We start from the raw sequence: 44633 nt of genomic DNA on the forward strand, positions 1-44633 counted from the left end.
GGAGCTGGCCGACGCGGCCGCGAAGCCCACCGGTGAGTACCCGGTGTTCCCCGACTACGGCGACGACGTCTACTACTCGGTGGCCTCGGTGGCCACCGACGAGCTGGCCAAGGCGCTGACCATCGGCGCCAAGGCCGAGCGCGACGCGCGCACCGACGAGCTGAAAGCGGAAGTGCTGGCGCGGCTCACTGGGGATTCTGGGACCTACGAGGGCCGGGAGAAGGAGGTCAGCGCCGCGTTCCGCTCGCTGACCAAGAAGCTGGTCCGCCAGCGCATCCTGACCGACCACTTCCGCATCGACGGCCGCGGCATCACCGACATCCGCGCCCTGTCGGCCGAGGTCGCCGTCGTGCCCCGGGCGCACGGCAGCGCGCTGTTCGAGCGCGGCGAGACCCAGATCCTGGGTGTCACCACGCTCGACATGGTCAAGATGGCCCAGCAGATCGACTCGCTGGGGCCGGAGACCTCCAAGCGCTACATGCACCACTACAACTTCCCGCCCTTCTCCACCGGCGAGACCGGCCGGGTCGGGTCGCCCAAGCGGCGCGAAATCGGGCACGGCGCGCTGGCCGAGCGGGCCCTGATTCCGGTGCTGCCCAGTGTCGAGGAGTTCCCCTACGCCATCCGCCAGGTGTCGGAGGCGTTGGGCTCCAACGGTTCGACGTCGATGGGTTCGGTCTGTGCGTCCACCCTGTCGCTGCTCAACGCCGGTGTGCCGCTCAGGGCGCCGGTGGCCGGCATCGCGATGGGGCTGGTCTCCGACGACGTCGAGATCGACGGTCGCACCGAGCGCCGCTTCGTCACCCTGACCGACATCCTGGGCGCCGAGGACGCGTTCGGCGACATGGACTTCAAGTGCGCCGGCACCAAGGACTTCGTCACCGCGCTGCAGCTGGACACCAAGCTCGACGGCATCCCGTCGCAGGTGCTGGCGGGCGCGCTGGGGCAGGCCAAGGACGCCCGGCTGACCATCCTCGAGGTCATGGCCGAGGCCATCGACGCACCCGACGAGATGAGCCCCTACGCGCCGCGGGTCACCACCATCAAGGTCCCGGTGGACAAGATCGGCGAGGTCATCGGCCCCAAGGGCAAGGTGATCAACGCGATCACCGAGGAGACCGGCGCGCAGATCTCCATCGAGGACGACGGCACCGTGTTCGTCGGCGCCACCGACGGGCCCTCGGCGCAGGCCGCGATCGACCGGATCAACGCCATCGCCAACCCGCAGTTGCCGACGGTCGGCGAGCGGTTCCTCGGAACCGTGGTCAAGACAACGGATTTCGGTGCGTTCGTGTCGCTGCTGCCCGGCCGTGACGGCCTGGTGCACATCTCCAAGCTCGGTAAGGGCAAGCGGATCGCCAAGGTCGAGGACGTGGTGAACGTCGGCGACAAGCTGCGCGTGGAGATCGCCGACATCGACAAGCGCGGCAAGATCTCGCTGGTTCTGGTGGAGGAAGACAACTCGGCTCCCGCCGATGCTCCGGCGGCCGCACCTGCCGATGCCGCGACGGCGAGCAGCTGACTCGTCGACCGGGACGCGTCCCGGTCGGGCCGGCGCTTTGCGCCGGGGCGAGGTCGCTGAGGCGGAATCGGCACCCCAGGCCGCGCTGCGGCGCAGCACGCTGCCGGGCGGCTTGCGGGTGGTCACCGAATACCTGCCCTCGGTGCGCTCCGCGTCGGTCGGGGTCTGGGTCGGCGTCGGCTCGCGCGACGAAGGTGCGACGGTGGCCGGGGCCGCGCACTTCCTCGAGCACCTGCTGTTCAAGTCGACCCCCAGCCGCACGGCGGTGGACATCGCGCAGGCGATGGACGCCGTCGGGGGAGAGCTGAACGCGTTCACCGCCAAGGAGCACACCTGCTACTACGCGCACGTGCTCGACAGTGATCTGGCCCTGGCCGTCGACCTGGTCGCCGATGTGGTGCTCAACGGGTGCTGCGCGGCCAGCGACGTCGAGCTGGAACGCGACGTGGTCCTCGAAGAGATCGCCATGCGCGACGACGACCCCGAGGACGCCCTCGGCGATATGTTCCTGTCCGCGCTCTTCGGTGACCATCCGGTGGGCCGTCCGGTCATCGGCACCGCGCAGTCGGTGATGTCGATGACGCGAAACCAGCTGCACTCGTTTCATGTCCGGCGCTACACGCCGGAGCGGATGGTGGTGGCGGTGGCCGGCAATGTCGACCACGACGAGGTGGTCGCGCTGGTGCGCGAGCACTTCGGGCCGCATCTGGTCCGCGGGCGCGACCCGATCGCGCCGCGCAAGGGGTCCGGCCGGGTCACCGGCCGTCCCGTCCTGATGCTGGGCAACCGGGACGCCGAGCAGGCCCACGTGTCGCTGGGCGTGCGCACGCCCGGGCGCGGCTGGGAACACCGGTGGGCGCTGTCGGTGCTCAACACCGCGCTGGGCGGTGGCCTGAGTTCGAGGTTGTTCCAGCAGGTTCGCGAGCTGCGCGGGCTGGCCTACTCGGTCTACTCGACGGTGGACGTCTTCGCCGACAGCGGTGCGCTGTCGGTGTATGCGGCCTGCCAGCCGGAACGCTTTGCCGAGGTGATGGCGGTGACCAGCGGCGTGCTCGAATCCGTGGCGCGCGACGGCATCACCGAGTCGGAATGCCGCATCGCCAAGGGATCGCTGCGCGGCGGGCTGGTGCTCGGCCTGGAGGATTCCAGCTCGCGGATGAGCCGGTTGGGCCGCAGCGAGCTCAACTACGGCAGACACCGCAGCATCGAGCACACGCTGCAGCAGATCGATCGGGTGACCGTCGAGGAGGTCAACGCGGTGGCCCGCCGGCTGCTCGGGCAGCGCTACGGCGCCGCGGTTCTGGGCCCCTACACCGCCAAACGGTCACTGCCCCAACAACTTCGGGCGATGGTAGGCTAGCTCAAATGTCCGCCTCCTCACTCGCGCCGTGCCGGCGCTCGCCGTCGACGGACTAGCCGAATGGTACTGGGCTTCTGGGACATCATGGTGCCCATCGTGGGCGCCCCCATGGCCGGCGGGCCCGGCACTCCCGCGTTGGCCGCGGCGGTGTCCAATGCGGGTGGGCTCGGTTTCGTCCCCGGCGGGCACCGCAGCGCCGAGCAGTTCGCCGACGACATCGCGGCGGCGCGCAAGGCCACCACCGGCCCGCTCGGGGTGAACCTGTTTGTGCCCCAGCCCAGCGTCGCAGATTGGGTGGCCCTGCACTACTACGCGGCCGAACTCGAAGAAATCGCCGAGCATTACCAGGTGGAGGTGGGTCACCCGCAGCACGGCGACGACGACGAGTGGGAGCAGAAGCTCGAGGTGGTGGCCGACGTCCGGCCCGAGCTGGTGTCGTTCACCTTCGGTGTGCCGCCGCCCGATGTGATCCGGCGGCTCGGCGCGCTGGGCCTGCTGGTGATGGTCACCGTGACATCGGCCTACGAAGCGGGAGTGGCCGTCGCGGCCGGGGCGGACAGCCTGGTGGTCCAGGGTCCCGCCGCGGGCGGGCACCGCGGCACGTTCGCCCCCGACATGGAACCCGCGAACGAGTCGCTGCACCAGCTCATCGATCGCATCCGGCACGCCCACGACGTCCCGATCGTCGCCGCGGGCGGGCTGGGCACCGCCGACGAGGTCGGGGCGGCGCTGCGCAGGGGAGCGGTGGCGGCCCAGGTCGGCACCGCGTTGCTGCTGGCCGACGAGGCGGGCACCAACGCGGCGCACCGCGTCGCCCTGAAGAACCCGCTGTTCGCGACGACCGTTGTCACGCGGGCGTTTTCGGGCCGCTACGCGCGCGGGCTGGAGAACGACTTCACCCGGATGCTCGATCACGTGGCGCCGCTGGGCTACCCCGAGGTCAACCAGATGACCTCACCGATCCGGGAAGCGGCCGCCGCCATGGAAGACCCCAACGGGATGGCGCTGTGGGCGGGGACCTCGTTCAAGCACGCGTGCGCCGGCCCCGCCGCGGACATCATCGCCCGCCTCGCGGCCACCAGTTAGCCCAGAACGCCGGCCGGGTCGGTGAACGGCAGGCCGAGGTCGGTGGCCACCTGCTCGGACAGCAAGGCGCCATCGTGCGTCGAAAGGCCTTTGGCCAGAGCATGATCCGATCGGCACGCGGCCTGCCAGCCCCGGTCGGCGAGCGCCAGCACGTAGGGCATGGTCGCGTTGGTCAGCGCGACCGTCGAGGTCTTGGGCACCGCGCTCGGCATGTTCGCCACGCAGTAGAAAACCGTGTCGTGCACCGCGAAGGTGGGATCATCGTGCGTGGTCGGCCGGGAGTCCTCGAAGCAGCCGCCCTGGTCGATCGAGATGTCGACCAGCACTGCGCCCGATTTCATCTGCGAGACAAGGGAATTCGAGATCAGCTTGGGCGCCTTGGCGCCGGGCAGCAGCACGGCGCCGATGACCAGGTCGGCGCGCTTGACGGTGCCCTCCAAATCGTAGGCCGACGAGTAGCGGGTGCGGACCTGGCCGCCGAACTCCGCATCGAGCAACCGCAGCTTGTTGATGTTGACGTCGAGAACCGTGACTGCCGCACCCATCCCGCCGGCGACCCGCGCGGCGTTATAGCCGGCGGTCCCCGCGCCGACGACCACGACGTCGGCGGGTTTGACGCCCGGCACGCCGCCCATCAGTACCCCGCGCCCGCCGTGGGTCCGCATCAGGTGATAGGCGCCCACCTGAGCCGACAGCCGGCCGGCGACCTCGCTCATCGGGGCCAGCAACGGCAGCGTGCCGTCGGCGGCTTGGACCGTCTCGTAGGCGATCGACGTCGTCCCGGATGCCAACAGCGCCTCGGTGCACGCCCGCGACGCGGCCAGATGCAGGTAGGTGAATAGGATCTGGTTGCGCCGCAACAGGTCATACTCGGTCGGTACCGGCTCTTTGACCTTGAGCAGCAGATCGGCATCGCCCCAGACCTGCTCGGCCGTGTCCGCCAGTTCGGCCCCGGCGGCCTTGAACTCGGCATCGGAGATCGCCGACCCCTCCCCGGCGCCGGCCTGCACCAGCACGTCATGGCCGCGGCGGGTCAGCTCGGCGACACCGGCGGGGGTGATGGCCACCCGAAACTCGTTGGTCTTGGTCTCGGTCGGTACGCCGACTCGCATGATCGCCCCTCGGTTGCCGGTTCACCGTCAAGTGTGAAGAAAGTTCGTAAGCGGCGCAAAAGCTGGGTGTTTGCTGGATATGATCGGCGAATGAGTGACCCGTGCGTGACGGCCACCGTGCGGATCGGGGCCCGGCCCGACGAGGTGTACCGGCTCATCACCGACCTGCCCACGCTGGCCGAGCTGGCCGAGGAAGCGGTGGCGATGGAATGGCGCAAAGGTGACGCGGTGCGGCCGGGCGCGGTGTTCGTCGGCCACAACCGCAGCGGCAGCCGGCGCTGGAGCACCAAGTGCACGGTCACCGACGCCGAACCGGGCCGCCGCTTCGCATTCGACGTGAGCCACACCATCTTTCCGGTCGCCCGCTGGCAATACGACATCGTCGCGGCCGACGGCGGATGTGAGGTCACCGAAAGCACCTGGGACCGCAGGCCCGGGTGGTTCCGCAAGGTCGCCGGCAAGGCCACCGGCGTCAGCGATCGGGTGACCGCCAACACTGAGCACATCCGGCTCACGCTGCAGCGCCTCAAGCAGCGCGCCGAAACCGACTAGCCCACGAACCACCGGAGTGTTTCGATGACGCGACGCGACCCCGCCGTAGCCGTCATCGGAGCGGGCATGTCCGGACTGTGCGTCGCAATCACCTTGCTGCGCAACGGTATCAGCGATGTAACCGTTTATGAGAAGGCCGACGACGTGGGCGGCACCTGGCGGGATAACACCTATCCGGGGCTGGTCTGCGACATCCCCTCGCGCATCTACCAATACAGCTTTGCCCGCAACCCCGACTGGTCGCACCTGTTCTCGCCCGGCGGCGAAATCCAGGCCTATTTCCGTGACATCGCCGACCGTTACGGGTTGCGGAAGCGGATTCGGTTCGGCACCGAGATCGTCCACGCCCGTTTCGACGACGGCCGGTGGGTGGTGCGCACCGCTGCCGGCGAGGAATTCAAGGTCGACTTCTTGATCTCGGCCACCGGCGTGCTGCATCACCCGCGACTGCCAACGATTCCGGGCTTGGATGCCTTCGGCGGCAATGTGTTTCACTCGGCGCGCTGGGATCACGGCGTCGACGTGCGTGGGCTCCGGGTCGCGGTGGTCGGCAACGGGTCGACGGGCGTGCAGCTGGTGTGCGGGCTGGCCGGGGTGGCCGGCCAGGTCACGCTGTTCCAGCGCACGGCGCAATGGGTGCTGCGGCTGGCCAACCCGCGCTACAGCGGCTTCACCGGGATCACCCGGCGCAAGATGCCGTGGCTCGACGGGTTGGCGTACCGCATCTACAGCCTGGGCTACGACTACTTCGCGGTCGGACTGACCAAGCCGGGCCTGCGCCGCAAGATCATGGCGGCGCTGTGCCGCGCCAGCCTCTGGGAAATTCGCGATCCCGAGTTGCGGCGGGCCCTGACCCCCGACTACACGCCGGCCTGCAAACGACTGGTGATGTCGAACGGCTTCTACCGGGCGATGCAGCGCGACGACGTCGAGCTGGTGACGGCGGGCATCGACCATGTCGAAGAGCGCGGCATCGTCACCGCCGACGGGGTCCTCCACGAGGTGGACGTCATCGTGCTCGCCACCGGGTTCGACACCCACGCGTTCTTCCGGCCGATGGAGCTGATCGGGCGTGACGGCATCCGCGCCGACGACGTCTGGCGCGACGGGCCGCGGGCCTACCAGACCGTGGCGCTGTCCGGCTTCCCCAACTTCTTCATGATGCTGGGGCCGCACAGCCCGGTGGGGAACCTGGCGCTGACGACGGTGGCCGAATCGCAGGCCGACCACATCGTGGGCTGGATCGAGCGCTGGCGCCGCCGTGAATTCGACACGGTGGAGCCGACGGCCGCGGCGACCGAGCGGTTCAACGCGACGCTGCGCGCCGCGATGCCGGACACCGTGTGGACCACCGGCTGCAACAGCTGGTACCTCAACAACGACGGCGTGCCCGAGGTGTGGCCCCTCACGCCGGCCGAACACCGCCGGATGCTGGCGAACCCCGAACCCGGCCAGTACGACCTGCGCCGGCACGCCGCGGCCCGCTGAGGAACCGCGCCAAAGAACCCAGTACCGGCGGTTTCGCATATCTGGGTCGCGTCCCTATACTTGGGACGCGCCGCAAGGCGGGCGGCGCCCACTGCAAGACCGTGGTCGAGGGCTAAACGCCGAGGTAGGGGGCATGATGCTGACCGTCGACGACCAGGCAGCGGGTCCGCACGACGCGTCGCTGGACCACGAGCGACTGGTGCTCGAGGCGCGCGATGTCGACTTCGACTGGTCGCAGCTGCCGTTCCACTACGTGCCGGGTGAGCCGTTCGCCACCCACGTCCTCAACGTGCTGCACCTGCTGCTGCCGGCCGGCGAAGGGTTCTTCGTCGAGGTGTTCAAGCAGACGCTGCCGCTGATCAAGGACGACCAGCTGCGGCTGGATGTGCAGGGCTTCATCGGCCAGGAGGCCGTGCATTCGCAGGCGCACGCGAAGGTGCTCGCCCACTTCGCCGCGCGCGACATCGACCTGACGCCCTACACCGGCCAGATCAAGTGGCTGTTCGACAAGCTGCTGGGGCCCCGGCCGCACTGGAGCGAGCGCCGCCGGCAGAGCTGGCTGCTCGAGCAGGTTTCGCTCGTGTCGGCCATCGAGCACTACACCGCCATCCTGGGGGAGTGGATCCTCGACTCGCCGGCTCACGACCAGATCGGCACCGATCCGGTGATGCTCGACATGCTGCGCTGGCACGGCGCCGAAGAGGTCGAACACAAGGCGGTGGCCTTCGACACCATGAAGCACCTAAAGGCCGGCTATTGGCGGCAGGTGCGCGCCCAACTGGTCGTGACGCCCGCCATGCTGCTGCTGTGGATTCGCGGCGTGCGGTTCATGTACTCGCTTGATCCCCAGCTGCCGCCGCGCACCAAGCCGCGCTGGCGCGACTACTTCTCCGCCGCGCGCCGCGGCCTGGTGCCTGGCCCGCTGCGGTTCGTCCGCGCCATCGGCAACTACTACCGGCCCGGCTTCCACCCCTCGCAGCTCGGCGGGCTGGGGCTCGCCGTCGACTACCTGGCCGTCTCACCCGCCGCGCGCGCCTCGCACTGATGACTGTCACCTCGACCATCACTGCCAGCGACGGCGTCACGCTGGCCGTGCACCGGTACACCGCCATCGACCCGGCGCGGCCGACCATCCTGGCGATCCACGGATTTCCCGATAACCACCATGTCTGGGACGGCGTGGCGCACGAGCTGGCCGGCAAGCCCTACAACGTCGTGGCCTACGACGTGCGCGGGGCCGGCGAATCCGCCCGTCCCGCAAAGAGATCCGGATACCTCTTCGCGCAACTGGTCTGCGACATCAGTGCGGTGATCGACAGCCTCGGCGTCGGGCCGGTGCACCTGCTGGCCCACGACTGGGGGTCGATCCAAGCATGGGCGGCCGTCACCGACGCCTCGGTGATGGGCAAAGTCGCTTCCTTCACCTCGATCTCGGGCCCGCACCTGACCTATGCCGGCGCGTTCCTGCGCTCGGCGCGCTCCCCGCGCGCGGCGGCCCGTGTCATCCGGCAACTGATCTCGTCGGGCTACATCGCTTTCTTTTTGTGCCCGGGCGTGCCGGAGCTGTCCTTTCGCTCGCGGGTCGGCGTGAAAGTCGTTGAGGCTCTTGAGAGCATCGGCCGGTCGAGCACGCTCAGCCAGCGCCACGACACCAGGCGTTCGATCGCCGATTATGTGCACGGGCTCAATCTGTACCGGCAGAACATGCCGGCGCCGATGCTGACGCCCGGCCGCCCGCTCCCCGAGACCTCCGTCGCGGTCCAGACGTTGGTTCCGCGCCGGGACGTCTTCGTGACCCCCGCGCTGCAGCGGTTCACCGGCGCAATCCCCAAGGGCGGCAGGGTGGTCGAGATCGAGGGTGGGCACTGGGTGGTGACGTCACGCCCCGACGTCATCGCCCGGCTGACGACCGAGTGGGTCGACCGCAGCGTCGCCGGCGCGACCGGCGCCGGTGCGACCGAGGTGCGTGGCGAGCGGCGCGAGGTGCGCGGCAAACTGGCCCTGGTCACCGGCGGCGGTGCCGGGATCGGCCGGGCCACGGCGGTGGAGCTGGCCCGGCACGGTGCCCGCAAGATCGTGCTCGTCGATCGTGATCTGGCCGCGGCCAACGAGACCGCCGACGCGGTGCGCGCCGCGTGCGCCGACGCTCCGGTATACCAGGTCGACGTCAGCGACGAGGCCGCCATGAACGCCCTTGCCGCGCAGGTGCGCAACGAACACGGCGTGGTCGACATCCTGGTGAACAACGCCGGGATCGGCATGGCGGGCCGGTTCCTGGAGACGAGCTCGGCGAATTGGGAAGACATCATGGGCGTCAACGTCCGCGGCGTCATCTCGGGCAGCCGGGCGTTCGGGGCGCAGATGGTCGAGCGCGGCGAGGGCGGAACGATCATCAACGTGGCATCGGCGGCGGCGTTCCTGCCGTCGAAAACCATGGTCGCCTACAGCACCACCAAGGCGGCCGTGCTGGCGCTCAGCGAATCGTTGCGCGCCGACTTCGCCGACGAGGGGATCGGCGTCACCGCGGTGTGCCCGGGATTCGTCAACACCAACATCGCCAAGAACACCATCTACGCCGGGATGACCGCCGACCAGCAGGAGCGGGCGCGGGGCAAGGCCGACGCCGCCTACCGACGCCGCAACTTCACCCCCGAGGCGACCGCTAAGGCGATCGTCAAGGCCGTCAAGACGGGTCCGGCTGTGTTGCCGATCGCCGCGGAGTCACGCATCGGCTACGCGATGCGGCGCATCAGCCCCGGAGCTATCCGATTGTTCGCGCGCTTGGACATTCGGCAGAAGTAGGGACTGTTTCGGTGCCGGAAAGCATTTGGGCCAGCAGGCCCGCCGACCTGTACGGGCGGCGCGAGCACGACCGCTTCGGGTCGCTGTTGTGGGGCGTGCGGGCGGTGTTCGAAGGGTTCGCCTCGGTGTCCCGGTGGTCGCCGTCGCGGGTGCGGCCCGTGCAGCGCAAGATGACTGCGGTGGTGACCAAGCGCGAACTCGCCGCGCCGGACGTCGTCGCGCTGACCCTGGCCGACCCCGACGGGGGGTTGCTTCCGTCCTGGACGCCCGGCGGACACATCGACATTCTGCTGCCCTCGGGCCGGCGCCGGCAGTACTCGTTGTGCGGTCCTCCCGGCCGCCGCACCGATTACCGGGTCGCCGTGCGCCGCATCGCCGACGGCGGAGGCGGATCCATCGAGATGCACGAGTCCTTCGACGTGGGCGACACATGCGAGTTCGAAGGGCCGCGCAATGCGTTCTACCTCGGCACCGCCGAGCGCGAGGTGTTGTTCGTCATCGGTGGCATCGGGGTGACGCCCATCCTGCCGATGATCCGGGTGGCTGCGCAGCGCGGCATCGATTGGCGCGCAGTCTATTCCGGCCGCAGCCGCGAGTACATGCCGCTGCTCGACGAGGTCGTGTCGCTGGGGCCGGATCGGGTGACGGTGTGGGCCGACGACGAGCGCGGCCGCTTCGCCACCGTGGTGGAGCTGCTGGCCGGAGCGGGACCGGCGACCGCCGTCTACGTGTGCGGGCCCAGCGCCATGCTGGAGGCCGTCCGGATCGCCCGCAACGAACATGCCGGTGCCCCACTGCATTACGAGCGGTTCAGTCCGGCACCCGTCGTCGACGGGGCCCCGTTCGAATTGGAGCTTGCGCGATCACGGCAGGTGCTCGCGGTGCCGGCGAATCGGACGGCGCTCGATGTCATGTTGGATCGGGATCCGACCACGCCCTACTCGTGCCGACAGGGATTCTGCGGGACCTGCAGGGTCAAAGTGCTTGCCGGACAGGTGGATCACCGCGGCCGTGCCGCGACGGGCTCGGAAGAAATGCAGGGCGGCATGCTGGTGTGCGTCTCGCGGGCCGACGGCGAGCGAATCGTCATCGACGCCTGAGGCGGCGCTGCCTTACGGCCGGGACTGTTCGAGGTAGGCGGCCAGCGCGTTGGTCAGCCCCCGGCGCGCCATGTCGAGGTCGGCGTAGGAACCCAGCTGACGTTCCGACACCAGCCCGCGCATCGCGCCGGGGATCAGGGCGGCGACCTCGCGGACCCGATCCGGATCGACGGCCAAATCGGCGAACGCGTGCTGGCAGGTTTCCAGCCAGCTCTTGCCCCAGGAGAACAGCTCGGCGGCCGTGCGCGGGTAAAGCCGCTCGAGCTCGTCGGGATCACGCGGCAGCGCGGCCCGCAGGTTCTCGATCGCGCGTGAATCCGGCGAGGCCAGGCCGCGGTAGAGGGTTTCGATGATGGCGCCGACACGCTCGCGTAGCGGGGCGTCCGGCGAGACCGGTGTCGACAGCGTGGAGAACGTCGCGGCACGCCGTTCGGCGGTGCGGTGCAGCACCGCGGCCCAGAACCCGTCGGTGTCGCCGAACTGGTACTGCACCGCGCCCCAGGTCGCGCCGATGTCCTTGGCGATGCGGTTGGCCGACACAGAGCCGGGCTCACCGGAGGCCAGCGAGCGCAGCGCGGCCTCGAGCATGCTTTCGCGAGTCGCATGGCCCCGCCGATTCGGGCGCCGGCCCGCGACGCCGGCCGCGCTGTTCTGAGGGGTCATCCGCCGATCTTATCCATTGCGGCCGGGTCCGACGAGGAGTTTCATAGAGGGTACTTTGATTTTGGGGACGGGCGGCTTATCATTCGTACGCGAGGGAGGGCAGTTCACATGGCAGGGCTCGATGGCTAAGCCACCGTTGTCGATGAAACCGACCGGCTGGTTCCAGGTCGCCTGGTCCGACGAGATTGGCGTCGGCGACGTGCACACAATGAAGTACTTCGACCAGGAGATGGTGGCCTGGCGCGCCGCATCCGGCGAGCTCACGGTGATGAACGCCTACTGCGAGCACCTGGGCGCGCACCTGGGGTATGGCGGCAAGGTCGTCGGCGAGGTGCTGCAGTGCCCGTTCCACGGTTGGCAGTGGAGCGCCGAGGGTCGCAACGTCTGCATCCCGTACCAGGACCGGCCCAACCGCGGCCGCCGCATTCGGACCTACCCGGTGGTGGAGCGCAACGCGTCGGTGTACATCTGGCACGACCTGGAGCGCCGCGAACCCTACTTCGACGTGCCGGACGTGTTCACCGCGTTCGGCGACGGCAGCAGCGCGGACGACTACTATCCGCAGCAGCGGCTCTATCGCGAAAGCCTGGAACTGCACCCGCAATACGTGCTGGAGAACGGGGTGGACTTCGCGCACTTCAAGTTCGTGCACAACACCCCGATCGTGCCGGTGTTCACCCGCCACGCCTTCGCCGAGCCGGTGTCCTACGTCGACTTCACCATCACGTTCGAGGGCGACGACGGGCAGAAGATCGAGGACGTCAACAGCGGCGTGCAAGCCATCAATGGCGGTCTGGGCATCGCGGTGACCAAGAGCTGGGGCATGATCGACAACCGCACCATTTCGGCGATCACGCCGATCGACGAGTTCACCTCCGATGTGCGCTTCATGGTCTACATCGGGCGCACACCGCACAAGGACCCGGACCGCGCTGCCACCAAGGCGGACGAATTCGGGCGCGAGGTCATCCGCCAGTTCGAGCAGGACATCGAGATCTGGCGGCACCAGCGGTATTCGGACCCGCCCGCGCTGGCCACCGACGAGTACGAGGGCTTCACCGCAATCCGCAAGTGGGCCAAGCAGTTCTATCCCGAGGCGTTCGCAACGCAGGAAGGCTCAAGGCAATGAGTACAGCACCGGTTCGCGTCTTTCAGGTTGGAAGCGGCAACGTCGGCACCGAGATGATCAAGCGGATCGCCACCCAGCCCGACATCGAACTCATTGGCGTGCACTGCTATTCGCCGGAGAAGGTCGGTAAGGACACCGGCGAGTTCGCCGGCCTGACGCCCAACGGGGTGGCCTTCACCGGGACGGTCGAGGAGATCATCGCCGCCAAGCCGGACGTGCTGACGTTCCACGGGGTGTTCCCGGACGAGGACCTCTACGTCAAGGTGCTCGAGGCCGGCATCAACATCGTCACCACAGCCGACTGGATCACCGGCTGGCATCGCGACAAGAATCACCCGCATCCCTCGGGCAAGCCGGTGACCCAGCTGTTGGCGGAGGCCGCCGAGAAGGGCGGCGCAACCTTTTACGGGACCGGGATGAACCCCGGGCTGAACCAGATCCTGGGCGTGGTGTGCTCGGCCGACGTCGCCGACATCGAGAACGTGACCACCATCGAGTCCGTCGATGTGTCATGCCACCACTCCAAGGACACCTGGATCGAGGTGGGTTACGGCCAGCCGGTCGACGACCCCGAAATTCCGTCGAAGCTCGAGAAGTACACCCGCGTCTTCGCCGACAGCGTGTACATGATGGCCGACTGTTTCGACCTGACGCTCGACGAGGTCAAGTTCAGCTACGAGCTCGGCGCGTGCACCAAGGACGTCGACCTGGGCTGGTACACGCTGCCCAAGGGTTCGCTGGGTGGTAACTACATCAAGTACCAGGGCATGGTCGACGGCGTGCCGCGGGTCGAGACGCACCTGGAATGGCAGATGACCCCGCACACCGACCCGAGCTGGAACATCAAGGGCTGCTACATCACTCAGATCAAGGGCGATCCGTGCATCTACAACAAGCACATGATCTTCCCCAAGCCCGGCGTCGACCTGTCCAACCCGGACAACTTCGCCTCGATCGGGATGACCGTCACCGGCATGCCCGCGCTGGCCTCGATCAAGTCGGTGGTGGCGGCACCGCCGGGACTGATCACCAGCGCCGACCTGCCGCTGCGCGGATTCGCCGGGCGGTTCAAGAAGTAGGCCCGTCACGGCGACGCACCGTCGTCGAAGAGGCGTTCGGGATGGTGAAAGTCGTTGGTGCGCGCGCCGCGGTCCAGCTGCGGCGGCGGGATCCACTGGGTGCGGCCTCGTGGCGTTTTGCTTGTCCGCCAGCCTCTTCCGGCCAGCTTGTGATGCGGCGCGCAGGCGAAAGTGAGGTTGTTCGCGTCCGTCGTGCCGCCGGCCGCCCACTCAGCGCAATGATGCACCTCGCACCAATAGCCGGGGGCGTCGCAGCCGGGGTAACTGCAGCCGCGGTCGTGCGCGTACAAGACGATGCGCTGATCCGGTGTGGCAATGCGCCGCGACCGGCCGAGATAAGTGGGCGGCTAGAGTGCTCGTCGAATACGACGAGGTAGTGGTAGGCGTGGCGGGCCATCCGGATCACATCGCGCATCGGTAGCAGCGTTCCGCCGCCGGTCACCGCGCGCCCCACGCCCGCCGTCAGTTCCTGCAGGGTGGTCGACACGATGACGGTCACCGGCAATCCGTTGTGCTGACCCAGTTTCGGATCGCCCAGCTGGCCTCGCACCAGGGCGTTGAGTGCGTCGTGTTGGCGCTGGGCGGGACTGCGCATGTCGCGGCGGGCGCGCTCATCATCGGGTTGGCCTGTAACGCAAGGCGTTTCGTCGTCGGGGTTGCACATCCCCGGAGCCGCAAACCTGGACAGCCATGCGTCGAGGTTGGCGCGCAGGTCGGGTGAGGCGACCAGCTTCCCGATGCTCATCCCATCGGGTCGTTGGCCGCACCAGCTGAACCCGCGCTGGCGTGCACGGTCGGCGTCGGAGAACGTTCCATCCGGGTTGATCCGCAGGGCGCACTGGTGTGCGAGCTTCTGCAACTGATCGGGGCGCAGTCGACGGGCCTGATCGGCCAGGAATCGCTCGGCGTCGTCCACCGTGGCAGCGGGGACCGAGTCCGGGAGATCCCGGACGAACGTCTGGATCACGCGCAGGTGCTGACCGTCGAGCAGCCCGTCGCGCCACGCCACGGCCGTAGCCGGCAATTGTGGCGGCAGCTCCGCGCCGGTGAGGGTCAAGTGCGGAGACAGCTCGGTGGCGTCGCGGAGCCGACGGCACGCCTCGGCATAGCTGATCCGCAGCCGGTCGGCGACCACTTTGTGCACCGGGCCGCCGATGTCGGCGGGATCCGCCGCCGCCAAACCGGCGATCAGGTCGTGGCTCACCGCGATCTGTCGCCGGCGCGAGGCCTCCATCCGTTCGAGCACGCGCAGCCGGACTGCGGGGCTCAGCGCGTCGAAGTCCAGGCCGCGGATCGCCGCATCGGCGGCATCCTGGGCATCCAGCGCGGCGGCCACCTCAGCGGGGACCTCGATCGAATGCATGTTCGAATGCTACGGGCGCGGCGCGACGAGGGAGGCGGATCGCGCCGCGGTTGTGGATGAACCTCGAACTGTGCACAGCGCGCCCCGGACTCGGATTGCGCGTGGGCGTCGGAGCGTTTTTCGCGACGGCGCTGCGGGTAACCACCCGTGGTGCGCGCGAGATTCGTCATTGCGCCAGCCGCGGTCGCCACGGCCATCGCCGCCATCGCCGCATGCTCATCTGCCACCGGTTCGGCCGACTCCACGCCAGACAGTGCACCGTTCCCGATCGGTCAGATGGGCGTGCCCGTGCATGTGCAGGCGGCCAGCGGCGCGACCGCCGACATCACCGTCAACAGCGCGACGTGGTTCCCGCCGGGATGCACCTCGCATTTCGCGAGTCCGACGCCTGGCTCCGCATGCAACGTGGTGGAACTGACTATCACCGCGACGTCCCACCGGTTCTTCAAGCTCGACCAGCACTACATGTTCGCCGGATACGGCGGCGGCAATCAGCCATGGACCCATCCCGACGACGCGCCCCAGCCGTCAACGCTTGCGGTCGACTTCCGCAGGCTCGACAAGATGCCCCCGCTGGTCACGGGCGGCCTACACGACGGGCAGACCGCGCACGGATTTGTCGGCTTCGCGATGCCGACGGCCGGCGAGCTGTACCTCACGATCAACGATCCCGAGCAGCCCGCGCCCTACACCGAAGCGGGCTTCATCGTCCACACCTGATCGCGCGAAAACGTACGGTCGAGTCGCCACGCAACAACTCGACGCACACCGCGGCGCAGAAAACGTCCCGGTCTAGGGTGAAGGCCATGCGGGTAGGAGTGCTGGGAGCCAAGGGCAAGGTCGGGTCGGCGATGGTGGCGGGCGTGCAGGCCGCCGAGGATCTGAGCTTGTCCGCGGAGGTGGACGCCGGTGATCCGATGAGCCTGCTGACCGGGGGCAACACCGAGGTCGTCATCGACTTCACCCACCCCGACGTGGTGATGGACAATCTGAAGTTCGTCATAGACAACGGAATTCATGCCGTCGTGGGGACCACGGGCTTCACCGCCGAGCGGCTGCAGCAGGTGCAGGATTGGCTCGCCGACAGCCCGGGCACGTCGGTGCTGATCGCGCCGAACTTCGCGATCGGGGCGGTGCTGTCGATGCACTTCGCCAAGCAGGCGGCGCCCTTCTTCGACTCGGCAGAGGTGATCGAGCTGCATCACCCGCACAAGGCCGACGCCCCGTCGGGAACCGCGACGCGCACCGCGAAACTGATCGCCGAGTCGCGAAAAGACTTGCCGCCCAACCCCGATGCCACCAGCACCAGCCTGCCGGGCGCGCGTGGCGCGGACGTCGACGGCATCCCGGTGCACTCGGTGCGGCTGGCCGGGCTGGTCGCCCATCAGGAGATCCTGCTCGGCACCGAGGGGGAGACGCTGAGCATCCGGCACGACAGCATCGACCGGACCTCGTTCGTGCCCGGTGTGCTGCTGGCCGTGCGGCGGATCAAGGAACACCCGGGCCTCACGGTGGGTCTCGAGGCCCTGCTCGATCTGCAATGACCTGAATCTGCCATGACCTCTGCCATGACCAAAGCGCTGCGCACCCAATTGCTCGTCGCCTTCATGTGCGTCGCGCTGTTGGTGTACTTCGTGCTGTTGGGGCGCGTCGCCTTCGCGATGATCGGCTCCGGGCGGGTCGCGGCCGTCGGCCTCGGACTGGCGGTGTTGATCCTGCCGGTGATCGGGCTCTGGGCGATGATCGCCACCCTGCGCGCCGGATTCGCGCACCAGAAGCTGGCCCGGCTGATCGCCGCCGACGGAATGGAACTGGACACCAGCGCGCTGCCGCGCCGGCCGTCGGGCCGCATCCAGCGCGACGCGGCCGACGAACTGTTCGCCGCGGTGCGCACCGAAGTGCAGGACCACCCCGAGGACTGGCGGCGCTGGTATCGGCTGGCCCGCGCGTACGACTACGCCGGCGACCGCCGCCGCGCGCGCGAGGCGATGAGGACTGCGGTCGAGCTGCAGGGCCGCCAGTGAACGAAACACCGCGCAAGACGCTGCTGATCGTGCACCACACGCCGTCGCCGCATACCCACGAGATGTTCGAGGCGGTGGTTTCCGGGGCCACCGACCCCGACATCGAGGGCGTGGACGTGCTGCGGCGCCCGGCGCTGACGGTGTCGCCGGCCGAGATGCTGGCCGCCGACGGCTATCTGCTGGGCACGCCCGCGAACCTCGGATACATCTCGGGCGCCCTCAAGCACGCGTTCGACTGCGCCTATTACCAATTGCTCGACTCCACGCGCGGGCGACCGTTCGGGCTCTACCTGCACGGCAACGAGGGCACCGAGGGCGCCGAGCGTGCCGTCGACACCATCACCACCGGGCTGGGTTGGTCCAAAGCCGCGGCGACCGTGGTGGTTTCGGGCAAGCCGACCAAGGATGAGCTGCAGGCGTGCTGGGAGCTCGGCGCGACCGTCGCCGCACAGTTGATGGAGTGAGTGCCGTCTAAAACCGGTCAGGGCGAGGGTGTCTCACCGTGTTCCCGGAAGCTTGTCGAAGCGCCCGGAGTGGAGAACAGCGACCTCGGGGCGACCTGGGGCGACGCGGAGGGTTCCACGCTGTGCATCGTCCTGAGAAATGCCGAACCGGCCTGTGGCTCGGGGGTTTCCGATAAGACCTGCGAGGCTCTGGGCCGTGCCGATGAGGCGGTCGCGTCCAACCTCTGGATTAGCTCGCGGGGGAGTTCAATTGGTTCGTACTGGGTAGACCAATCTACATCGGGCGGAATCAGCTGCGACGTTTCTGTCCCACCGCCGATGGGGGTCCCCGCCAGTTCGGATCCGACGCCGCTGATTTGGCTCAGGGTGTAGCTGTCGGGCGCTAATCTCTGCATCGGCGGAGGCCAGGTTGAAGACGAGCCGTTGCCGTCGCCGTCCTGTGGACCGCTCTTGCTGCCGGTATCGCTTCCGGGCGGAATCGGCGTATCCGGCGGGCGCTTGGTGCCGGCGTTGCCGCCGCCGTTGGGAACGCCGGTCGGCTGCCCGGTGTTCGATGGCTGCGTTGACGGTGCCATTGTGCCCGCCGCCTGCTCGAGGTATTGCCGCCACGCCTGAAGATAGCTGAACAGTTGCTGGGCATAGTCGGCCGGCGCGGGCGGCGCTGGTGACGTCGCAGCGGCGGACGGCGCCGGCGGCATGAACGGCGCGGTCGGCATCAACGGCATGAAGGGCGTGAACGGCGGCGCGAACTGACCTCCCGGCGGCGCGGTGGGAAACACGTTCGGGGCGTTCGGAAATGGTGACGCGGCTGCCATGGCCGTCCACTGGTCGAGAATCTGTCGCCAAGCCTGGAGGTAGTTGAGCAACTGCTGGTTGGAATCGGCTGTGGGCGTGAACATTTTCTGACCTCCCGTGAAGGTGGGAATAGGGGACGGAGGGGCACCGAACGAAAGCGCGGCCGGGATGTCCAGTGGATGCGGCAGTGACTGCTCGCAGAACTTCGAATCGATGTTGCGTAGCAGGCGCGTGTCGGCCGGCTCACGATTTTCGCAGTCGAACACGTAGCAATAGTCACCGGCTGGGGTCGGGAATCGAATCGGGCTCGACAGACCTTGATCGAGGAAGCCGAAGGGAAACTCCCAAGCGAGCGTGGTCTTCTCCCGGCGATCGCGACCACCCGATGCCACCCAGACATAGTGGTCGAGGATGGCGTTGACGGCGTGACGTCCCGACTCGCACGCGGCCTCCATTGAGGTCATCCGGGTAAAGGTCTTGTTCCAAGTGCCCCCGAAGACCACCGAATTGTTGTGTACCTGATAGCCGCCGTGGCGGGCTTGCCAGACGTTCCGCAGCTCCAGGTCTTCGAGCCACCAGTCCTCGGGCGGTGCGCTACTCCAAGACGATCCGTGCGGGTTCCACGGGTCGCTGCCGGGCCGATTGTCCCAGTCGCCGATGATGGGAACGAGGTACGGCGTCTCGTTTTGAACCACGCGACCCTGGCCCTGACCGGGTCCGGCGGCCATTTTCAGGCCGCGATCCAGCGCGTACCACGCGGGCCACGGCATCGCCTCCGCCGCAAGGGATTCGTTGTTGCTCGTGAGGGCGGCAACGATCTGGCGCCACACTTCCGCGGCGAGTTCATCAGGAGCGCAGTCGCGGGCCGCCTTGCCCAGGTGCCGGGAGAGGGTATTGAAGTCCCCGACGTCGACGGACAGCACCGAAACGTGGCCGTCGCGGTCCAGAATCGGTTCCTTCTCCCAGAATCCATGCTGATTGATCGACGAGAGCGCCCACTCCGTGCCGGCGTAGAGCATGTGTCCTCGGAGCAGCTGGAATTCCGTGTCGAAGTAATACTGGATGCCGCACAGCGTTTGGAACCGATCCCAGGGCACTCGTCCGAGCTCGTCCATGTTGTAGGGATTCCGTCGCCGCGGGACCCGTGCCGAGGCGGGTTGCAGCGGACCGTCGGGTGGGGGTGCAGACGTAGTAAATCCGTCGAGCCTACCTACGGTGCCGCCTGTGCCCGCCGCGCGCAGCGGCGCGGTGATGGATTCGGCTGCGGGGGCATCGACGGCGACGACGGTGTAGTCCGGAGTCACCCGCGTACCGTCGGCGAACGTGATCTGCACGCGAGGTCGGAGATGGGGCGGCTGGCTCGGGTCGAAGGCGAAAGAATCGAGGCGACTCGCCACACCGCGCACGAAACGTACGCCAAGCGCGACGAGGTGGTGGTACCAGTTGTCGAACCACACCTCGGTGGTGGGACCGTTGAGTACCCCGTCGGCCTTATCGTCGTGGCGGTCCATGTTCAGGTACAGCTGAAGATAAGTGGTGATGTTGGTCCGTGCGTCCCCCCAACGCGAGTCGAAAGCGGCCAGGACCCTTGGCATCTCGCGCAAGAGCGCGTCGAAACTCGGCGAATAGGAGAATTGCCTGGTCCCGGTCGAGCTGTCGTACCCGACGAAGAAGTCGTAGGCGGAGAGGTTCTGCAATTCGATGGCGCGTCGCAAGGGGCTGGTGGCCAGATAGCGGAGTATCCGGCTCTGGAAGATTGCGAGATCTTCGGCGGTGAAGCCCAATCCGGCGATCTGGCTGAGGATGCCGAGAAACTCGGCAGGACTGCGGGGGAGTTCGCGGGGAAAGACGAGGGAGGGCTTGCCGCCAACCGTCATGCCCTGGGTGATCACCCGCCGGACGTTGTCGTACACGGTGCGGGAAGTCGGCGTCCAGCCGGCCGTACCGCTGTATTGGTAGACCGGAATGCGCTGGAACATGTCCCAGGTGTGTAAGTAGTACGCGGGGAAGAAGCGGAAGCCGTGTTCACCCGCAACCGCTCGGCCGGGAGGACGCGGCTGGCCCCGCCGGCCTGGGAAGGGACGCAGCTGGGCTTGGCTTCCGCCTTGCGGGCCCACCGTCGAGTACTGAGACGCGGCGAGGCCGCCAATCTTGACGGGCGGGTATGTTCCGGCCGGCTGGGCTCCCAGTCCATTCCGTTCGTCGGGTCGGCCCTCGTACACCGTGACGACGAAGCCGCGCTCGGCGAGCTCGTGCGCCGCGGTGAGCCCGGCGATGCCCGCCCCGAGGACCGCCACAGTGGGACGAGGTTCGCCCGATCCCGGGGTGCAGATGCTCTCAGTCATGCTGCCCCCGAACGGAGTTCGGACAGCACGCCGGGCTGCGAGGGCGCCCGCACCGCCGCATGGACGTACGCCAGCAGCGAGTCGTGGGCCCGCTGGACGTCATCGAGCGAACCCCACACGCTCACCGCGCCCGCCTCCACGGCCGCCCCGAGCGCCACCCGGGCATCCAGCACGTCAAGGATGGCGGCGCGCGAGGTGATGATCCGGACGGATGGAGTCTGCGCCGCACCGTCGAACACCTGAAGTCGATCACCACCACGCAGGGAAAACACCTCACCGTCGACGTCGAGCTCGACCACCATCGGGCCGAGCTCTTCGACCAGCGCCCGGTAACTGTCGGGCACCTCGTCCTCGAGGTGCTCGACTGAACGCCGCAGTAGCGACGAAACCCGTTCAGCCATGGAGGAACTCGAATACTCCGGTACCGACGAAGTCGAAGTCTTCGCCATTCACTGTGCCGCTCGCCCGAACGGCGCCGTCGGCTTCGCAGAGCACCGTCGATCGGTCGAGGTGTACCTCGCTCGGTTGGGCCAGGCGGGTATAAGAACGCGAGCGGAACTCGGCGTGCACCTTGTCGCCAGCCCGCGTGGCGGTGATCTCGATCCGTTCCGGCACCCCCGGCACCTCGCCGTCCAGTAGCAGCCGCATCGGGGGCGGCAAGACGCAATCGGCCGCGCGGTCGAGCAGGCCGTGGGTGCGCGCCTGCACCGCCGCGTGGCGAAATATCGCGGCGGGCTCGTCGTGGTGCCACACGTAGAGCGATCGGGACAGAGAGCGCTGCCGCCTCCCGTCGGTGATATGCACGGATACCATCGACCACGGGTCTCCGGGTCTGGCCGGCAAAATGGTGCCCCACGTCCAACCAAAGTCGTCGCCCCACCGGAACCGACCCCAGTTGTGGTCGTGATAGGCGAGGGCGTCCTCAAAACGGTGTTCTCGTCCGCCGATGCGCAGCCATCCGTCGGCGCGCAGCCTCGGTACGAAGAGCCAGCTGACGCGGCCTTCACCCGCCGGTTCGTTGCGGACCACGAATGGCCGGCTCGCCGAGATGAAGTGCAGTTCGCCCCGAATACCGTTGTCAGGCAAATCGATCGCCACGCGATAGCCGTCGGGCACGATGGTCATTCGGTTACCGCCGATGGTCAGTTCACCCAGATCGGCCGAGACGTTCAGAGCGCGCCCGTCGAACCGCTCGATGGCGCCGGTCCATGTCTCGTCGTGAGCGATGATGATGACGCGTGGTGCGAGCCGGACTTCGTCTCCGGCGAGCAGTTCATTGTTGAGGCTGAAGTTGATCAAAACCCGCACGTCCAGCCCGTGAATCACGAAGTGCTGCCACTCCTTGAAACCCGCGGGCCGGGCGGTGGCCAGCACCGGGGCGCGGAGGAAGTCGCTGCGGGCCAGGAGCGCGCTCATCGGAGCCACCGCGTACTCGGGTCCGGGGGTGGTGGCGCGGCACTCGGATTCGGCTGTGCGACAGCCGAATTGGCGAATCCCTCGATCGTCGCTCCGAGGCTCGCAAACCCGAGCAGAAGGTGCACGAAGTCGTCTGGGGCGCGGGGGTGCCCGGCTCGGCCTTCGCCGTCTGTGGCCAGGCTGTGCACCACCCGGGCGACGCCGGCAAGGCCGACCAGATAGCCGATGAAATCGCTTTGGTCTGCGAGAGCTTCGCGAGGATCGGTGAGCGTCATGCAAACCCCTCGGGCCGCAGGCGATCCAGAATCGAATCGTCGAGGCCACGCCCGACGACGGCGTCTGCCATCAGATCCACCCAGGCGTCGGGAACGGCATCGGGCGCGGCGGGACCGCCGAGAACGTTGAGGCTCACCATCTCCCAGACGCGCCGTAGGTTCTCCACCGCTTCCGAGGCGGCCAACGCGTCGCGTAGCCGTGCCCCGCGGGGTGTGCTTGCGTAACGGCGGCCCTCGGCGACGAGGAGGTCGTGCAGCCGTCGGGCGGCCGCGGGATTGCCGAGGACCGCTCGGCGCGCCCCCAGGAGTAGGTCGAACACCCTGCGCTGCATCTCGGCGGCTTCGTCCGGCGGGGGCGGCTGCAACTGCGGGGCTTGTTGTTCGATGAGGTCAAGAGTGAGCTCGCGGATCCGCTCGAGTTCCGCCAGCATGCCGAGCGTGGCTTCGGGGTTCATCGGGTCCGCCCGTGTACGTAGTCCACCAGGTCGGCCAGCATGTCTCGATGACGACTGTGCGGCAACCAGTCGAGCTTCGCGAGCGCCACGGCAGCCTTCTGGGCATGCCCGGCGGCGACGTCGCGGGCATGCTCGAGCGAGCCCACGCGGTGCATCAATTCATAGAGCCATTGAATGTCCTTGAGGGCCTTGGGCTCCGACGGATGATGCCCCTGCAGCCGGGCCTCGATCTCCGCCCGACCCGACTGGGACAGTTCACCGCGGGCGGTGAGGCGATCGAGCAGGTTGGTCAGCCCCAACTCGCCGTCGGCGCTCGGTCGGCGCTTGGCCAGAATCGCCACCGCCCGAACCTGGTCCTGCGGTTCGGCACTTCGCAAGGTGTGCAGCAGCATCAGGGTCCGCTTGCCCTCCCAGAGGTCGCCGCCGATCTCCTTCCCGTACTCCTGCGGGTCCGCCCGCAAGTTCAGCAGGTCGTCGGTGATCTGGAAGGCCGCTCCCAGGTGGCGGCCGAGGGATTCCAACGGAGGCAACCGCTCTGCTCCGGCGCCAGCGGCGATCGCGCCGGCGTGTAGCGGCGTGATGAAGGAGTACCAGCTCGTCTTGAGTTCCACCATCTTGAGATAGTCAGCATCCTGGAGCCGCCACGTGTTGGACCGGACCCACTCGAGCTCCAGCGCCTGCCCGTCGACGGTCAGCCGGGTCATCTTGGCGACGGCCCGCAGGATGCGCAGCGCGGGTCCGAGCCCTACCCGCTCGACGTTGTCCAGTAGCGGTTGTAGCGACAGCGAGAGCATGGCGTCGCCGACGTTGACGGCGATCGGCACGCCATGGTCGATGTGCAGCGTGGGCTTGCCTCGCCGCCACCAGGATTCGTCCTCGATGTCGTCGTGGATGAGAAACGCGTTGTGGTACAGCTCGAGGGTCGCGGCGGTCGGGAGGATCGCCTCGAGGTGGCCGCCGAGCCCAAGGCACATCGCGATGCTCAGCGCCGGCCGAAGCGCCTTTCCGCCGCGCAGCGGGTAGTCGAGGATCAGGTCGTAGAGGCCGTTGGAGCCCCGCTCACCCGGACCGTAGAGCCGCTCGATCTCGCTGTCGCAGGCCTGCTTGCACAGCTCAAGGTAGTCGTCGAGTGGGTTGCCTGCGGTCGGGTTGATGCTGCCGTCAAGTCGGTTAGCCGTGTGCGACAGCGGCGAGGCCGGTAGCATCCGTGACCCTTGTTGCATAACTGATCCGCGCGTAGAGCTCGATTCCACCCGAGCTGTTTTCGCCGGCGACCGCAAGGCTGGGCAACACGCTGACCGCGAGGTCCACGGGCTCCTCACCGGGCGAGGCCTCCGGCGCCGCGCCCTGGGGGATCCGCCGCCGACGGCCGATGACGAGCAGCCGCTCCCCCGTATCGGGGGCTGAAGGGGGTGCGGTTTGGACGTTGTCGATTCGGTGTAACGCGTTGACATTCGCCACCATCATCAGCTGCTGAAGGATGTTGACGTACCCGCTGACGAATTCGTTGAGCTTGGTGAGCCCGAGCGTATTGGTAACGAGGCAGGAGGGCGCCCGATACCCGGCATCTTCGACGTGCACCCGGGAGGTCAGAAGCGGGGTTTGCAGGTCCTTTGGGTTGATGTTTGCTGCCGCGATGGTCGTCAGATTCGGTGCGGGGACCTTCCCGTAGATCGCTGGGATGACGTCTTGGTCAACCTGCTTGGCCAGGTCGACGGCCGCCGCGGTGGCCGCGGTGAGCAGCGCGTCGGGGGTCGGCGCGATCGCCTGCGCGAGCGATACGTCGATCTTTGAGCTCTTCGGCGTCAATGGCACAACATTTGGAGTTTTGACGATGCCATCGGAGACAAACATCTGACCAGGGTCGCCGGTGTCCCAGTGCGGGATGGCCTGCCAGGCAACGCTGCACTGCCCGAACGTCTCTTTGACTGCTTGGTTGGCAAGGGCCAACCGCTCTGCACTCAGGTACATGGCTGCCGCTCCTTGACCGCCCCCGGCTGTCGGTACAAATCATGTGACAAATACCACACGTCGCGCAATCGGTTCGGCAAAGTTCCGAAAGTGGGGTAGTGCGCTACTTGTTCAGGAGTGCGACCTCTTGACCAGGGGTCATTTCACCGCGCGCCATCGCGTCGCAGTGCGCCAGATGCAGCGGAGCGACGGGGTCGTCGGGCAGCAGCGCGCGGCATCGTTCGAAGGCGGCGCGCGCCGCATCGACGTCGCCCGCGTCGAAAAGGGCGAAGGCCTCGTCGAACGCGGGCTGCGCCGCGCGTTTCGCGGCGCGAAGTGGAGCCGAATCCTCGTCGTACACTTCGTAAATCGTCACCGGTCGACGTCGGTTGACCACCATGACGCGCTCCATGCGGCGGACGTTGAACCGCTCGGACGCCCCGAGGCGCTGGTACGTGTGATCAGAGATGAGCAAGGCGGAGCCGTAGCGCTTGTTGGTGCTCTCGATGCGCGCGGCCAGGTTCACCGCGTCGCCGATGATGGTGAGCACCATGCGGTTCACCCCGCCGACCAGCCCGACTCCGACCATCCCGGTGTTGATGCCGATTCCGGCCCGTAGTTCTTCGGATCCGGCCGCTTTTCGCTCTTCGTTGTGCGCGCGCAAGGAGCGCAGCATCGCCAGTCCTGCCCGAACGGCGTCGGGCTCGGATTCGAAGACAGCGACGATCTCGTCCCCGCGGACGTCTTGAATCATGCCGTTATAGCCGATGATTGGGAGCTCGACGGCACGCAGAAAACCCATCGCCAGGTTGCTCGCCTCGCCGACGTTCATGTCCTCGATCATGGTGGTGTAGCCCCGGATGTCGCTGATGAGCACCGTCATCTCGCGCTCGACCCGGTAGCCGTTGCGGACGCGGCGAAGGTCGTCGATGTCGAGGATGCGCAGCAGCTCGTTGGGCACGAATCTCGACTGTGCGTCCATGAGGGACTGTCGGTACTCGTCGGCGGCCCGCAGTCGGGCCTCGAGCTGGAAGTTCCACAGCGGCGCGGCGGCCTGGGCGCACAAGAAGGCGACCGCCTCCTGGTGCTCGGCGACAAAGTTGCCGTCCGGTGCGTCCCGCTCGGCGTAAATCACGCCGATTATTGTGTCGTGCAAGGTGATCGGAACGATGAGGACGGGCGGGGTCCGTGCCTGACGGTCGGCCGCGACGATGGCCGGAGAGCCGCCGTCCAGCACGCGGCGCACGATGTTCCTGTCATAAGACACCTCGGTCCATGGCCCGTCCACGATCGAAATCTCGCCGTGATCGTGGATGGCCCGGACGGCCAAGTTCTCCGCGTCGCCGGTGAGGAGCAGGACGCGGCCCGCACCAGTCGTGTCGGCGACCGAGCCCAAAATGATGTTGGCCAAGGCATCCGAAGTTCGCGCTCCCGACAGCGCGCGCAGTAGCTGATGCGCGCCGACAGGGTCGATCCCCGCCGAGCCTTTCTGGACGAGGTCGCGCCTGAGCAGCCAGGGGTGCTCGCGCGCCAGCCAGTCGGTGCGCACCGCGAAACCCAAAGTCAGCCAGCGCTGGTACGCCGACCCCAGCATGTGGTCCCGAAGCCGCGCCCGCCCCGTGTCGCCATACAGCGCCGCGGCCTCCTCATGGGCGTAAGCGCTGATCATCGGCAGCTGGCTTTCCTCGGCGAGTTCAATCGCCTGATGCAAGTAGCGTTCCGCCTTGGCGTGTTGCCCGCGCGCCCGGGCCCAGGCTCCCTGGAGCAGCGCGTGCGACGCCGCGTAGTTCTCCGGCGCGCTCGCCGCCCACTTGCGGTGCGATGCCAGAGTCTGGCGCACGAAGTGGGCCGTCGAGCGGTCCCGCGGCGCCTGTCGAATCATGCTTAGCGCGCCCACCAGGTAGATGAGTTCTGAGATCGCAGTGCCGGCCATCCCACCGATGTGCTCGATTGCCTCCGGCGTCGCGGCGACTGTGCCCTCATAGTCGCCACACCAGAAGTGCAGGCCCTGCTTCATGGTCGCGGCCGCACCCAGGGCTACCTCGTCGCCCTCGCTGCGGGCAGCCGGCAGCACTTCCCGCTCGTCGTAGCCGCTCTCGCCGGCGAGGAGGAAGGGATCGGCGCCGCGGCCCATCAGATTGAGGCAAAGCTGCTGCACGGCCTGGCAAAGCGCGCCGGCAACCGGCTGGGAACGGATGTGTGGGATCAGGGAGCTGGCGAGGGCGTCTATCTCAGGGAGGGGACGACCGGCCCAGAATGACTGGGAGAGCAGGACCGCGACCAGAAGCCCGGCGTTTTCCTGGTCGCCTTGGTCGAGCGCCTCCTCGACGGCGTCGCGAAGCTCGGCTAAGCCCTCGCGGAGGGGGTGGCGCCAATGGTGGATGTAGTCCAGGTGCATGAACACCGTCTGCGGCCGGGCCTCGCGGAATTCCGGCCGCTGGGCGAGCAGCATGGCTACCTCGCCGAAGCGCTGGCCGCCCGCGTGGTCACCGAGCAGCACCCGGACGATCCCGTAACCGGCAATGACCAGCGGCGAAGACGGCGTGTGGCCGTGGGCCAGCGTGAGATCGAGCTGCTTTCGCACGAGCAAGGGCAGAAGGTTGGGCCGGACCCGGACCGCCATGTTGCATAGCTCGGCAAGAATCCGGTGCAGTGCGATGACCCGTTGGTCATCGCAGTGCGGCAGCTGAAGCAGCCGTTCATTGCTCCACCCGCGCATTGTCAACCTCATCCGGACGACCGCGTTGGCCATGCGTGGCGTGCCCGCGTCGGTCGGCACCCGTTCGCCGAGCTCGGCGAGCGCTTGCAGCCCGATTTCGAGCGCCTCCTGCAGACGGTTCTGCGCGACGCGCCCTTTGAGCCGCAGGTAAGCGATGCGCGCGCGGTCCGGCGGGTCGCGCAGGGTCTCCTCGACCTCGTCGAGTAGCGCATTCAGCGCGGGCACGTCACCCACCAGCAACGCGGCGTCGGCGGCGTCGAGCTGCAGCTGCCGGGTCAGATCGAAGTGTGCGGTCCAACGCTGCCCGCCGAGCAGCGTCAGTGCGTCCCGGCAGTAGTCGAGCGCCAACGGGAATGAAGCCTGGGCCCTCGCCTTCTGTGCCGCCCGCCGCAACACCTCGACGAAACAAACGCGCTCGGCGTCGTCGGTGAGCCCACGCCCGCCGATGCCGAGGTGGCGCGCGGCCTCGAACAACCGGTCGTCCTCCCGCTCGACCAGCCACCGACCGATCCGCAGGTGTGTCGCGCGGATCTGGTCGTCGGACAGGGCCACCCGCGCCGCCTCGGTCACCCGGTCATGGCTGAAGCGGTACCGGGCGTCGCGGCTGATCGCGTTGGCGATCCGTCGCCCGCCGCTGTCCACGGCCTCCAGCAGACGGAGTTCGAGGCACGACCACAGCGCCTGGGCTACCACCTCGGGCGGCTGGGCGGCCGCCGCGGTGGCGTCGTCCAGGTCGAACTCGCCGCCGAAGCACGACAGCGAACCCAACACCTCGCGGTCGATTGGGCGAAGTTGGTCGAGGTAGCGGCTGAGAAACTCGGCGGCCGTGGCGGAAACCTCGATCGAGGTGAGCACGCGCAGGTCCCAGCTCGGGTTGCCGCCGGGGCCGACCGGGGTCAGCGCGCCCTCGCGTTGCGCGCGGTAGAGCAGCTGACGGACCTGCAGCGGATTGCCGCCGGTCCGATGGTGGAACTCGGCGGCCACATCGGCCAGCTCCACACTCCGGCCGCACACGTCGGCCAGCAGCTCCTCGACGTCCTCGGTGGCCAGCGGTTGCAGTTCGATGGTGGTGAGGTTGTCCGATTTGATGCCCCCGGCGTCCGGGTCGAACTCGCCCGCGCGGTGCCCGCCGACCACCAGGACGTTGCGCAGCGACACCGTCAGCAGTTCGGACAACAGCAGCAACGTGTCGCGGTCCGCCCACTGCAGGTCGTCAATCGCCAGCACCACCGGCCGGTAGGGCGCCGTGGTCGAGACCAGCAGGATGGCCGCGCGGTGCAACCGGCGGCGAGCGTCCGCCGCGTCGAGATCGGTGTCGGTCGAGGGCTCACCCAGCACCGGCGCCAATTCAGGCACGAGTGGCGAGAGGACACCCGCAAACCCCGACATCTCGCTGACGAGGTCGGCTCGCCAACGGTCACGCTCGGCCGGGCCGGTGGCCTCCATGGTGCGCACGACCGAGCTCAGCGCGTCGGCCAGCGCCGAATACGGAGCCGGGCCGCCGTCGCGGCACCTTCCGTAGGCGAATACGCAGTCGCGGCGGGAGATCTCGACGCCGAACGCCTGGATGAGCGTCGATTTGCCCACCCCGGGGACCCCGCTGAGCAGGACGCACCCTCCGCTGACCCGTTCGGCCGTCGCCACCGCGTTCCGGAGTTCACCGAGTTCCTGCCGCCGGTCGGCCACCCGGCCGTCGAGATCCAGTACCGGAGTCGTCACGGCCCCGGGCGCTCCGTGCTGAGCGCCGTGCGCCGGATGGCGCCGCAAGGGGATCGCGAGTCCGAGCCCATGCGCATGGCGGTTCCCCTCCAAGGGAGATGTCCACCCACCGGAGTGACGGTCCCGCTGCGGGACTGTGCAGCATCCATTCGGCGGGTCGTGCAGAGCAGCATAGCCCAATACCGGGCGCTGTCCGAGGTTTGCAGAGTCGCCTCCCAGCAAATGGAGTGGCGCACACAGCAACGATGATCGACTAGGCGTGGGTCGGCTTGAACGCGCCGGCGGGCTGGGCCACCGCCAGGGCGGAGCTGGTGCCGATCGGGCCGTGTTGGTCGAACAGCGTTGCGGTGCCGGTGGCGACCCCGGCCGTACCGTAGTGGCTCTGTGCGGCCAGCCCGACGAATTCACCGTCGGGCAGCCGGCTGGCGGTGACGGTGTAGTCGGCGTTGATGTAACGCAATCCGCCTGTGCCCCAATGCGTGAGCGAGCTGGTGATGTCACCGACGAACGCCAGGCGGGTGAACGGCGTCAGGGCGTGGCCATGCACCATCGGCCGAAACACCCGCGCCCACGCGAACTTCTGGGCATGGGACTGCTCCCACTCGCCGGCGGCGATACCGGGGCTGCCTTCGAACGTCGCCCCGTATCCCCAGATGTGGAACGGCATGTCGCTCGGAAAACCGTCCCGGGCGCTCGGCAGCGGCGGCATCTCGACCGGAAACGACCACACCTGGCCTTCGGGATGCTCACCGCGGCGCAGGAACAACGCGCTGGCGCGCGCGACGGTCGCGTCGCGCTGCATGAGGGCGGCGTCGACCAGCCTGATTCGCCGGCCTTCCCGCTGGACCGAGGTCCGGATCTGTACCGGCAGCAGCAGCGCCGGCCGTATCAGGTCGACGGTCAGCCGGGCGGGCTGGAAGTCGGGGTCGATGCCGGATTGCTCTATGCCCCAACCCAACAGCCCGCCGACGATCTGGCCGCCCATCGCCGCACCCCACGGGCCCTGGGTCATCGGCCCCGGAACATAGGAGTCGCCGTCTACAGTGAAGAACGCCTCGGGCATGATGGCGGAATCCTGGATCGTCACCGCTATCACGATAGGGCAGCAGGATAGTAAGGACCGGGCATGCCTCCAGTGATTGAAATTCCACGTGGCCCCAACCCGTTCCCGATGGCCGGGGTGTCCCGCGGCCCCGACGGCATACCGCGCTACGAGGGGCTCCCGGCCACCCTGCTCGACATGCTCGCCGAGCACGTCGACGCCAGCCCGGATGCCGAAGCCCTGGTCGAGCTGGGCGGCGACCGCCTGACGTACCGGCAGCTGTGGGACCGCGCGGCGCGCGTCGCCGGCGGGCTGCGCGCCGGCGGTCTGCAGCCCGGCGACCGCGTCGCGCTGCGTTACCCCGCCGGCATCGACTGGGCGCTGGCGTTCTGGGGCACCGTGATGGCCGGTGGCGTTGCGGTGGCGGTCAATACGCGCTCGGCGCGCCCGGAGGTCGAGTTCGTTTTGTCCGACTCCGGGGCGCGGGTGGATCTGGCGCCCGACGCGCCGCTGCCCGACGGTCGGCCGTACGTCACCGAGCGACTGGGCCGCGCCGACACCGCCGCGCTGTTCTACACCTCGGGGACCACCGGCCATCCCAAGGGCGTGCCGACCACGCACGAGGCGTTCTTGACCAACACCGAGAACGGGATCCGCTGTCTGCAACAGCCGCGGAACCTCGGCGACGCGATGCGCACGCTGATCTCGGTGCCGCTGTTTCACGTGACCGGTTGCAACACCCAGCTTCTGGCCGCGGCCCGGCTCGGCGGAGCGTCGGTGATCATGCCCGCGCTCAACCTGGACACGCTGCTCGCCACGCTGACCGCCGAGCGCATCTCGGTCATGGTCACCGTCCCGGCGATCTACTCGCTGTTGTTGCGCCACAAGGATTTTTCCGCGCTGGATACGTCGGGCGTGCGGTGGGTGGGCTACGGTGGCGCGCCGATCGCCCCGTCGCTGGTGCGGTCGGTGAAGAACGCGTTCGGCCACGCCACGGTGTTCAACGGCTACGGCATGACGGAGACGGCGTCGCTGATGACCGTGCTGCCCGATGCCGAGGCCGTCGAGCACGCCGACTCCGTCGGGTACGCGGTGCCGTCGGTGGACCTCGGGGTGATCCCGTTCGGCGACGACCCCGCCGTGGGCGAGCTGGTGGCGCGCGGCGCCAACGTGACCAACGGCTACTGGAACCGGCCCGAGGCCACCGCCACCACCTTCGCGGACGGTTGGCTGCACACCGGCGACGTGGTGCGCGTCGACGAGGCGGGCCGGGTGCACATCGTCGACCGGCTCAAGGACATCATCAACCGCGGCGGCGAGAACGTCTCCAGCGTCGAGGTGGAGGCCGTGCTGCTGGCCGCGCCCCATGTCGCGGACGCCTGCGTGCTCGGGGTTGCCGACGAGGTCATGGGGGAGAAGGTGGGAGCGGTGCTGTTCGGCGGCGGTGACGAGATCGACGTGCCGGCGGTGCTCGACCACTGCCGCGGCCAGCTGGCCGACTACAAAGTGCCGCAATACGTCACGGTGGTGGACACCGCGCTGCCCCGCAACGCCGGCGGCAAGCTGCTCAAGGCCAGGCTCCGCGAACAGGTCCAGTGGGGCGAGCCGCTGCGATGAACGCGAGCCTGCTGGTCGCCAACCGCGGCGAGATCGCACTGCGAATCATCCGCACCGCAACCGAATTGGGCATGCGCACCATCGCGGTGTATGCCGAAGACGACGCCGAGAGCCCGCACGTGCACGCCGCCGACGAGGCGATCGGCCTGCCAGGCACCGGCCCGCGGGCTTATCTGGACCAGCCCGCCATGCTGGCGGCGGCGAAGAGCGCCGGCGCGGAACTGATTCACCCCGGCTACGGATTCCTCAGCGAGAACGCCGAATTCGCCAACGCCTGCGCGGCCGGTGGCTACACGTTTGTCGGTCCCGATACCCGGGTGCTCGAAGTCCTCGGCAACAAGACCGCCGCCCGCGGCGCGGCGATTGCCGCCGGGGTGCCGGTGCTGCCCGCGACCGACGGCCCGAGCGGCGTCGAGGACATCAAGGCGTTCTTCGCCGCCCACGGCGGCGGCATCATGATCAAGGCCCTCGCCGGCGGCGGGGGCCGTGGAATGCGCAAGGTGCACAGCGCCGATCAGATCGACGATGCCTACCAGCGCTGCGCCGCCGAAGCCCAACTGGGATTCGGTGATTCCGCGTTGTTCGCCGAGGCGCTGCTCGCCGACGCCCGCCACATCGAGGTACAGGTGGTCGCCGCACCGGCCGGACACCAGACGCACGCACACGCGGTCGGCGACCGCGACTGCAGCATCCAGCGGCGCTACCAGAAGCTGGTCGAAATCGCCCCCGCCCAAGGCCTTTCGGATGACCTGCGCCGCGCCCTGCACCGGGCGGCGGTGCGGTTGTGCGCCCGCGTGGCGCTGCGCGGGCTGGCCACCGTCGAATTCCTGGTCACCGGCGACGACTTCGTCTTTCTGGAGGTCAACCCGCGAATCCAGGTCGAGCACACCGTCACCGAGGAAACCACCGGGCTCGACCTGGTCGCCCTGCAACTCGCCATCGCCCGGGGTGCGTCGTTCTACCAGCTGGGGTTGCCCTCCGGAATCGCCTCCGACGGACTGGAAGTCATCGGCGAGCCGGCCGCCCGCCGCGGCATCGCCATCCAGCTCAGGGTGAACATGGAGACGTTCGGGCCCGACTTCTCCGTCGCGCCCTCGGCGGGCACCCTCACCGTGTTCTCCCCGCCCAGTGGTCCCGGCGTGCGCGTCGACACCTATGGCCGGGCGGGATTGGCGATAAGCCCGCAGTACGACTCGCTGTTGGCCAAACTCATCGTCTTTGTGCACGCGTCATCCGCCGGGCACGGGTCATCATGGCGGGCCGCGGTGCGCAAGGCCCGCACCGCCCTGGCCGAATTCAGCATCGAGGGCGTTCACACGAATGTCGCCTTCCTGCGCGAGCTGCTGACCGACGACCGGATCGAATCCGGTTGGGTGAGCACCGGTTTCCTCGATGAGAAGCTTCCCGAGCTGGCCCAGGCCGCGCTGTCACGCCAGCAAGAACCCCGGGCGGCGACGATCGAACTGTATCCCGGCGAGGATGCGCTGCGCGCCCAGTTGGCCGGCACCGTCATCGAGGTAGCGTCCGAGGACGCCGAATACGCGGCGGGCAGCCAGTTGGTTGTCCTGGAAGCGATGAAGATGCAGCACGTGCTCGTCGCGCCGGACGCGCTGCGGACCGTCCGGATCCTGGTGACACCCGGCCAGGTGGTCGGGACCGGAGATCCGCTGTTGGTCTTCACCCGCACCGCGGCCGCTGGTGACGGCGAATCCGTCTCGGCAACAACGGATCTCGATCGCCCGCGAGCCGATCTCGACGAGGTCGTGCGCCGGCATGCCTTGACCCTCGACGAGGGCCGCGAGGCCGCCGTCGCCAAACGGCACCAGCGGGGACGCCGCACCGCCCGGGAGAACATCGCCGATCTGGTCGATCCCGACAGCTTCGTCGAATACGGTGCGCTGGCGATCGCGGCTCAGCGCAGCCGGCGCTCGGAATCCGACTTGATCGTCAACACCCCGGCCGACGGCCTGGTCGCCGGGCTGGCCACCATCGGCGCGGACCGGTTCGGGCGGGACGCGGCGCAGGCCGTCGTGGTGTCCTACGACTACACGGTGCTGGCCGGCACGCAGGGCATGCGCAACCACGCCAAAACCGACCGCGTGTTCGATCTCGCCGCGCGAAAGCGCTTGCCCGTCGTGCTGTTCGCCGAGGGCGGCGGCGGCCGGCCGGGCGACACCGACGTCGGCGGCGCCGCCGGCCTGGACGTGCCGACCTTCCGGATGCTCGCGGCGTTGAGCGGCGAGGCGCCGCTGGTGTCGATCGTCTCGGGCCGTTGCTTCGCCGGCAACGCGGCGCTGGCGGGGGTGTGCGACGTGATCATCGCGACGCCGGACGCCAACATCGGGATGGGCGGTCCGGCGATGATCGAGGGCGGCGGACTGGGCGTGTATCCGCCGGAGGCGATCGGGCCGATCGGCGTGCAGCGCCGCAACGGCGTGGTCAGCCTGGTGGCCCGCGACGAGGCCCATGCGGTCGCGCTGGCCAAGCACTATCTCTCGTACTTCCAGGGCCCGCTGAGTGACTGGTCGGCGCCGGATCCACGGCTGGCCCGGCATGTGGTGCCGCAGAACCGGTTACGCGCGTACGACGTGCACCGGGCGATCGAGTCGATCGTCGACATCGGCTCGGTGCTCGAGCTGCGGGCAGACTACGGCGTGGGGATCGTCACCGCCCTGGTTCGCGTGGAGGGGGTGCCGTACGGGCTGATCGCCAACAGCACCCACCACCTGGGCGGCGCGATCGACGCCGAGGCGGCCGACAAGGCCGGCGACTTCCTGGCCTTGTGCGAATCGTTCGGGTTGCCGGTGATCTCGCTGTGCGACACACCGGGCTTCATGGTGGGGCCCGACGCGGAGAAGGACGCGGCCGTCCGCCGCTTCGGCCGGATGTTCGTCCTGGGTGCGCGGCTGACGGTACCGCTGGGAATGATCATCCTGCGCAAGGCTTATGGACTCGGCGCGATGGCGATGGCCGGGGGTTCATTCCGGGCGCCGCAGTTCACCATCGCCTGGCCGACCGGCGAGATCGGCGGCATGGGTCTGGAAGGCGCCGTCCGCCTGGGATTCAGCAAGGAGTTGGCGGCGGTCGACGATCCGGCCGAGCGCCAAGTCCTGTTCGACCGCCTGGTGGCCGCGGCCTACGAGCACGGCAAGGCGCTGCGGGCGGCCACCACGTTCGAGTTGGACGACGTCATAGACCCAGCAGCCTCCCGGGCCTGGATCACCAGGCTCTCGGGAGGCTGAGGGGTAGAGCGATCAGGCGTGGCCGGAGCCGCAGCCGACGCCGGGCAGACATCCCTGCCCGCCCGGAATGCCACCGGGTCCCGCGTTCTGCCCGCCGGAGCCGCAGCCGACGCCCGGGACGCAGCCCTGGCCACCAGGTCCGCCGCCCGGACCGTTGAACTGGCCGCCCGAGCCGCAGTTTCCGTTGGCGTCGCAGCCGCCGCCGCCCGGGTCGTCCTTGAAGGTGACGTGGGTCGGGGCGGGGGAGTTGGCGGCTAATCCGGTGACGTACACGTCAGCCGCGGCCACGGGGGCGGCGGCGATAGCCGCAGCAACAGCCCCGGCAACAACCAGCGGTTTCATGAGTGTCAATTTCGATAACATGCGGCTGGCATACCACCTCAACACGTGTCCAAAACATCGCGAATAAAATTCGACAGCACGAAGTTCCCGCTGCCGCACGGCGGCGTCACCGCGACGGAAGGCCTGACCACATGACCTCGCAAGATCTGACCGGCCGCACCGCGATCATCACCGGCGCGTCGCGTGGAATCGGGCTTTCGATCGCCCAGCAGCTGGCGGCCGCGGGGGCCAATGTGGTACTCACCGCGCGCAAGCAGGAGGCCGCCGAGGAGGCCGCCGCTCAGGTGGGCCAGCAGGCCCTCGGCGTCGGCGCGCACGCGGTCGACGAGGACGCCGCGCGGCGCTGCGTGGAGCTCACGCTGGAGCGCTTCGGCAGCGTCGACATCCTGGTCAACAACGCCGGAACCAACCCGGCCTACGGTCCGCTGATCGACCAGGATCACGCCCGTTTCACCAAGATCTTCGATGTCAACCTGTGGGCCCCGCTGTTGTGGACTTCGCTCGTGGTCAAGGCGTGGATGGGCGAGCACGGCGGGGCGATCGTCAACACCGCCTCCATCGGCGGTCTGCATCAATCGCCGGCGATGGGCATGTACAACGCCACCAAGGCCGCGCTGATCCATGTGACCAAGCAACTGGCGCTGGAACTTTCGCCGCGCGTCAGGGTCAACGCCATCGCGCCCGGGGTGGTGCGCACCCGGCTCGCCGAGGCGCTGTGGAAGGACCACGAGGACCCGCTGGCCTCGTCTATCGCGCTGGGGCGCATCGGTGAACCCATCGACGTGGCCGGGGCGGTCGCCTTCCTGGTGTCCGACGCGGCCAGCTGGATCACCGGCGAGACCATGGTGATCGACGGCGGCCTGCTGCTCGGCGCCGCGCAGGGCTTCCAGTCCGCGCCGGGCGGCGGTCAATGACCGCCGTCGATACGGCCGACCTGGACGCACGGGTTCAGGCACTGCTCGACGAGCACGATCCGGCGACCAGCGACCCGCGGGATTTCCTTGGCGCGCAATACGATGCGGGGCTGGCCTGGGTGCACCTGCCGCGCGGCTTCGGCGGGTTGGATCTGCCGCGCACCGCCCAGGAGCGCGTCGATGCCCGGCTGGCCGCCGCCGGTGCGCCGGTGGGCGGCACGCCGAAGAACTACATCGGGATGGGCATGGCCGCGCCGACCATCGCCGCGTTCGGCACCGACGACCAGAAACGAAAGTTTCTGCGCCCCTTGTTCACCGGCGAGCAGATCTACTGCCAACTGTTCAGCGAGCCGGGCGCGGGATCCGACCTTGCCGGGGTGTCGACCCGCGCGGTGCGGGACGCGGATAACCCTCAAGACTGGATTGTCAACGGCCAGAAGGTGTGGACGTCGCAGGCGCAACACGCGCAGATGGCGATCCTGGTGGCCCGCACCGATCCGGCCGTGCCCAAACACGCCGGCCTGACCTACTTTCTCTGCGACATGACGCAGCCCGGCGTCGAGATCCGGCCGTTGCGCCAGATCACCGGCGAGGCCGAGTTCAACGAGGTGTTCCTCACCGACGTCCGGGTGCCCGACGCGAATCGGCTGGGCCCGGAGGGCGGCGGCTGGCGGGTCGCGACCACCACCCTGAACAACGAGCGGGTGGCGATCGGTTCCCGCGCCGGGGCGCCGCGGGAAGGCGGCCACATCGGCAAGGTCACCGCCGCATGGCGCGACGAGCCGGCGCTGCGCAACCCCGCCATGCACGATCAACTGATGCGGTTGTGGGTGGAGGCGGAGGTCCTTCGGCTCGCCGGCGAGCGGCTGCGGCAGCAGGCCGCCACCGGTCAGCCGGGCCCGGAGGGCGCCGGCATGAAGGTGGCGTTCGCCAAGCTGGCGCAAGCGATTTCGGGCTTCGAGATCGAGCTGCACGGCGAATCCGGCCTCTACTACGACGACTGGACCATGCGCAGGCCCGAGACGGTCGACCTGACCGGCCGCGGGCCCGGATACCGCTACCTGCGGGCGCGCGGCAACTCGATCGAGGGCGGCACCTCAGAAGTCCTGCGCAACACCATCTCCGAGCGGATCCTGGGCCTGCCGGGCGAACACCGCGTCGATAAGGACGTCGCCTGGAAGGACCTGCCCCGATGAGCGCGCACCCCGCCGACCTGCTGTACTCCGACACCGAGGAGGCGTTGCGGGCCGGCGTGCGCCAGCTGTTCGCCGAGCGGTGTCCACCCGAAGGCGTGGCAAGCCTGTACAACGCCGAACCGCAAGACTTTTCGGGTGTGTGGCGCACGCTGGCCACCGAGCTGGGCGTGGCCGGCCTGCTGGTTCCGGAGTCGCTGGGCGGCGCCGGCGCGAGCGCCCGCGAGGCCGCGGTGGTCATGGAGGAGATCGGCCGGGCCGTCGCGCCGGTGCCGTTTTTGTCCAGCGCGGTGCTCGCCACCATCGCGCTGCTGCGGGCCGGCGACACCGAGACGGTGTCGGCGCTGGCCCAGGGCGAGCTGACGGCGGCGCTGGTGGTGCCGTTGTCGAGCGCGCCGGGCGACCCGGTCCCGCTGGTCAGCGGCGACTCGGACGGCCTGAGCGGATCGGTCACCGGCGTGGCCGGCGCCGACGCCGCCGACGTGCTGGTTGTCCCGGTCGCCGCGCCCGCCGGGCTCGAGCTGCACACCGTCGCCCGCGGCGCGGCGGGGCTGCGCGTTTCCCCGCTGCTCGCGCTGGATATGACCAGACCCCTTGCCGCCGTGTCGTTTTCGGGGACACCGTCGTCGCGCGCCGGCGCGGGCGACGAGCCCGTCATCGAAGCCATCCGAACCGGGGCCGCGCTGCTGGCGTCCGAGCAACTCGGGGTCGCCCAATGGTGCTTCGAGACCACGCTGGAATACGTCCGGCAACGCCGGCAGTTCGGCCGCACGATCGGCTCCTACCAGGCGATCAAGCACCGATTGGCGGACCTGTGGTTCGAAATCGGCGCGGCGACCGCAGCGGCCCGCTACGCCGCCGACACCTGCGCCCGGGACGGCGCGGACGCGGACGCCGCGGCGGCAATCGCCCAGGCCTACTGCAGCGACGTCGCCGTGCATGCCGCCGAGGAGTGCATCCAGCTACACGGCGGCATCGGCATGACCTGGGAATATCCCGCACACCTGTACCTCAAGCGCGCCAAGAGCGACCAGTTGGCATTCGGCACCGCATACCGTCACCGCGCCCGCCTGGCTGAATTGGTGGACCTGCCGGCGTTCTGACGTTGCCATCCGCGGCGCGGGCGCGCGCCGTGCCTGGGCTCGCGGTGATTCTTACCTGCGGGCTGGCCTATGACGGCAAACGCCCCTCATTGCGCGGCCGGACGGCGCGCCGAGGATAGAGTTTGCGACCACCCGGGTGGAAGTGGGAGCGGTGCGATGCGAGTGTTGCTGTCGGCGTACGACTCGCGCGGGGGCGTCGAGCCGCTTGCCGCGCTCGCGCTGCAGCTGCGGACGCTCGGCGTCGACGCGGCGGTGAGCGCGCCGCCGGACGCGGAATTCGTCGAGCTGCTGGCCCGGGTGGACGTGCCGCTGCTGCCCTTCGGCGAATCGCTGCGGGCGATGAAGACCGGGGCGCTGCCGTCGGAGGAGGACCTCCGCCGGCACCTGGACGCGCTGATCGCCGTGCAGTTCGACACCGTGGCCGCCGCGGCCGAAGGGTGCGACGCGCTGGTGGTGGCCGGTTTCCCGCCGGCGGCGGCCGCCGCCCGCTCGGTGGCCGAACGGCTGGGCATCCACTACGTCTATGTCACCTACCAGCCCACCATCCTGCCGTCGCCGCACCACCCGCCGCCCGCCTACGCCAACGGGCCCTTCCCCCCGGGCATGGTCGAGAACCGGGTGCTGTGGCAACTGGATGGCCGGCACATGCAGGAGCTGTTCGGCGCGACGCTCAACGCTCACCGGACCGCCATCGGGCTGGCGCCGCTGGACAACCTGCGCGACTACGCGCTGACTGAATCGCCCTGGCTGGCGACGGACCCGATCCTGGATCCCTGGCGCCAGCCCAGCGACCTCGACGTGGTCCAGACCGGCGCGTGGCTGCTGCCCGACGAACGGCCCCTGCCGGCCGAACTGGTGGCGTTCCTGGACGCGGGAACGCCGCCGGTCTATGTGGGCTTCGGCAGCATGCCCATGCGCGCCTCCCACGACGTCGCCGGGGTCGCCATCGACGCGATCCGCGCGCAGGGCCACCGCGTCCTGGTGTCCCGCGGCTGGGCGGAGCTGACCCCGATCGACGACGGGGCCGATTGCATGGGCGTCGGCGACGTCAACCACCAGGCGCTGTTCACCCGGGTCGCCGCCGTTGTACACCACGGCGGGGCGGGAACCACCACGACGGCCGCCCGCGCCGGTGCGCCACAGGTGGTGGTGCCGCAGGGGGCCGATCAGCCCTACTGGGCGGGCCGGGTGCGCGACCTGGCCATCGGCGCCGCCCACGACGGTCCGGCCCCGACGACCGAGTCGCTGTCGGCCGCGCTCAAGGCGGTGCTGCCCGAGCGGACCCGCGAGCGGGCGCGCTCCGTGGCGGCGACGATCCGCACGGACGGGGCGGCCGTGGCCGCGACCGTGCTGCGGGCGGCGCTAACGCGGTAGCGCCGAGGCGAACACCTGCGTCATCGCGTCCCAATGCCGCTCGGCTGCGGCGGCGTCATAGGGCCCGTTGTCCGGGACCGCGAATCCGTGGCCGGCCGAATACCACTCGATCGTGTGCTCGACGCCGGCCGCCGTCAGCGCCTTGTCGAGTTGCTCGGCGTGATCGGCGGTGAACGACGCGTCGTTCTGGGCGCCGCCCACGTACACCGTGGCGGTCATCCGGTCGGCGAGCAGGTGTGGGCTGTCCTCGGTGTCGGTCACCAGGCCGCCGCCGTGGAAGGACGCCGCGGCGGCCACCCGGTCGGGCACCCGGCCGGCCACCATGAGCGACGTCCGGCCGCCCATGCAGTAACCGCACACCCCGAACCGCTCGCCGAGCACCTCGGGGCGGGCGGCCAGGTAGTCGAAGAACGCGGTCGCGTCGGCGGCCATCCGGTCCGGGGTGACGCTGCCGATCATCGAGAACAGGCGCCCGCGTTCCTCCTTGTCGGTGAAGACCGTCGCCATGTCGAACGGCGCCCAGTCCGGGGTGCGGTAGTAGACATCCGGCAGCAGCACGGCGTAACCGAACCCGGCCAGCTTGGCGGCCATCTGCTCGAAGGTGTCACGCACGCCGCCGGCGTCGGGATACATGACCACCCCGGGCCAGGGGACTTGCGATTCGGGGCCGTCGGGGGTGAACAGGTGCACCGTGCAGGTGCCATCGGGTGTGGTGACGACGTCGATGATGTTCGGCATGGCACCCGTTCTACTCCGCGGGCCTAGAGGCGAAACATCCGCGTCGACCCGCCGCGCCCGGCTTCGCCGCGCTCGCGATCGCCGCTATTCTGACGGCGTGCCGATCCCGACTCCCTACGAGGACCTGCTTCGCCTGGTGCTCGAGCAGGGAACGGCCAAATCCGACCGCACCGGCACCGGGACCCGCAGCCTGTTCGGTCAGCAGCTGCGCTATGACCTCTCGGCCGGCTTCCCACTGCTCACCACCAAAAAGGTGCACCTGAAATCGGTGATCTACGAGCTGCTGTGGTTTTTGCGCGGCGACTCCAACGTCGGCTGGCTGCACCAGCACGGGGTCACCATCTGGGACGAATGGGCAAGCGACACAGGCGATCTCGGGCCGATCTACGGCGTGCAGTGGCGATCCTGGCCGACGCCTTCGGGCGAGCACATCGACCAGATCAGCGCCGCCCTGGAGCTGCTGCGCACCGACCCCGACTCGCGGCGCATCATCGTGTCGGCGTGGAACGTCGGCCAGATCCCGCAGATGGCGCTGCCGCCGTGTCACGCGTTCTTCCAGTTCTACGTGGCCGACGGGCGGCTGAGCTGCCAGCTCTACCAGCGCAGCGCCGACCTGTTCTTGGGCGTGCCGTTCAACATCGCCAGCTACGCGCTGCTGACGCACATGATGGCCGCCCAGGCCGGCCTGGCCGTCGGCGAGTTCGTGTGGACGGGTGGGGACTGCCACATCTACGACAACCATGTCGAACAGGTGCGCCTGCAGCTGAGCCGCGATCCCCGGCCCTACCCGGAACTCGTTCTGGCGCAACGGGACTCGATCTTCGACTACGTCTACGAGGACGTCGTCGTGCAGAACTACGACCCGCACCCGGCGATCAAAGCCCCCGTCGCCGTATGACCGCCGCATGACCGAGGTGGGCCTGGTGTGGGCTCAGTCGAGCTCCGGCGTGATCGGGCGCGGTGGTGACATCCCCTGGAACGTGCCGGAAGATCTGTTGCGGTTCAAAGAGGTGACGATGGGTCACCCGGTGATCATGGGCCGGCGGACGTGGGAGTCGTTACCGGCGAGGGTGCGCCCCCTGCCCGGGCGCCGCAACGTCGTGCTATCCCGCGACACCGGCTTCGTCGCCGACGGGGCGCAGGTGGTCGGATCCCTGGAGGCGGCGCTGGCCCAAGCCGAGGGCGATCCGCGGACCTGGGTCATCGGCGGCGAGCAGATCTATTTGCTGGCGCTGCCGCACGCCACCCGGTGCGAGGTCACCGAGGTCGAAATCGATTTGCGCCGCGATGACGACGACGCCCTGGCGCCGACGCTGGACGACGCCTGGGTCGGTGAGACGGGGGAGTGGCAGGCCAGCCGCTCGGGGCTGCGGTATCGCTTCCACAGCTACCGGCGGCCCGCCGCGCACCCGGGCGCGCCCCCGGGCTGACCTGACATACTCGGACGCGGGGGTCGGTCGCACAGGGTCAACCAGGCGTTCGAAGAGAGAAGGGGGAATTGGCAGTGATAACCGAACCCGTGAAGACGTTCTCTCGAAAATTCATGGGCTACGACACCGCCGCGGTTGATGCCCACATCGAGATGCTGACCACCAAGCAGCAGCTGCTGCTTGACGACGTCGAGAGCCTACGGGCCCGGCTGCAGGAATCCGCCGATCAGACGGCCGCGCTGCGCAAAGAGGTGGCCGTGCTCACGGATACCTCGCCCTCGCCCCACGCGGTGCAGCAGCGGATGGCGAAAATGCTGAGCCGCGCGGTCGACGAGGTGGCCGAGATGCAGGCCGAGGCGCGCGCCGAAGCGGATGCGGTGATCGCGGCGGCCGAGGCCGAGGCCGAAGCCGCGGAACGAAAGCGCGACGAGGTGCTGGCCGACATGGCCGCGCAGCAAAAAGCCCTGGAAGCCGAGTACGCGGAGACCAAGGAGCGGCTCGACGCGGAACTGGCCGAGATGCGCGCCGAGACCGAATCGGCGATCAAGAAGGCGCGCCAGGAGGCCGAACGCGAGTGCGAGCAGCTGCTCGGCGACGCGAAGAAGGGCGCCGACCATTACCGGGAGAAGGCGCAGCGCGCGGTGGACGAGGCGACGGCGCGGCGCATCAAGATCCTCGAGCAGCTGATGGGCGTCTACCACGACCTCGACGAGGTGCCGAAGGCCCTCGAGGCGGCCTACGCCGAACAAAACGACTCGGGCGACGAGGCCGTGCTGAAGCCGCTGGACCGCAAGGTCCGCGCGGGCTGAGTCGCGCTGGCGTGGCCTGCCGGGGTTGTCGCACCCAAGAGGTATTCTCTGCGCCGTGCCAACCCGCAGGCTATCGGCCGACCAAGCCCGCCGGATAGCCGTTGCAGCCCAAGGTTTTACCCAGCCCCGGCCCGGCGGTGAGATCACCCGGGCACACCTGAAGCGGCTGATCTCCAGAATCCAAGTGCTGCAACTGGATTCGGTCTCGGTGGCGGTGCGGGCGCATTACGCCCCGGTGTTCAGCCGGCTCGGCCCCTACGACCGCGACGTGCTCGACCGCGCCGCCTGGGGTCCGCGGTCGGCACGGCTGCTGGCCGAATACTGGGTCCACGAGGCCGCGCTGATGGCCGTCGAGGACTGGCCGCTGTTGCGCTGGCGGATGCGCCAGTATTCCCACGGCCGCTGGGGCACCCACATCGTCAAGGCCAACCCGCAACTCGCCGACAAGATCGTCGCCGCCGTCGCCGAGCTCGGACCGAGCACCGCCGGACAGATCGAGGCCCACCTCGAGGCCGGACCGCGTGGGCCCAAAGGAAGCTGGTGGGGCAACCGCAGCGACACCAAATGGGTGGCCGAGGCCCTGTTCTCCGCCGGGGTGCTCACCACCGCCACGCGCGTGGGCTTCGCCCGCCACTACGACCTGGTGGAGCGGGTGTTGCCGGCCCGCGTGCTGGCCCGCGAGGTCGACGACGACGAGGCGATCCGCGAGCTCACGCTGCGGGCCGCCACCGCGCTGGGCGTGGGCACCGAGGCCGATATCCGCGACTACTTCCGGCTGTCGGCCGCCCAGGTCAAGCCGGCGATCGCCGCGCTGGTGGCCACCGGTGACCTCGAGCCCGTCGACGTCGACGGCTGGTCGGCGCCGGCCTATCTGCGGGCGGGCCGCGCGGTGCCCCGCACCGACCGCGGCACCGCGCTGCTGTGTCCGTTCGACCCGCTGATCTTCTTCCGCCCGCGCGTCGAGCGCCTGTTCGAATTCCATTACCGCATCGAGATTTACACGCCGGCCGCCAAGCGGCAGTACGGCTATTACGTGTGGCCGCTGCTCATGGACGGGCGACTGGTGGCGCGCGTCGACCTCAAGGCCGACCGCGCCGCCGGCACACTGCGGGTCCTCGGCGCGTTCGGGGAACCGGATGCGCCCAGGGATCGCGTCGCCGCGGTGCTGGCCGGTGAACTGCAGTCCATGGCGGCCTGGCTGGGCCTGGGCGGGTTCAGTGTCGCCGGGAACGGTGATCTGTCCGGTGAGCTGCGCGCGGCGGCCAAGCGGGCCGGCTGATGGCGGCGTCGACGTCCAGGGAACTCAACGCCACACTGTGGAAGGCGGCCGAGAAGCTGCGCGGCTCCCTGTCGGCCGGCCAGTACAAGGACGTGATCCTGGGGCTGGTGTTCCTGAAGCATGCCTCCGCCT

General features: G+C 68.9%; 38 protein-coding genes and 1 pseudogene. 25 read left to right on the forward strand and 14 right to left on the reverse strand.

From position 1 onward, the window contains the following. From A9W96_RS13800 to A9W96_RS13810, 3 genes are all read left to right on the forward strand, one after another. Window positions 1–1522 (forward strand): polyribonucleotide nucleotidyltransferase (locus A9W96_RS13800; protein WP_067140461.1); only part of this gene is annotated, 1522 nt, incomplete at its 5' end. Next, window positions 1500–2882: a pitrilysin family protein gene (locus A9W96_RS13805; protein WP_067140527.1), complete on the forward strand. Its 1383-nt coding sequence runs from the start codon at window positions 1500–1502 to the stop codon at window positions 2880–2882. The genes A9W96_RS13800 and A9W96_RS13805, both read left to right, overlap by 23 nt. Window positions 2883–2942: 60 nt before the next feature. Beyond that, entirely contained in the window at window positions 2943–3968 is a 1026-nt protein-coding gene (locus tag A9W96_RS13810) for a nitronate monooxygenase (protein WP_066860909.1), read from the forward strand. Here A9W96_RS13810 and ald read toward each other — a convergent pair. Next, window positions 3965–5080: an alanine dehydrogenase gene (gene ald, locus A9W96_RS13815; RefSeq protein WP_067140464.1), complete on the reverse strand. Its 1116-nt coding sequence runs from the start codon at window positions 5078–5080 to the stop codon at window positions 3965–3967. The two genes, A9W96_RS13810 and ald, sit on opposite strands and share 4 nt — an antisense overlap. Before the next feature lie 90 nt (window positions 5081–5170). Here ald and A9W96_RS13820 point away from each other — a divergent pair, with 90 nt between their 5' ends. From A9W96_RS13820 to A9W96_RS13840, 5 genes are all read left to right on the forward strand, one after another. Next, window positions 5171–5632: an SRPBCC family protein gene (locus tag A9W96_RS13820; RefSeq protein ID WP_066860903.1), complete on the forward strand. Its 462-nt coding sequence runs from the start codon at window positions 5171–5173 to the stop codon at window positions 5630–5632. Between the two features lie 24 nt (window positions 5633–5656). Next, window positions 5657–7120, forward strand: a complete 1464-nt coding sequence (locus A9W96_RS13825; RefSeq protein WP_067140467.1) for an NAD(P)/FAD-dependent oxidoreductase — start codon at window positions 5657–5659, stop codon at window positions 7118–7120. A gap of 133 nt (window positions 7121–7253) precedes the next feature. Next, window positions 7254–8165, forward strand: a complete 912-nt coding sequence (locus A9W96_RS13830; RefSeq protein WP_231999681.1) for a metal-dependent hydrolase — start codon at window positions 7254–7256, stop codon at window positions 8163–8165. Next, on the forward strand, window positions 8165–9922 hold the full coding sequence (locus A9W96_RS13835) for an SDR family oxidoreductase (protein WP_067140470.1): 1758 nt from the start codon (window positions 8165–8167) through the stop codon (window positions 9920–9922). The genes A9W96_RS13830 and A9W96_RS13835 overlap by 1 nt, the downstream gene beginning before the upstream one ends. 11 nt (window positions 9923–9933) lie before the next feature. Next, window positions 9934–11022, forward strand: a complete 1089-nt coding sequence (locus A9W96_RS13840; protein WP_067140473.1) for a PDR/VanB family oxidoreductase — start codon at window positions 9934–9936, stop codon at window positions 11020–11022. A 12-nt stretch (window positions 11023–11034) separates the two neighbouring features. Here A9W96_RS13840 and A9W96_RS13845 read toward each other — a convergent pair whose 3' ends face one another. Beyond that, complete coding sequence (locus tag A9W96_RS13845) at window positions 11035–11685, reverse strand: TetR/AcrR family transcriptional regulator (protein WP_066860894.1); 651 nt, start codon at window positions 11683–11685, stop codon at window positions 11035–11037. Window positions 11686–11806: 121 nt separating this feature from the next. On the opposite strand from A9W96_RS13845, the gene A9W96_RS13850 reads away from it, so the two are divergent. Both A9W96_RS13850 and A9W96_RS13855 read left to right on the forward strand, forming a co-directional pair. After that, the gene (locus A9W96_RS13850; RefSeq protein ID WP_067140476.1) at window positions 11807–12814 is read left to right on the forward strand and encodes a Rieske 2Fe-2S domain-containing protein; all 1008 of its coding nucleotides are present in this window, start codon (window positions 11807–11809) and stop codon (window positions 12812–12814) included. Beyond that, window positions 12811–13893 (forward strand): dihydrodipicolinate reductase, encoded by a 1083-nt coding sequence (locus A9W96_RS13855; protein ID WP_067140479.1) that lies wholly within the window; start codon window positions 12811–12813, stop codon window positions 13891–13893. Before A9W96_RS13850 ends, A9W96_RS13855 begins: the two co-directional genes overlap by 4 nt. A gap of 5 nt (window positions 13894–13898) precedes the next feature. Here the strand turns inward: A9W96_RS13855 and A9W96_RS13860 are convergent. After that, window positions 13899–15256: pseudogene (locus A9W96_RS13860) on the reverse strand (HNH endonuclease signature motif containing protein). A gap of 150 nt (window positions 15257–15406) precedes the next feature. Here A9W96_RS13860 and A9W96_RS13865 point away from each other — a divergent pair. From A9W96_RS13865 to A9W96_RS13880, 4 genes are all read left to right on the forward strand, one after another. After that, complete coding sequence (locus tag A9W96_RS13865; protein WP_066860970.1) at window positions 15407–15976, forward strand: hypothetical protein; 570 nt, start codon at window positions 15407–15409, stop codon at window positions 15974–15976. Between the two features lie 86 nt (window positions 15977–16062). Then, window positions 16063–16800, forward strand: a complete 738-nt coding sequence (dapB, locus tag A9W96_RS13870) for a 4-hydroxy-tetrahydrodipicolinate reductase (RefSeq protein WP_067140533.1) — start codon at window positions 16063–16065, stop codon at window positions 16798–16800. 24 nt (window positions 16801–16824) lie between these two features. Then, window positions 16825–17280: a hypothetical protein gene (locus A9W96_RS13875; protein ID WP_067140483.1), complete on the forward strand. Its 456-nt coding sequence runs from the start codon at window positions 16825–16827 to the stop codon at window positions 17278–17280. 62 nt (window positions 17281–17342) lie between these two features. Beyond that, window positions 17343–17744 carry a flavodoxin family protein gene (locus A9W96_RS13880; protein ID WP_066860964.1) on the forward strand — a complete coding sequence of 134 codons (402 nt, stop codon included), beginning with the start codon at window positions 17343–17345 and terminating at the stop codon, window positions 17742–17744. Window positions 17745–17761: 17 nt separating this feature from the next. Here the strand turns inward: A9W96_RS13880 and A9W96_RS13885 are convergent, their stop codons facing one another. From A9W96_RS13885 to A9W96_RS13925, 9 genes are all read right to left on the reverse strand, one after another. Further along, window positions 17762–20884, reverse strand: coding sequence for an NAD(P)-binding protein (locus A9W96_RS13885; RefSeq protein WP_067140487.1), 3123 nt, complete (start codon window positions 20882–20884; stop codon window positions 17762–17764). Then, window positions 20881–21285, reverse strand: coding sequence for an SCP-2 sterol transfer family protein (locus A9W96_RS13890; protein ID WP_067140490.1), 405 nt, complete (start codon window positions 21283–21285; stop codon window positions 20881–20883). The genes A9W96_RS13885 and A9W96_RS13890 overlap by 4 nt, the downstream gene beginning before the upstream one ends. Continuing rightward, on the reverse strand, window positions 21278–22300 hold the full coding sequence (locus A9W96_RS13895) for a hypothetical protein (RefSeq protein ID WP_067140493.1): 1023 nt from the start codon (window positions 22298–22300) through the stop codon (window positions 21278–21280). Before A9W96_RS13895 ends, A9W96_RS13890 begins: the two co-directional genes overlap by 8 nt. Further along, window positions 22297–22575 (reverse strand): hypothetical protein, encoded by a 279-nt coding sequence (locus A9W96_RS13900; protein ID WP_067140496.1) that lies wholly within the window; start codon window positions 22573–22575, stop codon window positions 22297–22299. The genes A9W96_RS13895 and A9W96_RS13900 overlap by 4 nt, the downstream gene beginning before the upstream one ends. Beyond that, complete coding sequence (locus A9W96_RS13905) at window positions 22572–23030, reverse strand: hypothetical protein (RefSeq protein WP_067140499.1); 459 nt, start codon at window positions 23028–23030, stop codon at window positions 22572–22574. Before A9W96_RS13905 ends, A9W96_RS13900 begins: the two co-directional genes overlap by 4 nt. After that, window positions 23027–24235, reverse strand: coding sequence for a polyprenyl synthetase family protein (locus tag A9W96_RS13910; RefSeq protein ID WP_082972233.1), 1209 nt, complete (start codon window positions 24233–24235; stop codon window positions 23027–23029). Before A9W96_RS13910 ends, A9W96_RS13905 begins: the two co-directional genes overlap by 4 nt. Beyond that, window positions 24201–25001 carry a hypothetical protein gene (locus A9W96_RS13915; RefSeq protein ID WP_066879682.1) on the reverse strand — a complete coding sequence of 267 codons (801 nt, stop codon included), beginning with the start codon at window positions 24999–25001 and terminating at the stop codon, window positions 24201–24203. The genes A9W96_RS13910 and A9W96_RS13915 overlap by 35 nt, the downstream gene beginning before the upstream one ends. Before the next feature lie 103 nt (window positions 25002–25104). After that, on the reverse strand, window positions 25105–29418 hold the full coding sequence (locus A9W96_RS13920; RefSeq protein WP_197499512.1) for an AAA family ATPase: 4314 nt from the start codon (window positions 29416–29418) through the stop codon (window positions 25105–25107). 253 nt (window positions 29419–29671) lie between these two features. Further along, window positions 29672–30505: a thioesterase family protein gene (locus A9W96_RS13925; RefSeq protein WP_197499513.1), complete on the reverse strand. Its 834-nt coding sequence runs from the start codon at window positions 30503–30505 to the stop codon at window positions 29672–29674. A gap of 39 nt (window positions 30506–30544) precedes the next feature. Here A9W96_RS13925 and A9W96_RS13930 point away from each other — a divergent pair, with 39 nt between their 5' ends. Then, entirely contained in the window at window positions 30545–32077 is a 1533-nt protein-coding gene (locus A9W96_RS13930) for a class I adenylate-forming enzyme family protein (protein WP_197499514.1), read from the forward strand. Beyond that, window positions 32074–35319, forward strand: a complete 3246-nt coding sequence (locus A9W96_RS13935) for a carboxyl transferase domain-containing protein (RefSeq protein ID WP_067140505.1) — start codon at window positions 32074–32076, stop codon at window positions 35317–35319. Before A9W96_RS13930 ends, A9W96_RS13935 begins: the two co-directional genes overlap by 4 nt. A 12-nt stretch (window positions 35320–35331) precedes the next feature. Here the strand turns inward: A9W96_RS13935 and A9W96_RS13940 are convergent, their stop codons facing one another. Further along, complete coding sequence (locus tag A9W96_RS13940; RefSeq protein ID WP_066860851.1) at window positions 35332–35661, reverse strand: PE-PGRS family protein; 330 nt, start codon at window positions 35659–35661, stop codon at window positions 35332–35334. Between the two features lie 131 nt (window positions 35662–35792). On the opposite strand from A9W96_RS13940, the gene A9W96_RS13945 reads away from it, so the two are divergent. The 4 genes from A9W96_RS13945 to A9W96_RS13960 all read left to right on the forward strand — a co-directional run bounded on the left by A9W96_RS13945 (window position 35793) and on the right by A9W96_RS13960 (window position 40245). Beyond that, window positions 35793–36575: an SDR family oxidoreductase gene (locus tag A9W96_RS13945; protein ID WP_066879671.1), complete on the forward strand. Its 783-nt coding sequence runs from the start codon at window positions 35793–35795 to the stop codon at window positions 36573–36575. Further along, entirely contained in the window at window positions 36572–37771 is a 1200-nt protein-coding gene (locus A9W96_RS13950) for an acyl-CoA dehydrogenase family protein (protein ID WP_066860844.1), read from the forward strand. Before A9W96_RS13945 ends, A9W96_RS13950 begins: the two co-directional genes overlap by 4 nt. Beyond that, a complete protein-coding gene (locus tag A9W96_RS13955; RefSeq protein WP_067140508.1) occupies window positions 37768–38871 on the forward strand; it encodes an acyl-CoA dehydrogenase family protein in 1104 nt (367 codons plus the stop codon). Before A9W96_RS13950 ends, A9W96_RS13955 begins: the two co-directional genes overlap by 4 nt. 156 nt (window positions 38872–39027) lie before the next feature. Continuing rightward, window positions 39028–40245 carry a glycosyltransferase gene (locus A9W96_RS13960; protein WP_067140511.1) on the forward strand — a complete coding sequence of 406 codons (1218 nt, stop codon included), beginning with the start codon at window positions 39028–39030 and terminating at the stop codon, window positions 40243–40245. Here A9W96_RS13960 and A9W96_RS13965 read toward each other — a convergent pair. Continuing rightward, window positions 40234–40983 (reverse strand): dienelactone hydrolase family protein, encoded by a 750-nt coding sequence (locus A9W96_RS13965; RefSeq protein ID WP_067140514.1) that lies wholly within the window; start codon window positions 40981–40983, stop codon window positions 40234–40236. The genes A9W96_RS13960 and A9W96_RS13965 overlap by 12 nt on opposite strands. A gap of 97 nt (window positions 40984–41080) precedes the next feature. On the opposite strand from A9W96_RS13965, the gene A9W96_RS13970 reads away from it, so the two are divergent. The 5 genes from A9W96_RS13970 to A9W96_RS30425 all read left to right on the forward strand — a co-directional run. Next, window positions 41081–41881: a thymidylate synthase gene (locus A9W96_RS13970; RefSeq protein WP_067140518.1), complete on the forward strand. Its 801-nt coding sequence runs from the start codon at window positions 41081–41083 to the stop codon at window positions 41879–41881. 7 nt (window positions 41882–41888) lie between these two features. Then, window positions 41889–42413: a dihydrofolate reductase gene (locus A9W96_RS13975; protein ID WP_067140521.1), complete on the forward strand. Its 525-nt coding sequence runs from the start codon at window positions 41889–41891 to the stop codon at window positions 42411–42413. 74 nt (window positions 42414–42487) lie between these two features. Continuing rightward, window positions 42488–43222: a cell division protein DivIVA gene (locus A9W96_RS13980; protein ID WP_066860823.1), complete on the forward strand. Its 735-nt coding sequence runs from the start codon at window positions 42488–42490 to the stop codon at window positions 43220–43222. Window positions 43223–43277: 55 nt separating this feature from the next. Further along, the gene (locus tag A9W96_RS13985; protein ID WP_067140524.1) at window positions 43278–44501 is read left to right on the forward strand and encodes a winged helix-turn-helix domain-containing protein; all 1224 of its coding nucleotides are present in this window, start codon (window positions 43278–43280) and stop codon (window positions 44499–44501) included. Then, window positions 44501–44633, forward strand: a 133-nt coding sequence (locus A9W96_RS30425; RefSeq protein ID WP_156765239.1) for a type I restriction-modification system subunit M N-terminal domain-containing protein, incomplete at its 3' end; no start/stop codon positions are given. The genes A9W96_RS13985 and A9W96_RS30425, both read left to right, overlap by 1 nt.

This window comes from Mycobacterium sp. 1245852.3 (assembly GCF_001669335.1).
Taxonomy (GTDB): Bacteria; Actinomycetota; Actinomycetes; order Mycobacteriales; family Mycobacteriaceae; genus Mycobacterium; species Mycobacterium europaeum_A.

Coding starts and splice junctions, on each gene's coding strand:
- A9W96_RS13805 (WP_067140527.1), top strand. CDS start 1,500: ATGCCGCGACGGCGAGCAGCTGACTCGTCGACCGGGACGCGTCCCGGT.
- A9W96_RS13810 (WP_066860909.1), top strand. CDS start 2,943: ATGGTACTGGGCTTCTGGGACATCATGGTGCCCATCGTGGGCGCCCCC.
- ald (WP_067140464.1), bottom strand. CDS start 5,080: ATGCGAGTCGGCGTACCGACCGAGACCAAGACCAACGAGTTTCGGGTG.
- A9W96_RS13820 (WP_066860903.1), top strand. CDS start 5,171: ATGAGTGACCCGTGCGTGACGGCCACCGTGCGGATCGGGGCCCGGCCC.
- A9W96_RS13825 (WP_067140467.1), top strand. CDS start 5,657: ATGACGCGACGCGACCCCGCCGTAGCCGTCATCGGAGCGGGCATGTCC.
- A9W96_RS13830 (WP_231999681.1), top strand. CDS start 7,254: ATGATGCTGACCGTCGACGACCAGGCAGCGGGTCCGCACGACGCGTCG.
- A9W96_RS13835 (WP_067140470.1), top strand. CDS start 8,165: ATGACTGTCACCTCGACCATCACTGCCAGCGACGGCGTCACGCTGGCC.
- A9W96_RS13845 (WP_066860894.1), bottom strand. CDS start 11,685: ATGACCCCTCAGAACAGCGCGGCCGGCGTCGCGGGCCGGCGCCCGAAT.
- A9W96_RS13850 (WP_067140476.1), top strand. CDS start 11,807: ATGGCTAAGCCACCGTTGTCGATGAAACCGACCGGCTGGTTCCAGGTC.
- A9W96_RS13855 (WP_067140479.1), top strand. CDS start 12,811: ATGAGTACAGCACCGGTTCGCGTCTTTCAGGTTGGAAGCGGCAACGTC.
- dapB (WP_067140533.1), top strand. CDS start 16,063: ATGCGGGTAGGAGTGCTGGGAGCCAAGGGCAAGGTCGGGTCGGCGATG.
- A9W96_RS13875 (WP_067140483.1), top strand. CDS start 16,825: ATGACCAAAGCGCTGCGCACCCAATTGCTCGTCGCCTTCATGTGCGTC.
- A9W96_RS13880 (WP_066860964.1), top strand. CDS start 17,343: ATGTTCGAGGCGGTGGTTTCCGGGGCCACCGACCCCGACATCGAGGGC.
- A9W96_RS13885 (WP_067140487.1), bottom strand. CDS start 20,884: ATGACTGAGAGCATCTGCACCCCGGGATCGGGCGAACCTCGTCCCACT.
- A9W96_RS13890 (WP_067140490.1), bottom strand. CDS start 21,285: ATGGCTGAACGGGTTTCGTCGCTACTGCGGCGTTCAGTCGAGCACCTC.
- A9W96_RS13895 (WP_067140493.1), bottom strand. CDS start 22,300: ATGAGCGCGCTCCTGGCCCGCAGCGACTTCCTCCGCGCCCCGGTGCTG.
- A9W96_RS13900 (WP_067140496.1), bottom strand. CDS start 22,575: ATGACGCTCACCGATCCTCGCGAAGCTCTCGCAGACCAAAGCGATTTC.
- A9W96_RS13905 (WP_067140499.1), bottom strand. CDS start 23,030: ATGAACCCCGAAGCCACGCTCGGCATGCTGGCGGAACTCGAGCGGATC.
- A9W96_RS13910 (WP_082972233.1), bottom strand. CDS start 24,235: ATGCTACCGGCCTCGCCGCTGTCGCACACGGCTAACCGACTTGACGGC.
- A9W96_RS13915 (WP_066879682.1), bottom strand. CDS start 25,001: ATGTACCTGAGTGCAGAGCGGTTGGCCCTTGCCAACCAAGCAGTCAAA.
- A9W96_RS13930 (WP_197499514.1), top strand. CDS start 30,545: ATGCCTCCAGTGATTGAAATTCCACGTGGCCCCAACCCGTTCCCGATG.
- A9W96_RS13935 (WP_067140505.1), top strand. CDS start 32,074: ATGAACGCGAGCCTGCTGGTCGCCAACCGCGGCGAGATCGCACTGCGA.
- A9W96_RS13940 (WP_066860851.1), bottom strand. CDS start 35,661: ATGAAACCGCTGGTTGTTGCCGGGGCTGTTGCTGCGGCTATCGCCGCC.
- A9W96_RS13945 (WP_066879671.1), top strand. CDS start 35,793: ATGACCTCGCAAGATCTGACCGGCCGCACCGCGATCATCACCGGCGCG.
- A9W96_RS13950 (WP_066860844.1), top strand. CDS start 36,572: ATGACCGCCGTCGATACGGCCGACCTGGACGCACGGGTTCAGGCACTG.
- A9W96_RS13955 (WP_067140508.1), top strand. CDS start 37,768: ATGAGCGCGCACCCCGCCGACCTGCTGTACTCCGACACCGAGGAGGCG.
- A9W96_RS13960 (WP_067140511.1), top strand. CDS start 39,028: ATGCGAGTGTTGCTGTCGGCGTACGACTCGCGCGGGGGCGTCGAGCCG.
- A9W96_RS13965 (WP_067140514.1), bottom strand. CDS start 40,983: ATGCCGAACATCATCGACGTCGTCACCACACCCGATGGCACCTGCACG.
- A9W96_RS13975 (WP_067140521.1), top strand. CDS start 41,889: ATGACCGAGGTGGGCCTGGTGTGGGCTCAGTCGAGCTCCGGCGTGATC.